Genomic DNA, 57,671 nt, shown 5'->3' on the forward strand with positions numbered 1-57,671 from the left:
CGAGGGATGAAAGAAACACATATGCGAAAGATTGCCGAATTCATTTATCGGGCACTTGCAACACATGAACCTGCACATTATATAGCGCACGAAGTAAGTCTTTTAAGTGAAGCGTTTCAAGAAATTTATTACTGCTAAAAACCTAACTTTGAAGATTGCTCTATCAATTTATGATTTCAGGTTTCAAATGGGATGACACGTTGCGAATTACAGACAAATAAGGATATTACTACTATGACTTATCTTTTAATGACATCAATTTTATTAAATATTATGCCTGGACCTGCTATGTTTTATGTGGCTCAGCAAACACTAAGCCGCAATTCACGCGCGATTGTACTCTCCATTATAGGCATCGAATTCGGAACTTTATTGCATATAGTAGCATCCACTGCGGGATTAACATGTGTTCTTGCACAATGGGGTTCGTTTCCTATTATTTCAAAATATGTCAGTGCATGTTTCTTAATTTATCTTGGTGTTTCACAATTAATAAAACCCAAGGAAATCAGCTTTTCCTCACCTTCCAAATCGATATTTTTAAAAGGCACCTTAATTAATGCACTTAACCCCAAAATTATTCTTTTTTTTATGACCATACTTCCACAATTTATGAGTTCTAATCGCAGTTATACCACGATTCACATCATTTGGATGGGATTATTGTTTGGCTTTTTTGGCGGTGTTGTTAATATTATTTTTAGTTTTGTTATCAATGCATTACTCAATACAACGCAGGATACTGCCAAAGTATTTATAATTATTAAAGGGTTAACACAACTGATAAGTTGTTTCTTTATTTTATTAGGAATTATCTTTATATGGATGCGTTAAATTCCTATACTGGTTTCCAAAAACTAGTATTCTGAGGTTTCACAGATATAATAAATAACAATCATCGCATCAGTAAAATAACTACTACTCTAATTCAGGGAGATATTTGAATGGCAGATAAGGACAACAAACAAAAGTTCACAACAACAGATGCAGGGATACCCGTACCAAGTGATGAGTACTCTCTCACCATTGGACCAAACGGTCCTATACTGTTACATGATCATTACTTGATCGAGCAAATGGCAAACTTCAATCGTGAAAAAATCCCAGAGCGTCAACCCCATGCAAAAGGTGGTGGCGCATTCGGACATTTCGAAGTTACGGAAGATGTAAGCAAATACACTAAAGCTGCTGTTTTCCAACCAGGAACAAAAACTGATTTAGTTCTCCGCTTCTCAACTGTTGCAGGCGAGCGAGGAAGTCCTGATACCTGGCGCGATCCCCGTGGATTTGCTGTAAAATTCTACACCAGTGAAGGTAACTTCGATATGGTTGGGAACAACACTCCCGTGTTTTTTCTGCGTGATCCAATGAAATTCCAGCATTTTATACGTTCTCAAAAACGCCGCGCCAATAACAACCTGCGTGACCATGACATGCAGTGGGATTTTTGGACCCTTTCGCCAGAATCTGCCCATCAAGTGGCATGGCTGATGGGTGATCGCGGGATCCCAAAGAGCTGGCGCCACATGGACGGCTTTTCAAGCCATACTTACATGTGGGTAAATGCCCAAGGTGATAAGTTCTGGGTAAAGTATCACTTCAAGACCGATCAGGGAATTGAATTTCTGACTCAGCAAGAAGCTGATCGCTTGGCAGGTACCGATGGCGACTACCATACGCGCGATCTGTATGAAGCTATAGAACGAGGCGAGTTTCCGAGTTGGACTCTTCACATGCAGATTATGCCGTTCAAAGAAGCTGAAACCTATCGTTTTAACCCGTTTGATCTCACAAAGGTATGGCCACACGCAGACTATCCTCTTATCAAGGTCGGTAAATTGACCCTGAATCGCAACCCAATGGATTACCACACCGAAATCGAGCAAGCTGCATTTGAGCCTAACAATATGGTGCCAGGAACAGGAATCAGTCCCGATAAAATGCTTCTTGCGAGGGTATTTTCCTATGCTGATGCACACCGAGCACGATTGGGCGTAAACTACAAGCAAATACCTGTTAACAAACCCCAATGCCCTGTTCACAGCTACAGCAAAGATGGTGCAATGCGTATTGAGAATGTCTTAGATCCTGTTTATGCACCAAACTCCAAAGGAGGTCCAAAAGCAGATAGCTCGAGAAATCCGGAGGTAGCAACATGGGAAGCACATGGAGAATTCGTACGCGCAGCATATACCCCCCGCAAAGATGACAATGACTTCGGACAGGCCAATACTCTCGTACGCAAAGTAATGGATGATGAAGCACGTAACAGGCTGGTGAACAACGTCGTTGGCCACCTGAAAAATGGGGTCACTGAACTGGTGTTAAAAAGAGCATTTGAATACTGGAAAAACATCGATCAACAGGTTGGTGAACGCATTGAAAAAGGTGTGAGGGAAACTGACAATTAAAAAGATAACTAAAATCAGGTACTGGCTTGAGTAGTACCTGATCCAAATGGTAAATGTTTGGCGATGAAATCACTTATTCCTTCTCAGCTAATACCTTATTTAAAAAGATACAATTTAGTTATTAATGATGGTATGATTGGCAGTTTAATCATCTTTAAATCAAAGAGTTAGTCTACTAAATTTGTTTAAAACTTCCTCTTATTGAGGGAGAGATCAACCATGAAATCATAAAATAATTATAATTAACAATGGTTTTAAAATGTCTCATTTTTTACTTAAATTCGGGTTATTTGGTTCAGGAATAGGCAGTGCCGCAGGATTAGGTTTAGGCGCTTATTATGGTGGTGTTTTAGGTGCAGTAGGAGGTGCTGCATGTGGGCTTGTTCTTGGTCCCCCTGCTCTGTTAATTACCTCTGTAGCGATTGGTTTGGCATGTCTAACTGCCGCCGCTGCTGTGGCTGTGCCCTGCTTTCTTGGATATCTATTAATGAAAGCAGTGCTTGGAGCATGTATTGTTACCACCAAAGATACCGTGGAGTGTTGTCTTTGATAGTAACTCCATTCTTTACATACAATCATACAATCGTAAAAAGTAGCAATGTCTTGAGCTCCTAGTTCAAGACAATTGCTACTTAATAGCTGTGCCCTGCTTTCTTGGATATCTATTGATGAGCGCGGTACTTGTAACGTGCATTGGATAAGAGAAATAATCTTATTAATAATAAAAGCCGTGTAACATCATTTCCATATTAAGCGACTCAAAGTTGACTAGATACGGTACCCATTCTAGCTTTTTTTTCTTGATAATCTCCTAAAATGACACAGATCAATCCTATAGTTAACATGGCAAGAGAAATCAAAACAGTAGGGGTTGGCTTTTCCCCAAGAAATAATAGCGAGCAAATGACTCCAATAATTGGCACACCAGTTAAAGATAAAGATGTGGTTACCGCAGGAAAACGTTTGCTCATTTCAACAGCCCCCCAAAAAGCTAAACCCGTAGCAATCGTTCCAATATATAGATTCAATAATATCGAGAACGTAGTCCAATGGATTACTGGATGTGGTTCAAAAATAAGAGCACTGATTCCAAGGATTATTGTTCCTACTAATAAGTGCCAAGGCATAAGTTGCAATATGGATGATTGTGAAGGAACAAAACGAACATGAAGAATAGCAATCGCCCATAAAAGCGCTGATAAGAATAATGCAGCGCTGCCGATTAGCGCCTCGTGATTTGACCAATTAAAATCAAATGGATTAAAAAGTACTATGATTCCTAAAACTCCAACTACTAAACCAAAAGCTTTGATTAAATTCAAACGCTCGTTGAAGAAAATAATCGCTATAGGAGCCACCCAAAGTGGAGTGGAATAGACTAAAATAACCGCATGACCTACCCCATTGTAAAAAAGACCAAAATTGACTAATACGGTAAAAAGCCCAACCTGTAATACACCCACCGAAAACAAATGAGGAATATCCCCGCGTTTTGGAAAAGTATATTTTTTCTGAATAATAACTATTAAAAAAAGAAATAAGCTACCTATGAACATTCGTGTAAAACCAAACCATTGAGGAGGAATAAAGTTCATCGCTAATTTCATCAAGGGCCAATTCATTCCCCAAACTAATAAAACAAAAGCTAATAATAAAATATTCATAGTTACGCTCTGCGCTCGAATTCTCCTTTTGAACTATCCACCTTCTTTGACACAAAAATAGAAGTCCTAACCTATGGAGCTGATACGTTAAAAAATATTGGTTTATGATCTCGCATAGAGAATGAAATGAGTATAACTCACTTGCACTCTAATTAGATTAGAAAAAGGTACTTCTGAAGGGATAAAATTTATTAAATTTTTTCAAATAAATTATTTTACCCAACTATTGATATGTGTCTTTTTTGGTATAATTGACCATATATTTTGTATGTGGGAGCATTTTATGCCTTCGAATAAAGAAAAAGCTCATCAGTTAATCAACGAAATGCGCAAAGCGCACAAGATACCAGAACAAAGCTCAATTGACGAACCAAAAGACTTTACTGATGTAAGGAATCAAGTGTCGCAAACGATTCTAGACTATTTAAACGAGTTAGAAAAAAACTTAGACCAAGATGATGAAGAAACCCTTTCTCAGAAATTAGGATCACTCAGAATTTTAAGCCTCACTATCGCTGGGTACGAACTTCTCAATGGTGGATTGAAATTGATGCATAAGGTCAATGAATTCTTTACTGGGAATGACAGGGCAGATTATGAGTTATTAGTAGGATTAGGTAAGAATGTAATAGAAACAGCAAAAAACTTTAATGCGCTTCTTGATGACTCATCAAAAAATTTAGGGGAGAAGGTTTGGCTCACGATGAAAGCTTATGGAAAAGCGGTAGTAAGTGGCGTTGTAGGATTGCTCGCAGGAATACAGCATGGATTTAATAAAGGAGAAGGACTAATCGATACGGTGAGCAGCATGGGCCAAACTTCAGTGGCTGAAGGTTGGGCTGGTTTTTATAAACGATTTTCAGATGAGTTAGCTCGGTCTACCTGGAAAGCCACTATGGCAAATGGGAGAGAGCAAAGTGAGCAGCAGCCTATAAAGAATGATTCTGACGAGCTGACACAATATCAAACTTTAACTTGCTCCGAATAAATCAATTTCCCTGCAAATTCACAATCGTGATATCGTGAATTTATTATCCCATTTAAGGTATATAATCAAGAATATACCTTGAAAGGGATAAAATTGATATTATCCATTTTAGGGTATACAATTAAAAATATCCCCAATAAGGTATCAATTTATTCAGGAACATTTATGCTGATTCACTCATCTCTGGAACTGGCGTTGTTGATAAAAAATCAACGAAAAAAACTGAAATTAAGCCAGGCAGAAGTTGCTGCTTTGGTGGGTTTAAAACAAAAAACCATTTCCGCAATCGAGAATAATCCAGAACACATGCGATTAAGCACTTTATTTCGGATATTATCCGCGCTTGACTTGGATTTAAAAATATCAGCAAAAAGTGAGTCCAATACAACAAACAATCAATGGAATGATGAATGGTAAAGAAAAATCAAATTCTTTATGTTTTAATGAATGGCATTTTGGTGGGGATGCTTGAGAAAACCTCCCAGGGGGGATTGAAGTTTACTTATCATCAAGATTGGTTAAATCAAGCAGGAGCCCGCCCTATTTCATTATCATTACCGCTCGTGGAACAAACCTATGCAGGCGATGTAGTATATAATTTTTTTGATAACTTGCTCCCAGATAACCAACAAATCCGCGCACGAATACAAGCACGATTTCAAATAGCAACCAGCCAACCTTTTGATCTGCTGGCGGGTATCGGCAGGGATTGCGTGGGAGCCATTCAGCTCATCACAGGCCCATTAGCTGAATTCGAGAGAAAAATTAAATATAAGCCATTAACAGAGCAAAAAATCGCTTCGATTTTACGAAATTACCAAATAAACCCCTTAGGTATGAGTCAGGAAGAAGAGGAGTTCCGAATTTCTATTGCAGGGGCACAAGAAAAAACTGCTTTTTTATATCATGAGAACCAATGGTGCGAACCGCTTCAGGAAACGCCAACCACACATATTTTTAAATTACCCATTGGCATTATCGCTCACCAACATATGGATTTACGAGACAGTTGTGAAAACGAATGGCTGTGCTCTCTTCTTGCAAAAAGCTATGGATTACCGGCAGCAGACTGTGACATTCTTCATTTTGAAGAGATAAAGGTTTTATCGGTAAAACGGTTTGATCGCCGGTTATCTCGAGATAACAGTTGGATTATGCGCTTGCCTCAAGAAGACCTATGCCAAGCATTAGGTGTTTCGTACAACATCAAATATCAATCGGATGGGGGACCTGGTATTAAAGAGATTATGAAATTATTGCTCGGTTCAGCAAACTCGCTTCCAGACCGCGATATGTTTTATCGTGCTCAGGTTTTTTTCTGGCTCATTGCTGGAATTGATGGCCATGCTAAAAATTTCAGTCTTTTTATTGAGCCTGAAGGAAAATACAGACTAACCCCTTTATACGACATCATGTCTGCATATCCACTAATAAAGAAAAACCAACTACAAACTCAGAAAATTAAAATGGCAATGGCCTTAAAAGGTAAAAATACTCATTATCACTGGCATACCCTGCAACGTCGGCATTTTATAGATACTGCAAAAGAAGCGAATTACTCTCCAGAAAGAGCTGAAATCATACTTAATGAAATGCTGAAACAAACAGATTCTGTTATCCAAGAAGTCTCAAAAAAACTACCGCCATCCTTCCCTAACACTATTTCTGAACCCATATTTGAAGGATTACGAAAAACAAAACAAAAATTAGAGGAATAACGGTTTTTAAATCTATATATTTCGAATCAAAAATCAACCAGTCTATCATTAAAAATTCTCATAATAAATAAGAAATTATGAAAAATTATACTTTTTTGAAAATTGTCTACTATATTTATTTTTAAATAACAAAAATAAAATTAGGGGATATCATGTTACTTCGATGGGCCGGTGTAACGTTTTTGTTCTGCATACTTAATTCTCCATGTTTTGCCGAAGAAAAAGAAATTGCGATTACAATTGATGATTTACCCTTTGTTGGTTCTGGTTCCAGCACTCCGGCAAGTCTGAAAAGAACCCAAGCTCGATTTATGGCTATAGTGAATGCTCTTGTTGACAATCAAGTTCCAGCCACCGGATTTGTCATTGGTGAAGCAGTTGCGAAAAATGAATGGGATCTTTTAGAAACATTCCGTAATCAAGGCTTTGCTCTAGGTAATCACACTTATACTCATAAAAGTTTGAATAACATGAGTGCTGATAAATATATAGCAGATATAGACCGTGCTGATACTGTCTTAGCGCCTGTATTGACAGAGCCTAAATATTTTCGCTATCCCTACCTAGCCGAAGGTACTGGTCAAAAAAAACAAAAAGTGTATGACTACCTGGCCGCACATCAATACACTATTGCCCCAGTAACGATCGACAGTAAAGACTATGAGTTTAACGCACGTTTCTACAGGATACCTTATAGAAAAAGAGCTCAAAATCTACCCGCATTTAAAAAACGTTATTTGGCTTACATTTGGCAACAGACATTAAGAGCTGAAAAAAATGCAAAAGGGAAAAATGTCAAACAAATTTTATTAATCCATGCAAATCTTCTTAACAGTTTATGTTTAGAAGACATCATTGAAATGTATCGAAAAAATGGATACAAATTTATTAGCTTAGCTGATGCTTTAAAAGACAATACAGCTCAATCATTGAATAATAATACAGAAGCATTAAACAGTGTGATACCACCACTAAAAGAGTCAGGGCAGAAGTCTGAGGTAAATAAAGTATCCGGAAAACAAAGTTAATTGATACAGCCTTTCCATATATCTCATTCACTCTGCACTGTCTTCAGGATCCAGAAATCATATAAAATCACTGGATCCTGCAAAAAAACTCTACGAACAAGTCGCTGTCTCTTGCTCACATCTCTGCGCCTAGGCCTTGCTGCTTGTCCTTGAGAGATCCACACAAAATTTAAACACGAAAATACATATTCTACGTCTTCTGTTATACCCAAAAAGGCTGTCATCCCTGCGTAGGCAGGGATCCATTTACAATGTACGCGGGAAAAGCAAATTAAAAAAGTGAAAAGACAATGGAAAATTAACTTTAATTAAGTGAAACCATCCTCCGTGGCTTCATTTGAGCGATGAACTATCTTGATGGATGGATCCCTGCCTACGCAGGGATTACAGCCAACAATTGACATGCTACCTGGTTAAATTTTGTGGGGTTCTTTCAGGACTTGTCCACAGGACCTCAGAATAGAACTGGGCGTTAAATTATCCAGAAATCAATTTATTTTTCTCTAGGCGAGATATTGCATGCTTAGGAAGAAGAATCCAGTAATGCCCCTGATTCTTCATATGACCTGCAATTAAAGTGGCTTTTTCACCACCACCCCAAAAGACATCCCCGCGTACTTTACCACGTATTGCGCCGCCAGTATCTTGAGCAATCATCAAACGCTGCATGGGTTTATTTTTATCAGGATTCTTACTGTCTGGACGCGTAGTACTTAGCCAAAGAGGAGCGCCCATAGGCACCCATTGCTTGTCAATGGCCAGCGAATAACCCGGTGTTAAAGCCACACCTTGCGAACCTAATGCGACTCCATCCGACATTTTACGGAAGAAAACAAAAGATTTATTTTGATTGATCACTTTATCCATCTGTTTGGGATGAGCTTCCAAGTACCGTTTTATTGCCTGCATGGACGCATTATCTTTAGTCATAACCCCTTTTTTGATCAACACTCCGGCAATCGCAGTATATGGTTTGCCATTTTGAGCATCATAACCAACATAAAGGTTATTACCATCTTCAAGTTCAATTACTCCTGAACCTTGAATTTCCAAAAACAAACGATCTATAGGACTGTTAATCCATACTAAAACGCGCGCCTTACCCTTAAGTGCACCATGATTAATTTGTGCGCGAGTGTAATAAGGGACGAATTTCTTACCCTCTACCCGCCCTACAATGCCGCGACTTTTAAAATCATTAAAAAACATACCTAAATCAGCAGTTATAAGATCATCTGGAGTCTCATAAAGAGGAACATGAAACTCTTTGGATTTAGTATAACTTCCTTTAATTGCAGGCACATAATAACCTGTAAATAAGCCAGGTCTTTCACCGGTATCAGTAAACTCTACAGGAATAAACCATTTTTCAAAAAATTGTTTTGCTTCATTCTCAGCTGTGGGAGAAATCTTTAAAGCTTCTTTACACGCCGGTTGCCAATCTTTTACTTGTAAATTGATCTGATCCGTCCCGACAATCTGCTCCGGATTTTGCTTGATAAAAGCACGGCAGGAGGTTTGAAAAGTCAGTAAAGACTTTTTTAGATCCGTTGATTTCCAACCAGGTAACCGATCAAAATCAGCCTGTCTGAACATGGTTGATGGTTGCTTTACTGGCCAAAACCACCACATTAAACTACTCAAGGCAATTAAGGCTAAAAAAAGTGTAATAGAGATTATTTTCGTTTTCATAGGCGGACAATTTTTACACGTTGTGGAATATTTTGCAACAATAAAAGGCAAAATTTAAACATTAATCTCTTGCCAAAAACTATTAATGAGTAAAAGCTGCTTTTAATAATAATCTGATTTTAATTAATTTTTTTAGAACGTACAAATAAAATAATTGCATCACTATGCACTACAAAAAAAATTTAGTGAATGTGTAAAACCAATTGATTTAAAGCATTTAGATAAGTTAAAAATGTCATCGGAAATTTGACGAGACTCTAGGGTCTGTTTCCATTTCGCCAGATTGAAAGGTAAACAGACTCTGAATATTGAATAAAATTTATTTATAGAGAAGGCAAATATCGCCAGCTACTCACTCCCAGAGGAGTAACATGTTCCGTTGCAAGGCAAGGGATCGCTCTTCCTGAACTAATAAGCCTTATTTGCAATAGAGATACAGGAGATCCCTCTTCAAAGGGAGCAACAGTCACCCGTTGATGATGCGATGCTGATTTTCGTCCTTTATAACGAACTACCAAACACGGAAACTCTCCTAAATCCTCAATATAATATTTGTATTGAGTTAAACCACTTTTTAAGGAGCACCCTTTGTGTTCGAGTAAATTATGTATCACTTGATTTGCAGAGTCTGAACGTATCACACAGTCCGAATTTAATGTTGTGTGTTGGTGCAGCAATCGCAATGCCACACCCTCAAGTTGATAAAAATTCTGGTGCAATACTTCTTGTTTATTAATTGTCTTGTAATACAGTAAAACATGCTGCATCGAAGTCAAAATAAGCAAACTAATCACACCGATAATAAGTAAGGTTATAAATAAAATAAATCCTTGATTTTTTCTACTCGCTCTCTTCGGCAACTCGCTCCAGTGGGAGAAGTGCAAGGAGATACGGCGCGCAGAACCGGAGTGTACACGCCAGTACATGAGGATTCGAGCACCGTATCGACGAAGCAATTTTCCTCTGGAGTAGAGTTTCCGAAGAGAGCCGCTCATGAGCCACGCACCAGAACCCTAAGCTCATACGTTTTGTTCTCATCCAACCCCATGATAATTTCAAGAAACTGCCTCTCTTTTATGTGTCGAATTCGAGTATGTATGAAATGAATTAAAGGCGTTATTTCTTCTGTTTGTACCAACTGATAATGTAACGTATCCACATAATTCGTATTTCTCTTAATAAACCATTTCTCCTCAAGATACTCACCAATGTATGCTGAGCGGCCATAAGAAAAAAATAGAGGTTTGTTCAAAGTAATAAGCGAATTTTTACTTTGTTGTTCCACGTCGAATAGTTCGTGTACCTCTGCATGTTCGCAATCAGAGATGAGTATGGGACGCTTTTTATGAAGTATCACTGGCTCCTCAATCACTATTTTTGTTGCACCTTGAATTTTGATTATTTTTGCAAAATGTTCGCTCATACGAGTTACTTGAATAAATTGATTCGGTTGATTTTCAGCTTGCAGTGCATGAATTCTGTTTTGATGATTTCTCCGATCAATAACTTGCAAACGGTCAATGCCCAAACATGGGGTAAAACCTGCACGTCGAATACTATCACTCAATAAATCACCCACCCATTGTAAGTCAAAACGTGTTTCTAAAACTTTTTCTGTTTCAAGATATTGACGCTTACTTCCCAAATAAAGTTGGATTAATGGAGTTATAATCACACTGGCAAGAAAAAGACTGATTAGTACTTCCGTCAGGCTGATTCCCATTTGCTTTTTCATTGACCACTTCCCATAAGATGATGGTGACGGGTTATAGAGCCTACTTGTTCAAACCATACAAGATGGAGGAGTAACTGTTGATTTTTTAGCTGTATATCCAAATGATACGGAGAAGGGGTTGGTGGAAGTTTTGAAACTTTGGCCATCATCGTTTCTTCAATTTGATCAAGAAATTGAGACCCTTGTGCTCTAAAAATTAATTGATTTAATAATTGTTTACTCTGCCCTTGTTGTTGTAATAAAGCCAGAGTCAAAGTTGTTATCAGTGATAAAGATACCAATACTTCAGTAAGGGAAAATCCCTTTTGCCAATTCATATTCCATTTTCCAGTGGGTTGGTTTGCCACGCAAAGATTAACGCCTTGAAAATAAAAATTCAAGACCTGTGCTCACTACCTAGAGATCATAAATAGACATGCAATACGATATAGAATGATTTTTAATTCAATGAGCTCGTGACAGAAAGCTAAAGCTTGGATAATATGAGAAACTTTTAGTTAGGGAAAATTTATGGCAGTGAACTTTCAACAATTACCTCATCCAGGCATACAATCTTTAGTCCCTTATAAACCAGGAAAATCTATAGAAGAACTAGCACGTGAGAAAGGGATTAACGACAATGACATTATTAAAATGGCAAGTAATGAAAATCCTCTAGGTTGCAGCCCTTTAGCCTTTGCCTCATTAAAAGAAATGTCACCTCACCTCTTAGCTACTTACCCCTCACCAATGAACCATCCTTTAATGCCTAAGCTTGCGAATAAACTCGCAATCGATATGGATCAACTTTTTGTAAGCAATGGTTCGGATTATATATACACTATTCTACTCAACTGCTTTGCACTGCATCATGACAAACACATCATCACGCACGAATATGCGTTTAGCACCTATGCGATTCAAGCCAACACCTTGAATATCCCGGTTCGCTCCATTGAAATCGATCCGGATTGGCATGTTAATGTAGATAAATTGATTCAAGCATGCAATTCAAAAACCGCCATCATTTTTTTAGCGAATCCCAATAATCCTACTGGTATTCTGATTAACCAAAAAGAAATAAAACGTCTGTTAGAAAATATTCCTGAAAGTACTCTATTGGTTCTCGATGAAGCGTATTATGAGTATGCAGCATCTCAATTAAGCTGTAATAGCATTGAATGGTTAGCCCAACATCCTAATTTAGTGATTACACGAACTTTTTCAAAAATATACGGGTTAGCAGGTGTTCGTTTAGGTTATGCAATAGCACATCCCTCAATAGTTGATCTCATGCGACGTGTCCAGTTACCGTTTACAGTAAATCAAGTCGCACTGACCACTGCTCATGCTGCCTTGGATGATGATCAATTTATTCAATTAAGTTTGCAAACCAATGCAGAAGGAATGCTGCAAATGAAAGATGGATTTAATCAATTAAATATCGATTACTTACCCTCAGCATGCAATTTTCTTACCTTTGATTGTAAGGAGGACGGTATGTTGCTCTATAACTATCTATTAGATAAAGGTATCATAGTGCGACCTCTGCATCCGTATAAGATGAACAATTACATAAGAGTAACCGTAGGAACTAAGGAGCAGAATGATCGATTTTTTGATGCATTGAGTAATTACCAGACCCTACATGTAAGGAAATAATAAAATGACCAGTGATTTAAGCAGCAAACATTGTGAATCATGTGAAGGCATAGGCGCTGCATTAAATGCAGAACAAATTAAAAATTTAATGCCGCAGTTAAATAAAAATTGGGAGGTAAGTGCAGATCACCGAATCATTAAACGCAGTTTATCTTTTAAAGATTTTTATGAAACAATGGCTTTTGTTAATGCACTTGCATGGATTGCAAATACCGAAAATCATCACCCCGATTTAGAAGTAGGTTATAACTATTGCCGCGTGAGCTTCATGACCCATGCCCTCAATGGCTTGAGTCATAATGATTTTATTTGTGCAGCAAAAATGGATAAATTGCTGGCCAGCTAAAAATAAATGTAGCCAGGGTGCAGCGCAGCGGAACCCGGGGAATATGTGACAGGAAACCCGGGTTCCGCTGCGCTGCACCCGGGCTATTAATATTTCATAACAACGTGCTCATCCCCTAAAAGATTCATTAAAAGCCCGAGTAGTTCATCACTTGGAACTACTTGCCATTGTTGTGCAAGACTCAATTGCGCCCTAGCATAATCATTGCTGTATGAAAGTTGCACGGAACAGCGTCCAACATGAGCTTTTAATAATGCTTGAATAGAACCTAAAATCCCCTGATTTCCAGAGTGCAAACGTAACTCCAAGCATCGAGCAAATTTAGTACGCGCTGTTGGCACATCATAGAGATGATTCGCAGTCATTTTTACACCGCCATTATAATCATCATGGGCTACTTCACCTTCAATTACTAACATATCTCCGGTTGCCACGCCCGAGGCAGAGGATTCGAAAAGCTCGCCAAATACAACAACATCAAGTCGTGCCGTAGAATCATCCATGCCAAGAATCACGAGCTTCTTGCCACGTTTCGTCACAATTTTGCGAATCCCTACTATTTGTGCACAAATAATGGCTTTTTTATGCATGGATGGATTTAGTTGACTGATTGGAACGATAAAGTCACCAAACTCACGTCGATATTGATCTGCAGGATGCCCGGTTAGATAAAAGCCTAATACTTCTCGCTCACCTTCGAGTCGTTGCGCCTCGGACCAGGGTTTGCACTGCACGTAGTTTTGCTCATTAGTATCGTCTTCTAATAATGAAAATAAATCAAATTGTCCACTGGATTGATTTTGATGCTCTTTTTCTGCCACTTTTAGCGCTTTTTCCAAAGATGCAGTTAATATTGCTCGCTCCACATTCCAATCATCAAAAGCACCACTTTTAATGAGCGCTTCTAATACGCGTCGATTTACCTTGCGCAAATCCAGTCGTTGGCAGAAACTAAATAAGTCTGTGTATTTTCCACCTGCTTCACGCGCCTCAATAATGCAGTCAATAGCAGACTCTCCTACCCCTTTTATAGCACCAAGACCATATATAATAGTGGCATCATCAACTACAGTAAACGGATACATCGAGTGATTGATTGATGAAGGTAAAATCTTCAATTTCATATGAGCACATTCATCAATAAAAGTAACCACTTTATCCGTATTATCCATATCTGAGGACATAACTGCAGCCATGAATGCCGCCGGATAGTGTGCTTTAAGCCATGCAGTTTGGTAAGCTACCAATGCATATGCAGCTGAATGCGATTTGTTAAAACCATAACCCGCAAATTTTTCCATCAAGTCAAAAATATGAGTTGCAACTTTTTCATCAACTCCTCGATCAGTCGCACCTTGAGTAAAAATTTCTCGCTGTTTTGCCATTTCTTCGGGCTTTTTCTTTCCCATCGCACGACGTAACAAATCAGCAGCACCCAAAGTATAATTTGCCAAAACCTGCGCAATTTGCATCACTTGCTCTTGATATAAGATAACGCCGTAAGTTGGTTTTAAAATTGGCTCCAAATCCGGATGAGGATAATCAACTACCGCACGTCCATGCTTACGATCAATAAAATCATCTACCATTCCAGATTGCAAAGGACCTGGTCTGAATAAAGCCACTAAAGCGATAATGTCCTCAAAACAATCAGGCTGTAAACGGCTAATTAACTCCTTCATACCACGAGATTCCAGCTGGAATACCGCTGTTGTTTTACATGCCTTTAATAAATCAAAAGTCGCAACATCATCTGTTGGAATTTGACTGATATCCACTGCAGCCAAGCCTTCAATAGCTCGTTTTTTATTTACCGTAGTCAAAGCCCAATCGATAATCGTCAGGGTACGTAATCCTAAAAAGTCAAACTTGACCAAACCCGCCGCTTCAACATCATCTTTATCAAACTGGCTAACAATTTGTGTCGATCCCTCTTCACAATAAATCGCAGTAAAATCTGTGAGCTGGGATGGGGCAATCACCACTCCCCCGGCATGTTTTCCTGCATTGCGGGTAATCCCTTCCAGTTTTAATGCCAAATCAATGAGTTCTTTAACTTCCTCTTCCTCTTCGTAACGACGCTTTAGTTCTTCTTCCTGTTCTAAAGCCTTACTTAATGTAATTCCGATTTCAAAAGGGATTAATTTTGCTAACTTATCAACAAAGCCATAGGGATGACCTAATACACGTCCAACATCACGTACCACTGCTTTTGCAGCCATAGTACCAAAAGTAATAATTTGTGAAACACTTTGCCTGCCATATTTCTCAGCCACATAATCAATAACCCGATCGCGACCTTCCATACAAAAATCGATATCAAAATCAGGCATGGATACCCGTTCCGGGTTTAAGAAACGCTCAAAAAGTAACTCATACTCCAAAGGATCCAAGTCGGTAATTTTTAATGCATAAGCAACTAAGGAGCCAGCTCCTGAACCTCTTCCTGGCCCCACCGGCACACCATTTTTTTTTGCCCACTGAATGAAGTCAGCCACAATTAGGAAATAACCGGCAAAGCCCATGCTATTAATCACATTGAGTTCAACCTGCAAACGTTTGTCGTACTCTTCTCGAGATGTTTGCAATTCTTCAGGCGATTTGTTTTTAAATATTTGCAGTAAACGCTCTTCTAAACCAACTTGTGATAAATGAGATAAATATTCTTCAACAGTAGACCCATCCGGTATGGGAAAATTAGGCAAATAATTATTACCTAAATCCAGTTTTACAGTGCATCGTTTACTGATTTCAACGGTATTTTCTATTGCAGATGGTAAATCAGAAAATAAAGCAATCATTTCATCAGCCGATCGCAAGTATTGTTGCGCACTGTACTTTTGCTCTCTTCTAGGATCAGCCAGTGTATACCCTTCATGAATACAAACTCGCGCTTCATGCGCTTCAAAATCTTCTTGATCAAGAAAACGCACATCATTGGTTGCTACTAGCGGTAATTGCAATTCATCGGCTAAAGCAATCAACTTTTCATTGTAACGCGTTTCATCAGGTCGTCCTGTACGTTGAATTTCTAAATAAAAACGATTGGGGAAAAGTGTTTGCCAATATATCGCTCGACTTTTAGCTAAAGCATCGTCATTAGCTAATAATGCGTGTCCAATATCACCGAATTTTCCACCAGATAATGCGATAAGTCCTGCTGAGTACTCTTGAATCCATTGGTTTTGTACTCTTGGTTGCCCTTGATATTGTCCTTCCTGATATGCTTTGGAAATAAGACAGGTTAAATTGTTATACCCTTGAGAATTAAGGCATAAAAGAACCAGAGAAGAAACTCGTTCAGGCTGATCAGGATCGTGGCAAGGTAAATCACTTCCAATAATAGGCTTGATTCCCATATCAACAGCGTTTTTATAATGCTTCACAGCCGCAAACAAATTGCAATAATCAGTCACTGCAACAGCACACATCCCTCGGGACGGTAAAACCTTCATTAAAGGCTTAACACGAGTCAAGCCATCAACCAAAGAAAACTCGGTATGGACACGTAAATGAACAAAACGTTGTTGCATAAGGAAATTAACTCATTAAGCTTAATTGATGAACTTTAACCTAAATCAAGGGTTTTGCCTACCTGCATCATCATGATAAACTCACCCATTAAGTTCTATATCAAACTTGTGATTGATGCGGATCAAAAGCATCTCGGACCGCATCTGCAAATAAGTTAATCGCTAAAACCAGCAAAAACATAAAAACAAATGCAGCCAATATAGGCCACCAAATAACAGGATTACGCGCTAACTCAAAACGTGCGCTATTAATCATATTACCCCAACTAATGGTCATGGGTGAAACCCCTACTCCCACATAAGAAAGCAATGCCTCAGCCATAACCAGAAAACTAAAATCCAAAACCAGAGTGATCACCACAATATGCATCACATTGGGCAATAAGTGTTTGCGAATAATCGTAAACCAATTGGATCCTAAAGCACGCGCCGCTTGAACATAATCTACTTCTCGTAGCTTTAAAGTTTCTGCTCGCAAAAGTCGACATAAGCTGGTCCAACTCGTTACCCCAAGGATGAAACAAAGTGCCAATAAACGTGCATCCGCACTTTGAGCTAAAGTAGTAAACTGCTCAGGATGATTGGCTATGTAAACTTGTAACGATAAGACTGAAGCAGTAATTAATAAAACACCGGGTATTGAGCTTAAAGTGGTATAAGTATACTGAATCAGGTCATCCGCCAAACCTCCAAAATATCCTGCCACTACTCCCAAAAACAAAGCCAAGGGCAGCATAAATAAAGTAGTTAAAAGACCAATGACCAAACCTGTACGTATGCTTTTAATTGTAAAGTAAAAAATATCTTGGCCAATTTGTCCCGTACCAAACACATGAAACGTTCTTGAAAGCTCGTAACCAAGCACAACAAAAAATGTAAGAACACTTAGGGTGATTAAGGTGCTTAAACTCGTCGCGCTTAAAGCAAAAACAGGTCTTAACTGTCGGCAAAAACGAATAAAAATTAGAACTATTCCGATACAAAATGCCGCGGATATACCCCATTTCAATGCATGCCACAGTGTACTCTTTATGAGCTCGTTTCTTTCTGCTTCTGTATTTACCCGTTTGCCAGGATAAATCAATAATGGATAAGTTTGCTCAACAACACCATTCACAAAGGTAGTTTCACTAATAAATTGCCTTAATGCCAACGGCGCCGAATAAGTTTTTTCTAAAATTTGATCGATAGGAGCCAAAATCTTATCCAACACAGTAGCTGCAGTCTCTGTTTCCTTATTTACCGATGTAATATGAATCGAATCCAAAATACCCACAGTAAGAAAAAACAACAGGATGATGCCCGCACTTACAGCAATGGGCCTTTGCAAAATTATGGAAAAAGAACGCCTTATATGATACTTGCGTAAGCTCAGTAAAATTACCACCCCACTTAAGGCTACTAAGGTAAGAAAGCATTTATCAGTCCATAGAAAGTCAATCATCATTTTTTCTTCTCAACTCATCTCCTCAACACGTAGCCTGGGTGCAGCGAAGCGAAACCCGTGTTGAGAAATTTTATTCAGATCCACAAATCCCGGGTTTCGCTTCGCTGCACCCAGGCTACTTTTTATTTCTAAGATAATCTCACTCGAGGATCAACCAGCATATAAGAGATATCTGTTAATACCAATCCTACAATGTAAAGAATCGAACCTAAGAACACCATAGCCCTCACAATAGCAAAATCCTGTTGTTGAATTGCATCAATCGTATAGCTACCTAAGCCGGGGACACCAAAAAAAGATTCCAATATCAAACTGCCCATAAATAAGGAAGGAATAATCACTACAATTCCGGTTAATATAGGAAGCATTGCATTTTTCAGTACATGCTTAAACATCACTCTTCGTTCCGATAGTCCTTTTGCTCTGGCAGTTTTAACATAATCTTTATGCATTTCTTCCAAGAATAAAGTGCGATACCAACGGCTCCCCGCCCCCAAACCGCTAAGTACCGCTACAGTAATCGGCAAAATAACGAACTTTAACGCATCAAAGCCACTGTCATAACCTGAAATAGGTACTAAACGTAATAATTTACCAAAAAGATATTGGCCACCAATAATATAAAATAGACTGGAAATCGACATTAAAATAATACAAATCACCACACCTGCTAAATCAAGATAAGTCCCGCGAAAAAAAGCCATTGCCATAGCTACAATAATGTTAGCAATAACATCCAATATCAAAACGGGTAATGCGATTGAAAGACTTGGCCACATTCTGTAGGTAATGTCTTCACTAATATCTCGTCCAGAATCGGACACGCCAAAATTAAAAGTAAAGAGCTTCATTGATTTTTGAAAAAATAAACTCGATTGTATTTTTTCTATTCCAGTTTTTTGTTCATTATAAAATAAGGGTAAATTATAACCATGTGCCTCTTTCCAATCATCAATCACTTGTTGTTCCACATGTTTTTGCCCTAAATGCATCCGTGCAATATCGTCTGGTGTATTCACCATAAAAAATAAAATAAAAGTAATCAGATTAATTCCAAAAAGAATGGGTATCGAATACATAACTCGACGCAGTAAATACTTGATCATGGGATAAACCTCCTTTCTGCCGGTTTTCTTTCTTTTTTGTAATAGGCAATAACTAAAGGAAGAATTAGGATTAGAATAAGCAAAAACAATAAACCCAATGGCCAAAAAACAGGTTGATTCCAAGCGAATCTCATTTTGTTTCGTTCAGGTACATCGATTGCGAGGTACTTTAGAGTTGAAGAAAACATTGTGTTGGGCTTAACGCGAGAAACCCAGCTCTGAGATAAAATAAATTCTTCAGGATGTATCCCCCAAATCCATGGAGCATCATGACGAACAATAGAGATCATCTCATCAATGATCCGCTGCCTTTGTGCATCATTCTGCCTATTTTTCATTAAATTAAAAAGACGATCAAATTCTGGATTTTGATAATTGGCAGCATTTTCACCGCTAAATTTTACCTTGCCATTGGCACCATACAACTGAAACAAAAAGTTTTCAGGATCCGGATAATCTGCCACCCAGCCCCAACTAAATATTTGTGTATCACCTGTACGCATTTTTTCTTGAAAACGATTATACAAGGTTGCCCGAACATTCAAATCGATGCCTATCTGGGCAAATTGCTTACGCATCCAATCAAATAAGGATTTGTCCTGAGGACCACCTGTTGTAGTGACGTCATAACTCAAAATTAAGTGATTTCCAGTAGCCGGATCAATCCCATCAGGGTATCCTGCCTCAGCCATAAGTTGTTTCGCATCGCTAATGGGACGACGCACAGCTTCATCATTTTTCCATTCATAAACGTAAGGATTAATCCCTGCTTCGCCCTCTTTATAACCAAAAATACCTGGTGGAATCGGTCCTTGAGCTGCGATACCTCGACCATTATGAAAAATGGCTATATTTTCATCATAGTTTACTGCAATTGAGATAGCCCTTCTTAACTTGCGCGCACGTTCACTCGTTCCCCCAACTACTTTATCAAGCATATTAAATCCCATATAGTAAGTAGTAGGTTGTAATTCCACAGTGAGATACATATGTTTTTTTTGCATCTCAGGTGTTAGCTCAGCCTTGCCATATCGATTCGTATGGATTGCCTGATCAAAACTGTCTGCCCCAATCACAGAACTATCATAATAACCTTGCAAAAATTTATTCCACCGAGGAATGGATTCTTTTTCAAGAGTAAAAATTGCTTTTTCAATAAAAGGTATTCGTTTCCCTGCATTATTCAAATATCCTAATTTCTTATCCTCATCAGAACCGATGCTTGGATAATATTCTTCGCGAAAATTAGGATTTTTTTGGAGCACCATATTTCGATTGGGATTATTTTTAACCATCATAAAAGGACCTGTGCCTACAGGGAACCAACTCAAAGTGATGTTATTGTCCAACATGCCTGGTTGAGAGTAAAAGAAATCGGCTTCCCAAGGAACTGGAGAAAAAAAGCTCATAGCCAACCAAAATAAAAACTGGGTATATTTTCCTTTTAAAGTGATTTCAAAGGAATAATCATCCAGTTTTTTTAGCCCTTTTAAAGGATAATGACGCAGATCAATATAATGATTGCCTTTAGGAAGTGTTTTTCCATATTCTGCAAAACCGACGATATAGTCACTCATTAAACCATAAATCGGTGAGCTCAATGCAGGATTAGCCAATCGTTTTATTTGATAAATATAATCATCAACAATCAATTCCCGCGTACCTATATCCTTAAAATCAGATAATTGGTTAATGTCTTCTTCATCTAAATATCCCGATGTAACATGATGATAAAAATAGGCCCCATTTTTATCCTTAGAAAAAGCTGGATGTGGCTGATAATAAATTCCTTTTTTAATGGTTATAGTATAAACACTATAAGCAGGTGGTTCCTGGCTGTTTTCAGGCAGTAAATTACCTTGGACATCCAGGTATCTTAACTGCGGCATTTGCGATGCGATTAATGGAACTAATTGATATGGCCTTTTAAAATAGTCATACTGCAACAAAGGCTCATATATTTGAGCAAGAAAAAGAGACTCATTTGACGAATAAGAAAGCGCCGGATCCAGAGTTTTAGGCTGTTCGGAAAATGATGAATAATAAATATTTTTGTTTGCTTGTGCGCGAGGATATGGATTATTTAAAATCCAAGGCCATGCATAAGCGAAGCAGCTAAAACTTTTAAAAAACAAAGCAACCAGTACCATTCGCTGTATACGATTCAAAAAAAATCCTTATCTAAATAATAATTTGGGTCAGTGTCCATTTCGCTAGCTTGGCTAAAATGGCCTGATTTTCGAGCACTGAAGCGCAGAAAATCAGGCCATTTTAGCCAAGTTAGTGGAAATGGAAACAGAGCCTTCTAACATTTTAAGAAACTGTTCCTCATCCAAAACCGCAACACCCAGATCATTTGCTTTATCCAGTTTGGAGCCTGCGTCGCTTCCAGCAATAACATAATCTGTTTTTGCTGAGACGCTACCTGTCACTTTAGCTCCCAAAGCCAATAATTTTGCTTTGGCCTCTTCACGCCCCATAGTATTTAAAGTTCCCGTCAGAACCACTGTTTTTCCAAATAAAGAATGCTCTTTATTGACTTTCTTTTTCTCGACTTTTGGCCAATGAACACCAAGGGTTAATAAACGGTCAATTACTTGACGATTATGCTCTTGTGCAAAAAAATGCACCACATTAAAAGCACCTACAGGCCCCATATCTTGCAAGCTCATTAACTCTTCTTCTGTTGCTTTGGAAATAGCGTCAACATCTCCGAAATGTTCCGCCAACATTCGAGCGCTGGACTCACCAATTTCACGAATTCCCAGCGCATAAAGAAAACGAGTAAATGTTGTATTTTTACTTTGTTCTAAAGCGTGCAATAAATTTTTTGCCGACTTCTCTCCCATACGTGGGAGATTTGCCAAAGTTGTGACATCAAGCGTATATAGATCGGGCAAATGGCGCACGATCCCTTCATCGACTAGTTGTTCAATAAGTACAGCCCCCAATCCCTCAATATACATCGCTTTACGTGAAGCAAAATGCCACATCATTCTTTTTAATTGAGCTTTGCAAAATAAACCACCCACACAACGCGCAACCGCCTCCCCTTCCTCACGCACTACATCAGAACCGCAAACAGGACATTTATGAGGTAAATGAATCTCTTTGGTATTTATTGGACGTCGCTCGAGAATGACAGAAACCACCTCTGGAATCACATCACCCGCACGACGAATAATAACCATATCACCGATACGAATATCCTTTCTGGCAATTTCATCCATATTATGCAAAGTCGCATTACTTACAGTAACTCCTGCAACATTGACCGGTGCCAAACGAGCTACCGGAGTTAAAGCCCCAGTTCTTCCTACTTGAAAATCAACGGCTAACAGCTCAGTCATCTCTTCAGTAGCAGGAAACTTATGGGCACAAGCAAATCGGGGAGCTCGCGAAATAAAGCCAAGTTGCTGTTGCAAAGGAACGCTGTCTACTTTATAAACAACTCCATCAATTTCAAAAGGAAGTTGATTACGCTTGGCTAACATGTCATGGTAATAACTCAGGCAACCTTTGATACCTACTTCCTGTTTGGTATCTAAAGATACCCTAAAGCCAAACTCTCTAAGTAATTGCAATTGCTCCCAATGACTGTCTGGTAAGCTATATCCCTCGCAAGCCCCTATGCCATAGCAATAAATGGCCAAAGGTCTACTTGCAGTCACTGCAGGATTCAATTGCCGTAAACTTCCTGCCGCAGCATTACGAGGATTGGCAAAAACTTTTTCCCCAGACTCTTTGGCCTTTTTGTTGTACTCTTCAAAACCTGTTTTTGGCATGTATACCTCGCCACGAATTTCGATAAAACGTGGTGGTTTTGTTACCCTTAAAACTAAGGGAATTGCAGAGATTGTTTTAATATTGGCAGTAATGTTTTCACCTGTACTTCCATCACCACGTGTTGCTGCAGAAATCAATACTCCATTTTCGTAGCTAAGATTTACTGCAAGTCCATCCAACTTAGGTTCACAGGTAAAAACCAATTGCTGAACTGGGTCATCCAGTTTTTCGGTGACACGCTTAATAAATGCTTGTAACTCTTCCTCAGTAAATACGTTTGATAAGGACAACATAGGTTGCCTATGGGTTACTGGCATAAAGGCATCTGCGGGAGTACCACTCACACGCTGGGTAGGTGAGTCTGTTGTCAACAATTCAGGATACTTAGTTTCCAAATCCTGTAATGCTCGAAAACACCGATCGTATTCAACATCAGGGACTAGTGGTTCGTCCAGAACATAATAGTGATAATCATATTGCCTTATTCTATCTTTTAATTCAGCAATTTGCCCCTTTACTTCATCAATACTCATTCATTTACCATCCATAATCTAAAACATGAGAAGTCATTGCCTTTAAAAATTCGTAGCCTGGGTGAAGGCGAACCCGGGAATTTTGTGGCAGGAAAACCCGGGTTACGGCTACGCCTTCACCCAGGCTACAATGCACCAGGCTACGAATTCATAACTTTATAGGTGAAAAGCAATTATCCTAAAAACATTAGTTTATCACTAAAAAATATGCTATAGATACATATCGATTCAACAAGAACCGAGGCGTGATAAAAATGGATTTTAAACGTATCGTAATAACAGGGCTTTTACTTGTATCTTCCACATTAATGTATGCTCTTCCACAGTCTAATGGATCTATAAATCTAGGCATCGCATTTGTTCATGGAACAAATGATCACCGAGAGGATGCGGAAGGAGGCTATTGGAAAACAGATTTTATTCAGGATATTGCTCAAGGGCTTCCGAATCCTGAAAATTACTATGTAGTTCATTGTGATTACAGTAAATACATGTGGGATGAAGAAGCTGCAGGATGTACTGCAAATCAGCTATTAGATTTTATAGATCATAAAAAAATTGACTCCTTAATTCTTTATAGCCATTCCAATGGCGCAAATGTAATGCGCTGGATCCTTTCGAATCCAACTTACGATAATCGATACATGCGATTAAAAAGTAAAATCAAACAAATCGTTGCGTTAGCTCCTTCAAGTGGAGGTACCCCTCTTGCTGATATGCTTTTCAATGGAGGTATTTTCGAAGCCAGCCTGAGCTGGTTGTTGGGTTATACGGGGGATGCGGTGAAGCAGCAACGTGTTGGTGATATGTACATTTACAACGAGGAGCTCTTATTCGGCACTAAAAATCGCCCCTCCTTGCCAGTACCTTTTAACGCAGTCATAGGGACCGATGTTATTGCCTCCCCTCTCTCTTCAGCCAGTTACTGTAATGGTTATTTACTCAATAGTGGCTTAAGAATTGCCAAAATCTATCTGGATTACTGTGCCGATGGTTTTTTAAATTGTACGTCCCAAGCTGCTGCAGGTACAATTTGGTTTTATGACAAGGAGCAAACGGATGATAAGACAACGCTTAGCCACAATCAAAGCCGTCATTCATGTTTTGGACTGGATAAAATACTGATTTCTATCCTAGATTCAGAAGGAGCTGTAAAATGAGAACTACGCTTACTTTGTTGTCTTTATTCTGTTGTGCGCAAGCCAGTGCATTCACCTTACCACAAAATCCAGTCAAATCTTATGATTGTGATATTTGCAGTACTTTATCGCATGAACATCTGCAGGATGGTTGGAAAATTGGAGAATTTCCTTTAAATAAAACAGAAAGCAACATTCAAAAAAGTTACAGTTACAATCAACAAGTGACTGCTGCTCAATTACAACAAGGCATTAACTTAGCGATTCATGCACCAGAAGCAGTACTACGCATTATCCCTTTGCAAAAAAATAAATCCATTCCTGCATTGGAGTTAAAAAGTGCTAAATCCAGCAAATTCATCAGCTTAAAAGATGCTTCATCTTTATACAGTCAGGATGAGGCAATTGATGAGTCGCTAAGAATAGGTTCGCATCAGATCATGCTGCAAATCAAACCTGAATTAGGCGCGAGTCATTTCATGCTCAAAAGCAAATCTATAGACTCCTCAAATGCCGATTCCTATCTAATTCATGTGTTTGAAAAATACTCTTTAATTTATTTACAAATTGAACCTTCGGCATTGCAATATCAATACGGTGATCAATTTAATGCCCTTATTACCCTAAAAGATAATATAACCTCTTATCCGGCAGATGATGTTAATGCCACATTGGTAGGCCCTGATAATCAAACAATTCCTCTCAAAATAAAAGAAATAAAACACAACCAATTCCAAGCCAGTACACTTTTATCTTCTGATGACAATACTCATGGAGGCAACTGGTATATCGAGGTCGATGTGTTATGCGCACTGGGTGAAAATAGTCCCTTACATCGTAGTGGACGAGCTGCATTCTCTTATTCAATACCTTCCGCAAGCTTAATGAGCATCAAAAAGATCTCCTCTAATCCTCTAACATTTGCCGCCACTGTAGAAGTTGCTACTGCAAGTCGGTATGCATTACAAAGTGTTTTATACACAAAAAATTCCCAAGGCACGGATGTTCCCATCGAAACAACTCAAACTGCACAATGGCTCGAGCCCGGAAAACAAATAATTAAATTTAGCTTTGACAATTCAGCTCGTTTGGCAGAGGATCAGCTTTCCGTGGGTTATTTGCACCTTACTGATTACGGGCAATTAAAAACAATATATCAATATGATCCACCGATTAAACTCAGTCAACTTTTGGACTAATGAATGCAATTTTTATCTTCAATCACGCTACTTGAGGGCATAGCATATGCTTTAGCCCTCCAATTTATATTCCTCATTTGGCTTTTGATAAAACAAAGCCAGCAAAAAAAATTGAGCAGGCAGTTCAATGAAAAAATTCTGGAGACCTTTACTGCGCAATTGCATCAAGTGCGTCTGGATGTAAGTGAGAAAATTGCCCAAGGACAATTGATGACGCACCAATTAATTCATGACACCGTCCAAAAGCAAATGACTGATGTTAGGGAGCAAATGAGTCATAGTTTCAAGCAACATGCAAGTTCACTAACTTCTCATTTACAGTTGCTCACTGAAGAAATTCGCAATCATCTCCACAGCTTAACCCAACAAGTCAATCACAAATTAACCGAAGGTTTTGAAAAAACGTCTTCAACTTTTATTGACGTGGTAAAGCGGCTAACAATCATTGATGAAGCACAAAAGAAAATTACTGAACTATCCAATCATGTTGTGAGCTTGCAAGATGTATTAGTTGATAAAAAAGCGCGTGGCGCTTTTGGTGAAGTACAATTGGCGACACTCATCAGCAATATGATTCCACCCAATCATTTTGCAATGCAATATACACTAAGTAATCAAAAACGCGCTGACTGTATTTTATTCTTGCCTGAGCCAACGGGTAATGTAGTTATTGATGCCAAGTTCCCTCTTGAAACCTATCAGAGGCTTATCAGCACTGATGCCGCTTCGGTTGAGAAAAAATCCTTACAACAACAATTTCGTCAAGACATTCAAAAACATATTAAAGACATTGCAGAAAAATACATCATACCCAATGAAACCACTGATGGTGCTATGATGTTCATTCCTGCGGAATCCATCTTTGCAGAAATTCATGCGAATTATCCGGATTTAATTTCGCTGTCTCAAAGATTAAAAGTATGGCTTGTTTCCCCAAGTACTTTAATGGCTGTACTTACTACTGCTAAAGCGGTACTTAAAGATGATGCTACTCGCAAACAAGTTCACATTATTCAAAAACACCTACATGCTCTGGCCGATGATTTCCAACGCTTTGAAAAAAGAATGGATAAACTATCCAAGCACATCAATTTGGCTCATCAGGATGTCAGCGAAGTGAATACATCCGCTAAAAAAATTACGTCGCGTTTTCAAAAAATTGAGTCCGTAGATATTGAATTAGATGAGCTTGAACTCATTGAAACAGATACATCAAATGAAACCTAAGTTGTAGCCTGGGTGCAGCGCAGCGTAACCCGGGGATGAAACAATTTTATTCATGTCTAGAAACCCGGGTTACGCTGCGCTGCACCCAGGCTACAAAGTGATTCAAATTAGAGAAAAAGTAAAAGTATATGACACTTCCATTTAATAAAAATACTTATATTAATCAAAAATTCACGCAATTAACCATTGAAAAAACACGAATTGAGCAGATTAATTTTGAAAGTTGCAAGTTCAAACAATGCAAATTTATTGACGTTATTTTCAGAAATACACAATTCACTGATTGCGATTTTGAAGACTGCGATCTTGCTCTGGCAAAATTTCCTGGGTGTAAATTTTCAGAAGTCTCATTTAAAAATTCAAAAATTATAGGAGTAAATTGGACCGAATTAAGTTGGCCCTTGGTCAAGCTTACAAGCCCCCTCTATTTTTACAGCAGCAACTTAAGCCACTCCAGTTTTTATGGACTGGAGCTTTCAGGTTTGATCATTGAGGAATGTAAAGCTCATGATATTGATTTCAGAGAAGCGAATTTAAGTCATGCAAGTTTTGTAGGCTCCGATCTGTTGAACAGCCTATTTCTCCATACGAATTTAAACGCTGCAGATTTTACAAACGCCATTAACTATACACTTGATCCGAATGAAAATAGAATCAAGCACGCACGTTTTTCCTTCCCGGATGTCATGGCTTTATTAGATCATTTCGATATTAAAATTAACGAATAAGTAGCAATTTTTAATTATATGGCTTTTTAATAAAACTTATTATCCGTTTAAATGCAAATAATCTGCAATTTTAAGATGAACCAAGACCATACATAAGGTATAATCGCTAATTTTTAAATCCGCTTGCCTAAGCTATGTCCATTAAAACCTTACTCTATAAGCCAACACACGCGAAACAAATATGGGGACAACTTCACGGAAGCAGTTTAGCCCTTGCCCTGGCTGAGTATTGTCAGCAAACACCCGGCATCAAGCTATTGATTACCCAAGACAATCTTAGCGCGAATCAATTACAAGCAGAATTGAACTTCTTTCTCAATCCCGACTCTCCACAAGAGTTATTGTTTTTTCCTGATTGGGAAACGCTCCCTTATGACCAATTCTCACCACATCAAGACATTATTTCCGAGCGATTATATACATTAAGTCGAATCCAACACCTCACTGATACGATTGTCATTGCTGCAGCAAGCACTTTAATGCATAGACTGTGTCCACCTGAATTTTTAAATCAATATGCTTTGATGCTTAAAGAAGGACAAAAGTTGGACTTAACTGCTTTTCGTAACCAACTGCAACAATCCGGATATCATTGTGTTAATAAAGTACTTGAACATGGGGAGTTTGCTTTACGCGGTTCAATTATTGATGTCTATCCTATGGGTTCGGGTTTGCCATTTCGCATTGAACTTTTTGATGATGAAATTGAAAGCTTGAGAGAGTTTGATACCGAAACCCAGCGTACAATAGAAAAAATTAAAGAAATCAATGTATTACCTGCCCGAGAATTTCCTTTAAATGAACAAAGTCAACTTCTATTTCGACGTACATTTAGAGAGCAATTTCCCGGAAACCCAAGTCAATGCCCTATTTATGAAGCGATCAGCGAGGGTCAATTCCCTTCAGGAATTGAATATTATCTGCCCTTATTTTTTGAAAAAACAGTTACTTTTTTTGATTATTTACCCGAAAATGCCAAAATTTGCTTAGTTGAAAACATTCAAAATAATGCAGAACAATTCTGGCAAGAGTTAAACGAACGCTTTGAGCAAAGACGATACGATATCAGTAGACCTATTTTATCACCCCCAGCATGTTTTATTAATCCAACTGAATTATTAACCAAGGCGAATACTTATGAACAACTTCGCTTATTCCAAAATCCTTCAGATAGAAAAGGTGCTGTGATTAATTTTGACATCGTACCAGGCCCACAACTACCTATAGATAGAAAAACACAGGAACCTTTAAGCCAACTTCGTAACTATTGTGCAGATTCCTCACGCCGTTATTTAATTGTGGTCGAAAGTGCCGGGCGTCGTGAAGTGTTACTTGATCTGCTTAAACCAAGTGGCATTTCCCCCAAAGTACACGCCTCATGGCACGACTTTGTCAATGATACTGCTCCGATCAACATCAGCACTGGGGATCTTATTTATGGATGTGAATTAAAACAAAGTCATATCGTAATCATCGTTGAATCTCAATTATTTGGGGAGCAAAGCACACCTCAAAGGCGAGGAGTACAAAAAACAGTTGACCCTGATTTAATTATCCGTGATATGGCTGAACTACGCGTTGGCGCACCTGTAGTTCATTTGCAGTTTGGTGTAGGACGTTATCAGGGATTACAACATATAGAATCTAACGGGTTTGCTAGTGAGTTTTTAGTTCTTACCTATGCAGGCGAGGATAAAATTTATGTCCCTGTCACCTCACTCCACTTAATTAGTCGATACACTGGAGTTGATAGTGAACATGCTCCTTTGCATAAGCTGGGGTCTGATCAATGGCAAAAAGAAAAGAAAAAAGCTGCCGAAAAAATTCATGATGTAGCAATTGAACTGCTGGATCTTTATGCGAAAAGAGAAGCGCAGCCTGGATACCAATATAAGGTAGAGCATAATGAGTATATTAAATTTGCCAGTGCTTTTCCTTTTACAGAAACCCCTGATCAATTACAAGCAATTGAACAAATAATAATAGACATGGAATCTCCAAGACCTATGGATCGTTTAATTTGCGGGGATGTGGGATTTGGTAAAACTGAAGTAGCCATGCGTGCCGCTTTTGTCGCAGTGCAAAGCAACAAGCAAGTCTGTATCCTGGTACCAACTACCCTTCTCGCTGGACAACATTTTGAATCATTCCGAGACCGATTTGCCGATTTTCCTATCAACATTGAATTGCTTTCACGTTTTCGTTCAGGCAAAGAAACTGAAACGGTACTCACTGCTTTGAAGTCAGGAACTGTTGATATCGTCATAGGAACACATAAATTATTCCAAAGCAATATTGCCTTTAAAAATTTAGGACTTCTCATTATTGATGAAGAACATCGCTTTGGAGTCAAACAAAAAGAACACATTAAAGCGCTGCGAACTCATGTTGATATTTTATCTATGACAGCTACTCCAATTCCTAGAACACTAAATATGGCTATGGCAGGAATAAGGGATATTTCTCTAATGACTACCCCCCCAGCCAAACGTCTCGCGATTAAAACATTCTGGCAAGAGAAAAAAGACGCCACAGTCCGTGAAGCCATACTGAGGGAAATCCTTAGAGGGGGGCAAGTTTTTTTCTTGCATAATAATGTAGAAACAATTGAACGTGTGTGCCAAGATTTGCAAGCGCTAGTTCCTGAGGCGAAAATCCGCAGTGCACACGGACAAATGCGTGAGCGCGAGTTGGAGCGGGTAATGTCTGATTTTTACCACCACCGTTTCAATGTGCTCGTCTGTACCACGATCATCGAAACCGGTATTGATATTCCCACAGCCAATACAATTATTATTGATCGTGCAGATAAGTTTGGTTTAGCGCAACTGCACCAGTTACGTGGGCGAGTGGGTCGCTCGCATCATCAAGCATATGCTTATTTGCTTACCCCAAATGAAAAAATATTAACTGCGGATGCCGTCAAGCGGCTGGAGGCAATTGTATCATTGGAGGATCTCGGTGCAGGATTCACTCTAGCAACACACGATCTGGAAATTCGCGGAGCAGGTGAGCTTTTAGGTGCAGAACAAAGTGGAAACATGCAGGCAATTGGATTCAATTTATTTATGGAACTGCTTGATAAAGCAGTGCATGACTTAAAAGCAGGAAAAACACCAGAGTTATCTGCTCCTATGCACCAAGGACCTGAGATTGATTTACGAATCAGTGCCATTATTCCTGAAGAATATATTCCTGATATTCACAATCGACTTATAATGTACAAGCGAATTGCGAATGCACAAAGTAAAGAACAATTACATGATTTACAAGTTGAGTTAATTGACCGATTTGGTTTGTTGCCGCAACAAGTGAAACATTTATTATTGATTACTGAATTAAAATTAAAAGCAGAAAAAATGGGCATTCAAAAAATCAGTGCCGGTGCGCAACAAGGCAAACTGGAGTTCAGTGAAAATCCTTCTATTGATCCAGGAGTGTTGATTCATTTAATTCAAGTACATGCCAAAAGGTATCAAATGGATGGCCCCCAACGCTTACGTTTTACCCTAGAGAATACTGCCTCAGAAGAGCGTATTTTTGAAATCAGCTCGTTGCTTAATCAATTAAATGGCGAGAAAAAAACGTAATATAAATCAAGACAAAAGTACCCCAGGATTTATATCGCATGATTATCCGAATTTCTTAGAGAAGTTTGCTATTTAACGTTCATAGTAGTAGCATGCTTCTGCAATAAACAACAATGAAATGTAGTGTTATTACCATTAATTTAGTGCCACGGATTAGGTATCCCCTGTATTGTTTTAGATTTCCTTATTCCAGTGTTTACTGACTTAAAAATTAGCTCAAAAAAATAATATTCTAAGGAGACTCAGAGAGTATGAAATTAAAGGCATTTGCTATAGCAGCTTTTTGTGTTGGATTTAATAGTTTAGCCATTGCTGGTGTGATGGGGAGTGTTGCTCCTTCTGCACCAAGATTTTATATCGGTGCTGAAGGCGGAGCTTCTATTTCTTTAAACACGCATTTTGCACCCGATCTGGGTGGTCACGAGCCTCTTCATATCATTGCACCAAGCAACTCCGATTGGAATAGCGACTTCGGGATTGGCGGTTTTGGAGGTGCATTCATTGGCTATCAATATAATCCCAACATAGCAATCCAGTTTACTTGGGATTACCGAAGCGGCTATGATTATTTTCTTCATGCGAGCTATGCGGTTATTCCTACTGATCCCAATTTCTTCCTGGAAGATCATTATGAGGCGGATGACATTGACGTCCAAACGTTCCTGTTTGATCTGATTTTGAAGCCCACGGTAAATTGGGGTGGCTTTGTACCTTATGTTAAAGGCGGGATTGGTTTTGCTTATAATCAAATGGGTAATCTAAGAAACGTACAGCATACGTTCAGCGATAATCCAATAACTTATGATATTCGTATTCATGGTGATTCAGCGACTAGCTTTGCTTGGGATGCTGGTGTCGGCGCTGATTACTTTTTTAACGATAAAGTCAGCATTGGGCTTGGCTATCGTTTTGTTGATGCAGGTACGTTGCGCACTGAAAATTCTTTCTTCGATGTCGTTAGTGGTGATGTAGGCATAATCACACCTTTCGAAACGAAGCATCTTTTCTTAAACGAATTCGTTGCTTCGGTTGCTTACCATTTTGATTTTGCATAAATCATAGAGCGTTCCCCACTAAACTTTAGACAGGTGCAAGTGAATGAGGGCGACAGAGTGTATAATACATGACCGAAGCCGAGTGAGCTTGCACCGCTAAAAAATTTTCGTTGACAGTCTATTTTTATTCATTAACAATCTAATTCGCTTATATAATTAAATTTTTTTATTTCAATTAATATAGAAGGACCTATTATAATGAAAAATATTTTTTTAAGCTCATTATTGATGCTTTCCGGCTCCATTGCACTACCTGAAATGGCAATGGCAGACCCTATTGGATATGAAGTCAATGTTTTTTGTCCTATGACTCAAGGCGGTCCAAATGCTGTAACTAATTTTGGAAGCTATATTGGTGGTTATGGTATGGAAAATATATTGTCTCAAACACTCCAAGTATATTTTCGTTCGACTGGATCCGTACAAGATGTTCCTGCTAACTTAATCAACTATTTTAATGATTCCGTTACGTATAACAGTGCAACTGGAAACATAATTTGTAGTTACCAGAGCAATAATCCAGCGGATCCAAGATTTACTGTAACTTATACTATTACCAATGGTTTAGGAGGTACTTTACTAGGTCAATCCAACAATTCCATTACCGTTAGAATTCCTGTTGGTTTGAAGGGTTAAAGGCAGTAACGCGAAACATTGAGTAAAAACATCAAAACTGTAGCCTGAGTAAAGCAAAGAAAAACTCAGGCTACATTTCTTTTAACCTTCTGTCCTGTAATGGTTCAGGGTGTATGGGCTTATCTGTACACGAACAGACAGATTTTCTCTCAAGATGGACCAAATATGGCTGATCCTTCAACGGGGCTGAACACTTACCCTGTCCCACCTACGGTTAAAGCATCTATTTTTAAAGTAGGCTGTCCCACTCCCACCGGAACTGATTGCCCCTCTTTTCCACAAACACCAATTCCTCGATCCAATCCCAGATCATTTCCAATCATACTGATTTTTTTCATTACATCAGGCCCATTACCAATGAGTGTTGCTCCTTTGACTGGCGCAGTAATTTTTCCATTTTCAATCAGATAAGCTTCGCTGGCTGAGAATACAAATTGACCTGAAGTGATATCTACCTGTCCACCACCAAAATTGACGGCATATAAACCGCGTTGTACGGAACGAATAATTTCTTCAGGATCATGTTGTCCAGCCAACATGTACGTATTAGTCATCCTAGGCATAGGTACATGTGCATAAGATTCACGGCGACAATTACCCGTAGATTGCATGCCCATCAATTTGGCATTCAGTTTATCTTGCATGTAATTCACCAAAACACCGTTATCAATCAACGTAGTACATTGTGAGGGTGTCCCTTCATCATCAATTGTTAAGGAGCCGCGTCTGTCTTTCAAGGTACCATCGTCAACTACTGTAACACCGGCTGCTGCGACTTGTTGGCCAATTCGCCCAGAAAAAGCAGATAAACCCTTGCGATTAAAATCCCCTTCCAAACCATGCCCTACTGCTTCATGCAATAGAACACCTGGCCAGCCTGGTCCAAGAACAACGGGCATAGTCCCTGCTGGAGCAGGTTGTGCTTCCAAATTAATCAAAGCTTCACGTACTGCTTCACGAGCATAACTTAAGGCATTTTCTTTTTCGTAAAAATAAGAATAAGGCACCCGACCACCGCCACCAGAGCGAGCGGACTCCCTTTTTCCATTTTTATCTTCCACAATAACACTGACATTGATGCTCACTAAAGGTCTAACATCAGCAATCATCTGTCCATTCATCCCAGCTACCATTACAACTTCATAACAACCACTTAGGGACGCATTAACTTGAGTCACTCGAGGATCAATACTTCGTGCTTCTTTATCAATTGCTTCTAATAAAGCAATTTTTTCTTGCTTACTCATCCCTTCAATAGGGTTTAAACTTTGATAACGACTTACTGCAGCACCTTGGACCTGGATGGATTGAATTGGTTTCGATCCAGTAAGTGCAATAGAACGAGCTGCGTCAGCTGCCCGTAACATTGATGGCAGTAAAATATCATCACAATAGGCAAAACCTGTTTTATCACCACTGACAGCTCGAATGCCTACGCCTCTATCTAAAGAATAGCTACCGCTTTTCACTACTGAATCTTCCAAATACCATGATTCATAACTGCAGCTTTGAAAATAAAGATCTGCATCGTCAATATGGCGATTCATAATGGTTTTAAATAATTTTTCTATACCCGTTTCGTCCAGCGCTGCAGGAGCTAATAAAATTTTTTTTGCTGTAGTGAGAGCCTCTGTCATTTAATTACCTTTTAAATAAATAAAATATATTTGTTAGTTTGTTGTATCAAGAAAGTAGTATTCTACTTATAAGTTTAATACATGATGTTCCAAACAGGGGAAACTTCTGCGTAATTCTTGCTGACGTTGTAAATCAATATCTGCTATTACCACTCCAGTACCCGCTTCTTTTTGTGTCAGTACTTTTCCCCAAGGGTCAACAATCATGCTATGACCAAAAGTAGTACGTCCATTTTCATGCTGCCCTCCCTGATTCGCCGCCAAAACATAACATAGATTTTCAATAGCTCTAGCTCGTAATAATACATCCCAATGAGCTAGACCTGTCACTGCCGTAAATGCAGAAGGAACTGTAAACAACTGCGCTCCTTGCAACATGAGTTGTTGATAAAGTTCTGAGAACCGTAAATCATAACAAACTGTTAATCCTACTTTTCCAACCGGGGTATCTACAAGCGCCAGATCATCTCCACACTCAATGGACATCGATTCTTGATATGCTTCGTTTGAGGAAACATACACATCAAACAGATGAATCTTGTCATAACGCGCCGCACACTTGCCTTGAGCATCATAAACAAGGCAACTGGCACGCACCTTAATGCCTGTGCCTTTAAGAGGAATAGTTCCAGCGATCACCCATAGGCCTAATTTTTTTGCCAATTGACTGATTTTTTGTTGTATTGGACCTGCACCATAAACTTCACCAATCTGTAATTTATCTGTTTCCTTAAATCCCATAAACGCAAAATTTTCAGGCAAAAGCACAAGATCTGCTTGCTCTTCACGAGCTTGTATCATTAATCTTTCTACTTGATGTAAGTTATCAGCGACTTCTGCTGAAGAAACCATTTGTACCAATGCTGCTCGTGCCATAATAAAATCCTAAAATTTATGACATCAAAAAATGTCGAAATTTTTTATGTAGCTTAAATAAATTGTAGCCTGGGTGCAGCGCAGCGGAACCCGGGGTTTTTCTGCCACTGATTTCCCGGGTTACGGCTTACGCCTCCACCCAGGCTGCATTCTGCTAAAATTTATGACATCAAAAGTGTCGAAATTTTTTTCATTATCCTGAGTGTCAGCGTCGTTACGGACTCTATTCAAAAATTATTTATAATACTACTATAGTACTATAGAACCTCAAAACAAAAATAATTCGTTTTAACCTTGAAATATAGGAAACCAACCCATAGATATGCTAGACTGAGAATATAAACATAGAGGAGCTCTAAACAATGAACCGAAATGATGTCACTATACTTACGCGACGTAATGAGTCAGTACTTGCAAGCAATAAGGTACTGCGTAATACCTATCTATTACTGAGCATGACATTTTTGTTCAGTGCATTTATGGCAGTTTTTTCTCTCACAAGCGGTGCGCGTCCCATGAACCCTCTACTTATGATAGTTGGTGTTTATGGCTTAATGTTTTTGACTCAAGCGCTTCGAAACAGTGTCTGGGGGTTAGTCAGTGTTTTTGCTTTCACCGGATTCCTGGGTTATACCTTAGGTCCAGTGCTTAACTTCTATATCAGTCACTTTACTAACGGTCCGCAATTAATTGCGACTGCTTTAGGCGGTACAGGGATTATTTTCTTTGCATTGTCTGGTTATGCATTAACAACTAAAAAGGACTTCAGCTTCCTAGGAGGATTTCTTTTTGTTGGTATGATGGTCGCTTTATTGGCGATGATAGCAGGAATTTTTATTCATATACCTGCACTGCAATTAGCTATTTCAGCTGCATTTATTCTTATTTCTTCAGGACTAATTCTCATGCAAACAAGTGCAATTATTCATGAAGGTGAAACGAATTATATCTCAGCTACCGTAGGTCTTTTTGTATCAATTTATAACTTGTTTGTCAGCCTGCTTAACATATTAAGTGCGTTTTCAGGCCGCGACTAGTATCATTCTCCTCTACCTAAATCCCGGTTTGTTTACCGGGATTTTTTTTGACCGGAAAGTCGGATTTGAGCTCAGGTTGAACGAAAAAGCGTGCTGAGAAAGCGCAGCATACATCACAGTATGTGAGCATTTACCAGCACGCTTTTTCGTTCAAGATGAGCCAAATATGGCTTTCCTCAAGATTAGCAAAAATGGTCAAAGCATTCTTCCGTAAGTGCGATAACATGGTTTGTGTAAATAAGTTGATGACCTTAAATTGAGGAACGCATGAATTATAAGTACCAATTAGAAAAAGTAATTGAGTTTATCGGCAAACATCTTGATGAGAAGCTTGATTTAACTCAATTAAGTAATATTGCCTGCTTTTCAAAATACCATTTTCATCGTTTATTTACTGCTTATACAGGGCTATCGTTACAACAATATATTCGTTGGCTTCGTTTAAAACGAGCAGCCCATCAATTAATTGTTGATAAAGATAAAACCATTATCGAAATTGCAATAAATGCGGGATTTGAATCTCATGAGGCCTTCACTCGTGTCTTTAAACAAGCTTGTGGTATGAGCCCAAGCGAATTTAGAGTGCACTCAAATTGGAGTTTCTGGGAAAACCCACCGTATTATTTGCCAAAACAAGGTAATATCATCATGAATGTATTGATAAAAGAAATACCGGCCAGACGTTTGGCGGTACTTGAACATCGAGGCGCACCTGATAAAGTGGGTGAAAGTGTCAATAAGTTAATTCATTGGGCAAAATCTCAATCAATGAACTTAAAACCAAAAGCAGGTGAAGCTTTTGGGTTTGCTTATGACGATCCAAAGACAACCGCCCCCGATGATTTTCGGTTTGACTTAGGGATTACCGTTCCAGAGCAAATAAAACTTGAAGGGAATATCATTGAAAAACGCCTACCTGCAGGACGTTATGCTGTAGCAGTACATAAAGGCTCACGCGATACTATTGGAGATGCAGTCTATGGTTTATATCGTGATTGGTTGCCTAATTCAGGCGAACAGCTGGGTGATTTACCCTGTATTTTTTGCTATTACAACTTTGACCATGAAGTAGCTGAGACAGAGTTGCTTACAGAGTGTTGGCTGTTATTAAAATAACCTTGCATAATATTTGGTTTAAAGAAATGAGAATGTAGCCTGGGTGAAGCGAAGCGTAACCCGGGTTTTCTTGCCACTGATTTCCTATCTTTTGTCACAAGTTAAGAATCTTAGGGAAAAGTCAAATTTGAGTGCAGGTTGAGTGTAGAAGATTCAGCACTGATTTCCCGGGTTACGCTTCGCTTCACCCAGGCTACACGACTAACTTTGTTGCCAAGTGGCTTTTGCCCTGTATAGCTCGGGTAAGTCATTTACAGCCTTTTTTATCTCTTGAGGTAAAGCAAACACGTCTCGATTTTTTTGATAATAAACGCCCAAAGGAACTGGATGTGCAGGAAAAGATAACGATGCGAGACGCATCGCAGCAATAAAATCACTTGGGTTATGACGATAAATACCTTCTTCTTCTCCTGAAACACAGGTGAATTGCTCGTCTCTTACGTGCAATGCGTTCTCTTTTTGTGCACCATAGAGTAAAGGTTGGCCCTCTTCCAATATCACTGTATTTTCAGCTCGATTGCTTTTAAGTGCAAACTCGTCAAAGGCACCATGATTAAAAATATTACAATCCTGATAAATTTCTACAAAAGAACAGCCTTGATGTTCTTGTGCTTTCTTTAATATGGTTCCCAAATGCACGGGATCTTTATCTACAGCTCGAGCCACAAAACTAGCGCCTGCCGCTAAAGCTAAAGTAAGTGGATTCACGGGTTCATTCGCTACTCCCTTAGGGGATGTTTTTGTTACCTGACCTTTTTGTGATGTTGGTGAAAATTGTCCTTTAGTTAAACCATATACCTGATTATTAAATAACAAAATATTAACATTTACATTACGACGTAAAATATGAATCAGATGATTACCACCAATGCTTAAAGCATCGCCATCTCCAGTAATAATCCAAACACACAGATCCTCTCGAAGAGCTTTTAATCCAGTCGCAACTGCAGTAGCTCGACCATGAATGGTATGAAAACCATAAGTATTCATATAATAAGGCAATCGTCCAGCACAACCTATTCCGGAAATAAAAACATGCTGTTCTGGGGGTAACCCCAAATCAGGCAGCATTTTTTGTAGTGCCATCAAAATGGCATAATCACCACATCCAGGGCACCAGCGAACTTCATTAGCATTGGCAAAATCTTCGCGCTTATAATTGTTGTTCATAATTGGCTTCCGCTTTAATGGTATTCACCAGATGACTGACAGTAAAAGGCTGACCATTCGATTGGCCAATCACCTGTGCATCAACCAAATAGTTGGCACGAATAATTTGGCATAATTGTCCTGAATTTAATTCAGCAACCAATACTTTATCGTATTTTTTTAAAACAGCCTCTAAATCATTTGGTAAAGGATTTAAATGACGTAAATGCACATAAGCAATTGCTAATCCTTGTCCCAAGCATTGTAAAACTGCTGATTTTAAGCTGCCATAAGTACTTCCCCAGCCAATTAAAATGATTGGCGCATTCGCATCTCCTTCAATTACTAAAGGTTCATATTCTCGTGCAATTCCATCAATTTTTTGCTGACGTAAGTGAACCATTTTTTGATGATTTTCAGCATCATAGCTTACACGACCGTCTTCGCCTTGTTTTTCTAAACCTCCTAATTGATGAATGTACCCTGGAGTACCTGGTCTGTTCCAACTTCGGCTTAAAAGCTCGTCACGAGTAAATGGTTTTGGAAAACGGTTAAATTCAATTTGAGGTAATTTTAAAGTGCTTACTTCGGGTATCTTCCAAGGTTCTGCAGCATTTGCAAGATAAGCATCCAGCAGAACAATCACTGGGGTCATATATTTAACAGCCAAATAAAATGCTTCTAAAACGGTATTAAAACAATCTGCAGCAGATTGTGCCGCTAATACAGGCAATGGTGCTTCGCCATGACGTCCATAAAGTGCCTGACGTAAATCACTTTGGCTTGTTTTCGTTGGTAACCCTGTGGAAGCTCCTGCACGTTGAACATCAAGTAAAACTAAAGGTAATTCAGCTACTACTGCCAGGCCAAGACTTTCACTTTTTAGATCCAAGCCAGGCCCTGAAGTTGTAGTTAAAGCCAATCTTCCCCCGTATGCAGCGCCAATACAGGCACAAATTGCTGCAATTTCATCTTCAGCTTGGAGTAATTGCACCCCAAAATCAGATAATCGCGCACACTCATGCAGTATCGCTGAAGAAGGAGTAATCGGATAGCCCGAAACCAACATAGGTATTTGGAGCGAAGTAGCCAATGTAGCAAGCGCTAAGCCTACTGCTTCTACACCGGTAATTTGTCGATATTCCCCTACATCACGATTAACCTCGCCTAACATATAGTCACGGCGTGTTAATTCTAAAGTCATTGCATAATTGTATCCAGCTAATAGTGCCAATTGATTGGCTTTGGCAACAACAGCATTCGCTTTGAATTTTTTAGCAATGAACCCTTCACATGCTGCAGTTGGCAAATCAAATAACCAGAGTACCAAACCCAAAACATAAAAGTTTTTGGTCTTAGTCGCTTGTGGTTTAGTCAATTCAAGTGAAGATACTGCTTGCAAAGTTTGGGTAATTAAAGGAAACGAAACAATTTGGTAATGCTCGGCACAATTATCGAGAAAACTCTTATCCATTCCTGCCTTTTGCCAATCTTTCTCCTGATAACTGTCTTCATTAATAATTAATAAACCGCCTTGATTTAGATGTTGCAAGGAGTTTTTTAATGCCGCTGGATTTAAAGCAACCAGCACATCCAGCGATTCACCCGCGGTAAAAATAGCATGTTCAGCCATCGCCAGTTGAAAACCAGAAACCCCAGCCACAGTGCCCGCTGGGGCTCGAATTTCTGCAGGGAAATCGGGTAACGTACGTACATCACGACCAGTAAGTGCTGCACTAATGGTGAGTTGCTCGCCCACCAATTGAACACCATCTCCCGAATCTCCAGTAATACGAATAACAATCACGTCAGATGTTGACATAAAGTCTTGCTTCCTGCATTAGTTGACGCATGTGTCTTACTGCCTCTTTCATACCACAGAATAAGGCTCGGGCAATAATCGCATGGCCTATGTTAAGTTCATGTAATTCTTTTATAGACGCTATAGATTGTACGTTATGATAATTAAGGCCATGGCCTGCATTAACAATTAAATTTAAACTCGCTGCGTATTCCGCCGCGTGTTTTATCCGTGCCAACTCATGTTGTTGCTGTTCCTCATTAGTAGCATCAGCATAACACCCTGTATGCAATTCAATTACAGGAGCACCCATATCCGCTGCAGCTTTAATCTGTTCATGATCTGGGTCAATAAATAAAGAAACTTCACTTCCCATAACCTGCAAACGCCTTACTGCATGCGCTACTGATTTCTGGTGTGTTATCACATCCAGGCCACCTTCTGTAGTTAATTCTTCACGCTTTTCAGGAACTAAACACGTATGTTCGGGTGCTATTTCTTCTGCAAAATCCAACATTGCATCGGTTACTGCCAACTCAAGATTCATTCGCGTTTGTAATACTTGTTTCATCAAACGTACATCACGAGCCTGGATATGCCGTAAATCCTCGCGCATATGCAAAGTAATGCCGTCAGCACCGGCTTCTTCCGCATCCATTGCAGCCTGAACAGGATCAGGATAACGGGTACCTCTTGCCTGGCGTACGGTAGCTATATGATCAATATTGACACCCAATAGTATTGGCTTATTCATTTTACACCTTACAATAAAATAAAGAGTATAAAGTCCATCATGACCTAAACTCAAGTTGCTTGAAAACATATAATATAAGTTATCATGTTATCTTAGACCCTATTTAGGGTCTTTCTGCACAATATAAAGCCCTTGTCTTAATCTCACGCCCGCCTAGAAGATGATCAATTGCTTGACGCATAATAATTTTTGCTGATTTAAGATAAGGCGCTTCATTTAAATTATCTTGTGCCAAAGCAATAATATGTGTCCCAGGAATTCCCCTGCTATTTATAATAAAACCTTCACCTGCAACAAATTGATAACATGAGTCTGCAACAATCAGATTTGCAGTTCCTGCTTCGTGTGTTAATGAAAAGGAATAGCCGCATGCATGGAGTAAAGTCCACTCAAAACGCCTCAATGAAGCTTCTATCACTAATCTCTCTTTTGCTGATATAAGATTATTTAAAGTAAACAAATAAGCATCAAATAATGTCGCGTCAGGATAATTGGGGCTTAGTGCATAATAAACAATTTCATTGATATATAAACCCGCAAAAAGTGACCCGCCTGTAAGTTGAAGTGTGGGCACAATACTTTCAACTGATTGTGTATAATATCGCTCATGACGTTCAGTAAGATTTAACCACAAAGGTGTAAAAGGTTGTAAAAGAGCTTGCTTTTTAGGGGTGCGCCCGCCTTTGGAAAGACATTGAATCACCCCTAATTCACGCGTGAAAAAACTGACACGAGCACTCGTATCTCCAGACCATCTCTTGTGTAAAACCCAAGCCTCTATTGTCCTAATGGTCATAGCCTAATTGTTTTAATATGCGCTCGTCATCTGACCAGCCTGATTTTACCTTACACCAGCATTGCAAGAATACTTTCTTACCCAACAGTTTTTCCATGTCCATCCGTGCATTTGTTGCCATTTCCTTTAATTTTTGTCCTTTATCACCAATGATCATTCGTTTATGATTGTCTTTATCCACAAGAATCAATGCATGAATACGCACAAGCGTGCCTTCATCTTTAAATGACTCAATGTCTACAGTAACAGAATAAGGTAATTCTTGTCCGCAAAAGCGGAAAATTTTTTCACGTAATAATTCCGCACATAAAAATTTTATAGGTCGATCGGTCAATTGATCATCTGGAAATAAATGGGGTCCCTCAGGCAAATAATTTTGCAATTTTTCTTGCAACTCATCGACCTGAACTCCTGTTTTTGCCGATACAGGAATAATTGCAGCAAATTCATGTTTTTGACTGATTTGCTCTATCCAAGGCAACAACTGAGTTTTATCGTCAATTTTATCCACTTTATTAATTACCAAAATACTCGGTACTTTGGCTTGTTTTACTAAATTCAAAATGTACTCATCTTCTTCTTGCCAATGAGTTCCATCAACCAAAAAAGCAATCACATCAACATCACGCAATACACTAATCGCAGTTTTATTCATCATGCGATTCATTGCCTTTTTATTTCCCTGGTGAATTCCTGGGGTATCCACATAAACAAATTGGTACTCACCTTCGGTACGTATTCCCAAAATACTGTGTCGGGTTGTTTGTGGCTTTTTAGAGGTTATGCTCACTTTTTGCTGCAAAATACAATTAAGGAGGGTTGATTTACCTACATTAGGTCTACCAACTAAAGCAATATAGCCACAATAACTAGTCATTAAAATAGATTCCTGTTTATTTTTAAAACATTTTATCAGTGACGTTATAAAATTTCCAGGTTTGTATCTGCTTCTACTTGATATTTCACTAAAAAAACAAGTATCCTGTGCAGTATGTGAACAAAGGATGGTTCCTATGTCTTATTTTGTAACGACGAACGGTCACACGCAAATTATCGTTCCCTTAACGATTACACCTTTTAGTCATCAAGCATTACCCACTATAACAGGAAGCCCCTTCAGCTATGAGGCTGGGACAGTACTGTATGGTCATTATGATATGGAATACCTCCTCCCAGGAGGCGACAGGCTGCGCTTAATCGCCAATCACGATAAAAAAACCGTGCAGCTCATGTTATTTACTCATCAGGCAGATCTAATTCAACTTCTTCCAGGAGAACGACCTTCTTCATTGGTAGCGAATATCATAAGCAAAGTTCATCGCTACAGAATACGCTCAGCGAGTTACAGCCAGCCACTTACTTCGGCACAAGAACAAAAATTGCAACTTACTCATGAATGCATTGATTCATTAAAAAAACTATTAAAAAAAGAGCGTCAATTAACCAGCCAAGATCATGAAGGGCATGAAGCACTAAGAAATGAAGTGATTGAAATTATAGGACACTGTTCTGATCAGAATCGCTTATTAGCAACTTCTCCGCTTGTATCTGAAGGTTCTCTAGGAAACATTCTTTATGAAGCACATAAAATAGCACAGCATTATACGTTTAACCGCGTTTATTCTGTGTCACGTCAAGATCAAATGGATTTTAGTAACATCGTAAAAAATCATGAAGTCCCCCAATCGTGCCTCGTGTGGGATAGCGAGCTTCACATAGGACATCACAGCAAAGATTTGGATGATGCCTTAAGAGTTATTTGTAACTATTACAAACTCCCCTCTGCAGCGAATTTAAGCATTCCTGCAAATCGATTTGCACAGCTTGCAGCCTTTTTTAATAAGCTATGGCGTGATGGCCATGATTGGATTAATTATCTGGCAATAGATTCCAAGCCAGAACATAAAACAGAAGTAATGCCACGTTTGGATGGGCTCACAATTACCCAAATCACCCCCTACTACAGACTGCAAGGATTTCCACAAAAAGGCTATCCTGACTTAAAAACCCTAATCGCGAGCCTTATAAAGAGCACCAAAGAGCCAATACTTGAAAATAACAGAAAAAAAGCGAAAAAAATGATTAGTAAGCTACCGACCGGTAGTTGGGTAATTAGTGCTAATGAGCAACTCATCCTGATAAGACAAGAAAACAAAATAGTACAATTGCGCTATTTTGTTCACGATGCACTCTTCTATCCTTTACCTGAAGGACAGGATTTATATACTTTAGGACAAATCAGCAAACGCCATCTCTACTTGCCAGAGCGTGTTAGCCTTAGACTTAATGCGTTTATTTCACGTATCCCCAGATTTTTCTATAAATTCTACAAAAGCATGCATCACTTTATTATCCATAACGTGCATCATGATTTTTTCAACCATATTCATGACACACATATTCCCAAACAGGATAATTTTGAGGAAGAAAAACACAAGCAATGCACTAAAGTAAGAAACTCTCTGATATTGGCTTTGGAAAATAAAGGACTTTTAGCTAATGGACAAACTCTAGAAGAATTCATTAAAGAACAAATTAGCAACAGTCCTTACGTCATTGCTCGCCCTAATCACCCCCCAAGTCCGCCCACTTATGACAATCCATTTCATCGCATCTTGGGCATAATACGTCATATTGCCAGTTTTTTTATTGATGTAAGCGAACAAAATCCCTTGATAGGCACTTTAGCATTGGCAGCATATGCTTACGGTGGTGGTGCAGTACTTGCGCCAGAGTTCCTTAAATCCATTTTAACTAAATTACAATTACACGGTTTAATTGCGGGTATTGAACCGACACAAAAATTAGCTCATTGGATGAGCCATGGAACAATCTCTGAAGCGATTTCAGCATCAATGACCTATTGGCAAGGTGTTCAAGCAGGTGGAAATCTAGATAAGTTTTTTGTTGAAGCATTCAATATCCTTAAAGAAGATCCAGCAGAAATTGCCATTATTGCTTCATTAGCGCTTGGTTTGGGATACGGTTTAACTAAAGTAATACCATCATTGGGACATGAAATGGGGGATTTCCCCTATACCAATTATGCCGCTTTAGGTGGGAAAGGCGGAGCTGCTATTTATGATACAATTATGCATCCAGGTGACGATTGGTTTCTTGGTACGTGTAAATGGCTGTGTAAAAGCTTTGTAACCCTAGGAAAGCTATGCATTGCTCCTTTTTTTGAAGGCTATTATTACGGATTTAACGAAGGGTTTATCAGGGGTTGGCAAAAAAGTGGATTACTTGCCAAGAACATCAGCAAACAAATTTTTGCAGCCTGCGCTGATTTTGTCTTAGTTCTACTCACCATTCCAATGATTGAGGTAAGCGCTCTTTTTGTCCATGTACCCTTTCGTGGTATTACGAATCTACTCACTAAAACACTTGCGCTCCTGGGTAATGTCAGTGATATAGGTGAATTACTCCTTTTCTTTTCAACAAGACCTCCATCAGATAATTTAATTGCAAATTTCAGATTATCACCGCTTTATGGGTTTACCTGGCCATTCGGACACTTTTCCAATCATCCATTTCTTAACCTTTGTATTAATGGTGTACGAACTCTAGTCATCCCCCTATTGCAATTAATAAAAAATCTCCTTGTTTTACCCTTTCTTGATTTTATTTCTTTCTCTGCCCGCGTGGGACTTACTGTTTTAGACCCTATAAGTCGCATTCTTGCCTATGCTCTAGGCAGTTTGATATGTACTGTCGGGGAAGTCTGGGATAATTCTTTTGGCATCTTATTTGCAACCAGCGCAAAAGGAATTACCACAATCTGTAACTGGATCGATAACCAAGCCAGTACGCTGAAACACACTTTACTATCCTTTATAGAAAGTCAACGTGGCCATTTGTATTATTGGGCATTTGCACAAGATGATCTTAAATTGCATATTTCTTTAGATGATACCGAATATTACGCAAAAGATCCCAGACGTTATGAGCTCATTCCACATTCAAGCAGCCACTGTTTGTTACAAACCCTGCTAAATAATGACAGTGGATCAGATGCGTTAGAAAAAAATCATAGCCCAACTCCCCATCACCAAACCTTATTTACAGTAAAAAGTTCGAAAAGTAATTTAAAAGCTCCTTTTCAAAAGGAACCAATCAGCTATAGTATTTAGGATGTCATGCAAGCCACATGTTTCTGGTGATTTATTGAACAATGTTGTATATAATTATAATATGGTGTAAGAGGATACAGATCTATGTCGATTTCCAAACAAAACTTAACAGAACATCTTACCTCAGATGAACTCTCCTTTATAAATGAAAAACTTGATACTGTCATACAATCAAAAATAGACAGTGGAGAGCTTAGTTTTTCTTCACCTATGGATGGAGCAGATCCTAACCCTTCTACCATCGATCTGAGCCAATTTGGCTTACATAATCCAGAAGACATAAAGATCTTCTTATTATCGCCTGCTGGGGAAACAGTAACTCATGAAATTGGTGCTGAATTATCTCACGAGCGAGCCATTGAAGAAGAACGGCAACTGCAAATACAAGAAGAAATCACGATGGAGGAGCGAAGAAGAGGTTTTTTATTTCATTGGCTACTCGCAGAAGAGGCTGAGGCTCAAAAAGCTCAAAATGAGTTAATTGAGATGCAACAGGAAAAAATTCTCAAATCTAATGAACAAGCTCCTCAGAAAAAAGCGGCCTCTGAGGAAAATAAAGCGCTTAAAGATACTTTAGAACGTTATGATACCTCCATTAAACAGTTTCAAAAACAGCAAGAAAATCTTAAAGCAGAAGAAAAAGCGCTTACCGAAGAGTTAAGTAAGCTTGAAGATGAAAGTATCGCCATAGATGAAAAGCATAAGACTTATAATAACGTTTTGAATGCATATGATAAATCTGCTCCGACCTTTGAAAAAAATCCGGACATGTTAGATCGGGAGATTAGCTCACTTGAACGACAAATAGATAGAATGTCACAGCATGTATTTGACGAATTAGATAAAGGCAATGAAAAAGAAGCACGTAAGATATTAAACGAACAAAATGCTTTAAACCTTCAACTAGCAAGCTTAAAGGACATCAAATCAAAATTGGGGAATGAGAAAGTATTTTTTGATGCTGACTTAAATTCTGAAGGCGTTACCTATGACAAAGCATTATTTGCACTTCCTAAAGAGCAAGCCCCAAGTCTTGTCAAGCACGATGGCAAATATTATCTTCTTAATAAAGGAGAAAAATGGGACGATGTCAAAAATGACCCAGCAAAATTAGAAGAGGCCCAAGCTCGTTTTGAAAAAGCCAAGCCTGAGATCATGAGTGTAAAAAATGTAGTTCAGCACGTAAAAAAACAAGAGGTCGAACTCAATACAACACGAAAGGAAGAAACCCATTCAAAAATTGCGGTAAATAAAGCAGAACAATTAATGGTTAATAACCAAATTACTTCGATGCAAGCAGCGCGAGTAAACGCACAACTTGCTCTAACAAATGCTCCTGCTTTGACGATGCACCCCCCTCAATCAACGCTCACACCTGGCAGCAATAACTTTGGCCTAGATTCAGTATCCATTCCAACACCGACGCAATCTAAAGGAACTTCACCCTCAATGCCATCAATGCCCTCACCACCACAGATTCATGCTGCTGCATTCGTACAAACCGTAAATAATGAACAAAAACCTATCTCTTGGGGTTCAATATTTAGTAATATTAAAACGATTCAAGATCCTCAAGCAAAAAAAGAAACAGAAAAGTTTTTTACGGATGAATTTAAGAAAAACTTACCAGAAGACAAAAAAAATGATCTGAAGAATGATAAGAACCCGAATTCCCTAATAGAAAAATTCAAGCGCTTGTTAGAAAAGGCGCCCGTTCCTGAAACAACAATGAATGATTACTTGAAGCATATGAGTCAATTTGGGCAAGATGCCTATAAAAATGATGTTACTTCTGAATTAAGTCCTGTGGAAAAACAGGAGCAACAAATTAGCACTTCATTTGCACCTTCGGGAAGTTCTAGTTAGCACTCTATCTACACCGAGATAACACAGTTCACCCATATTCCGAGCATTATCTATAGGATGCTCGGAGCATACTTTAAACACCATAATTTTCTTTTTCAAACTAATGAATATCCCTAATTTATTTCAAATAAGAATCACTAATATACTTGCCAACACAAACCAACTCTTCTAACATTAAGTTTTGTGATTTAACCAATTTGAAACAAAGTTTACTAAAAAATATATAGCGTCAGCCCTAAGGGGTGGCGCTACACATCACCATAGGACTCACTATGATCTTAGATAAGTTACTGGGCAATCAATCTGTAATTATATCCCTGGATGTAGATAATTTTTTGTTTGAACGGTTAGAGCAAATAAAATCGGTCGGTTTTGATTTAGTTGAAATTAATTCAACAGACCAAAAAATATTAAATCAGGCAATTACTCATTACCCTTCACTTAAGATCGGTGCCGGCGGGGTGATTGATACACAACAACTTGAAAATTGCTATCAGGCAAATGTACATTTCGCCACCAGCCCTGGTTATTTACCAGCCATTGCCCAAACAGCAAATGTTTACTCGCTTAATTACTTACCCGGGGTTGCGACTATTTCAGAAGCAATGGCAGTGATGAGCCTTGGCTATATGCATGTTCGCCCCTTTCCAGCGGACTTGGCCTTTTGTACTCTTTTGAATAAATGTCTTCCACATCTAAAATTATTCCCAGCTGAAATTGAATGGGAAGAAGCAGAGCATTTCCTTAATTTACCTGCTGTGGCAGCAGTAAGTATACATAATCCTGATACAAAACAGCTCAGTGCACTTACAGGAAGCATTTTGGCGTAACAATATGTTTTATTTATAAAGATCAGAATTCAATTAAGTACTACCTAAGATAGATAATATATCCTTAAGGTTGAGTAATCTATAATATAATAGAGTCACTTTAATGCCCTGATTATGCTCACTGATGCTCTATTAGATAGAACAGTAATTATTCTCTCCTCGTATAACGGGCAAACTAAAGAAGATCCTGCCTTCGATCTGTACAAGCTAGGCATCAAAAATGCGTTCATTGGATTTATTGAACAATGCAAATTATTGCCACTTGCTCAACAATTAGAGCATATCGCCAAGGAAATGAAAGAAAAAACAGGAGGTATGGCTGCTAAAATTGAGCATGAGAGTAGCCAAAAACGAACTTGGACCTTAGTTTTTACTTTAGCCGCTTTGGCATTAGAACGTAAACAAAGTCTTCCTGCAAATCATCCTGAAATTGTACCTATTGATAAACTATTATCCGGGCTAAGCAACGGTTGGGTTCATGGATTTGGTTCTATAGGACTTGGATTAAAACTTAATGAAGAAGCAATAAATAACCTTATAAAAGGAATGAAGGAGTGGATACAAAATTTTGACATCAATCAAGGCATGCAAAACAAACACGAAGTTTTATTAGCGCTTTATGCTGCTGCATGTTCACTTGAGGAAAAACTATCAAGCTATCGCATAGTACCTAAAAAATTTAAGGATGAAATGGCAACAATAAAAACATTGGTAGCTAACAAATTTAATGACTTAAAAAATAAATTGGAAGAAGAAAATAAAAACAGAATAAATAGTGCTTTGCAAGTATTAGGACCTGACGAAGACCCTTTATATCGTCAATTCAAAGAGCAAATAATTCGATTAAAAACACAACAAGAAGCAATGCAACAAAAAAGGGACAGCTTTCCAAAAGATAAATTGAATCGATTACAAGAATTACACCTCTTGCTGAAAAAGCAAGAGGTGCTATCTGAAACAGAGATACTGAGTCAATTCTGGGAGAAGTATAATACTCCAGAAAAATTTACAGAGATCCTAAATGATCTCGAGATCCCAGTAAGCGAAAGACCTGGATGGCAAGAGTATTATAATTACCAGCATGGCTCCTTTAGACAACAACTTTTTTCAGTATTTTTGACCGTCTCTTGGGGAATACCTCAACTGTTGGGAGGAGTTCCAAGTAACACAATTTCTGTAGACTCCCTTAGTTCTAAAAGCGGAGCTGTGATACAACGACTAGAAGTGATGCGTGCTGAAATTAACCAACTAAAATTAATTCCCGATGAAGAAAATCCGTCTCAACTTTTTGAGAGCATAGAACAAAATTTAAAAGTCTTATCAGGTTTTAAAAAGGTTAGTCTTGAATCAATAACGGAACAATTTGAAAAAAGTAGAGGAGGACAGGCCTCAACAAAAGCATTGGTACAGGTAAATAGTGATATTGATTTACTTAAAAAAAATTTACACGCACAAAAACTTTTAGTTGAATCTCTTCAGAATATTTATGCTCAAATAAACAAAATAAAACACCATGTAGATTGTAATGAACTCGAAAAAACGTACGAAGCTCTTCTAGATAAAGTAGTTAAAACCATTAGCTACACTGAAATACCTTCAGATTTACCGACCTCACAAAAAATCAATACCTTGAGTCTCTCAATAGATAGAGCCATTGATAATGTAGAAGGCATCCAACGAAGCCTTAATCTCATTGTACATGCAAAACAAAAAGCTATGATTGCATTGGTGAATCAATTTGTTAACAACAAGGAAAATACATGGGGCCATAAATTTCTATTAATCTTTTCTCCTGCTTATAAAGAAATGTTTAATGAGCTAAAAGAAGCTGTATCAGCAAAAGACCCGACAAAACAGGAGTCATCTTTTAATAGAATTAAAGAAATATTAGGACTTTCAGAGGAGCAGCCAAGTAAGAAAGAAATAAAAAAGCAATTTACGCTATTACAGAAGCAAGCAAAAGCTGCGTTAGATGATCAAGTTATGATAGCAACCCCAGATAATCATGTGAAATAAAGTATAAAAATAAAAGTCTTTGAAAAGAATTCGAAGGTAATTTGAGGCAACGATGCATTTTTTGTGCTTAAGCAACTTCTCCTTCGGTAACAGTTAATTTGAGGCAATTCGCGCCTTCATATTGTCTTAATATAATCATTTTATAATAAAATAAACCACTGTGATTTATTTTAGGTCTGTTATGTTTTCAAAAGAATCTGTAGGTGCAACCGAAAAGAAACTTTTAAGTTTTAGTCCAGAAACGGAAAATGTAAAATTAGATAAATTTAAGCAGTCTATAGAAACAACCTTTAATTCTTTTATTATCGATGTTAAAAAAGAACCTCTTGCGAATCAGTTAAAATTCATTGAAGAAAATTTGGAAAAACAACTTCCTTTAAAGAGAAGGCAGCACTTTCTTTTTTTTCTGGCAGTAACTGCAACGGTACGTGGTGAAAAACTGACAGAAAATCATCCAGAAAAAGCACCAATTAATGAACTATTGTCTCATCTAAGTAATGGATTTATCAATGGTTTTACTGGTCTTCTCGGGGCGCCTAATATCGGGCTAGTAATGAATGTTATTGAAAGTTTCAACAAATGGTTCAACACATATAAAATCGATGATCCCGAAATGAGTCATAATGTCTTGCTTGCTTTTTATTGTATGGCCTGTTTTTTTGAAACTCAATTAGACCACCCCCTGATTCCTAAAAAAGCAGTGAAAGCTTTGGAAGACATGAAGAAGCAAATAGAACAACAGTTTTCTCAATTAGAAAACACACATGGAGATTCGTTAAAAAACAGTGAATCATCACACAGAAGTGCCTTACAACAATTGACACCCGAGAAACAGGCATACAAACAATTTCAGGTAAATTTGGCGTCAATAAAAGAACACGAAGCTAAAGTTGTACGGATGATGCAATTGAGGCAGATCTTAAGTGATCATCCCAGAAATGCAACTCCAAAAGAGGAGTTTTGGAAGCATTACCAAACTCAAGCACAGTTTAAACAACTTATGGATGATCTTGAAATAAAGCCAGATCAAAGAAAACATTGGCAGCCATTTTTTGATGCAGAGCATGGCGATTTCTCCCAAAAATTATCGGGAGGACTCTTTATCATTCTTCCTAATGCTATAGGTGGTACTCCAAGTGATTTTTTCACTACAAACATGCTTACTCGGGAAAATGCTCTCGCTTTAGGTAAATTAAAGGTTAATTTAACAACATACAAAGACCCTACTAAGCTTGTTGCTGAGATCGAAGCTGAATTTAACCAGCTTAAAGATGTAGAAAAAAAAGATATACAAACATTAAAAGCGCATCAGTCACAAATTAAATCAACTAAAGGTATAAAAGAAGGTATTATTGATACCGTACTTTCTGATGTTAATGCATTTCAACAACATTTACTTGCTCAGGAACAATATGTCCTTCATCTGCAAAAGATTCATACAAAGATATTAGAGTTAGAGGCGCTAGGAATTAAGACCGATAGTTTACTTGAGCCCTTTAAGGTAATGCTTAATCATGCAGTCGAAACAGTTCCTCATGGGGATAAACAAATAGATCAAAAATCACCTGAAGAAAAAATCGACGCTTTGCTTCAAGGAATAAGAAAAACTCAAACAGATGCTGTAGAAATCAAAAATGATGTAGCTAGAATACAAGGTCTGGTACATAGTGATTCCAATGATGCCCTTCTTAGTGCCACAGATCGATTTATCCAGAAACATGAAAAGAATTTCCTTCATAAAATATTATGTTTTTTCTCTAAAACCTATAAAGAAATGTTTGAGTCTTTGCAAGATGCTGTAAAGGAAAAAGACACTACCCGGATAGCAAGTATTTTAGTTGGAAAGGCAGAGGAATACGCTAAGACACGTCCCGTAAAAATGTTATTTGATGAGGCACAGGAATTGCAAACATTAAAAACAGCACCCGCTAACAACGGCTGAGGCAAGCTCCATCAGAGAGTTTGTCACTTGAATAGATTAGCAACACCAAATTGACTGAGTATACACTGAGTCATTCTCTATTAATCAAAAGATCCAGAAGAAAAAAGCCAGCACCAATACAAATTGCACTATCCGCTAAATTAAATGTAGCAAAATGATGATGTTTATAATACACATCAATAAAATCAATCACATAACCATCAAGTGCTCTATCGATCAAATTACCAATCGCACCACCTAAAATAAGACTAATGCCAGCTAAAAGGAATCGAGCCTGACTTTCAGTACGATACAACCAAACAGCAAGTATAACGCTCACGATGAAACTAAAACCAGCAAAAAACCATCTATGCCAATCTCCGGCACCGCTTAAAAAGCTAAAAGCAGCGCCAGAATTATAGGCCAAAGTAAAATTAAACATTGGAAAAACAGGTAATGGCTTATAGGGAGTTAAAAAAACACTCGCCAGGTACTTACTTGCTTGATCAAAAACAATCACTATAAGACTGAGCATAAACCATGGCCATTTTCTCATATAAACTGCCTCATTTCCTCTTGGCCGCTAATATTGCCAACACAACGTAAGCAAAGCTCAGGATGCTGGGCATTTTGCCCCACATCAGGCCGTCTGTGCCAACAGCGAGCACATTTTTCATGTGGACTTGCAGAAACTGCAATAGAAACACCATATGCTGTAGCCGCTATACCAGCTGGAGCTGAATTCATAGGATGTACTGCGGCACCTGATGTGATGAGCAAAAAGCGCAATTCGTCACCCAAACGAGTCAGTTTAGGCAATACTTTGTTGTCCGCATATAAAGTGACTTCTGCAGCCAAAGCAGAGCCTATTTCGCCTTTTTGACGTGTCTCTTCCAATGCTTTATTCACTTCATCACGGATTAAATGCAATTCATCCCAATCTTCCATATTCACATCATCAATCTTTGGCCAAGCATCATACCAAAGTTCGGTAAAGACTGATTCTTGATTATAACCGGGTATATAGCGCCCTATTTCTTCTGCTGTGAAAGACAAAATAGGTGCCAACCAAAGAGTAAATGCCCTAATGATGTGATACATTGCAGTTTGGCAAGAACGTCTGGCTTTGCTTTCTTTTGCAGTGGTATATTGCCGGTCCTTAATCAAATCAAGATAAAAACTTCCCATGTCTACCGCACAGAAATTATGAAGTTTCTGATAAATAACATGAAATTGATAGCTTTCATAAGCTTCAATAATTTCTTTTTGTAACAGTTGGCTGCGCTTTAACGCCCATTTATCTAATTCCAAAAGATCTTTGTTCGGAACGCTATCAACTGCAGGAGCAAAATCGAATAGGTTGGCTAATAAAAAACGGGCTGTGTTGCGAATTCTTCGATAAGCGTCTGCATTGCGCTTGATAATTTCATCTGAAATGCTCACTTCATGTCGGTAATCCGTTGAAGCGACCCATAAACGTAAAATATCCGCACCGTGTTGGTTAACCAATTTATCCAAAGCAACATAATTTCCTTTGGATTTAGAAAGCTTTTTACCCTCAGCATCCACAGTATATCCATGTGTCAATACTGTTTTATAAGGAGCAATACCATACATCGCAACAGAAGTGGTCAATGAAGAGTTAAACCAGCCGCGATGCTGATCTGAACCTTCAAAATAAATATCTGCAGGGAAAGATAATGCTTTATTTTGTTGCAATACACAGAAATGAGTTACACCAGAGTCAAACCACACATCCATCGTGTCGCTAATTTTATCATATGACTCAGCATCATCTCCCAGAATCGCTTTTGCATCCATCTCAAACCAGGCATCAATACCAGATTTCTCAATAAGTAGCGCAACTTTTTCAATAAGCTCCAGTGTATTAGGATGCAATTCACGCGTCGTATTATGTACAAATAAGGGCATAGGAGTGCCCCAAGCCCTTTGTCTTGATATACACCAATCAGGTCTATTTTCAACCATATTACTGATACGAGCCTTACCCCAGTCAGGTACCCAAGTCACTTTATCAATTTCTTTAACAATCTGTTCTCTTAACCGACCTTTATCCATTGAGATAAACCATTGAGGCGTCGCCAAAAAAATCATCGGTGATTTATGTCGCCAACAATGAGGATAACTATGCCTGATATTCTCTTTTGCTAAAAGAACTCCTTTTTCAGCCAAAACACCCAAAATTGTGTCATTGGCCTTTAATACAGAAAGTCCAGCAAATAATTCAACATCATCAGCAAAACAGCCATTTCCTTTAACGGGATTAATTAAAGGCAAATTATACGCTTGGCCTACCAGATAATCATCTGGTCCATGTGCAGGAGCAGTATGTACGCTTCCAGTACCCGACTCAGTAGTTACATGCTCACCCAACACCACTGGAACAACCCGACTATAAAAAGGATGTTTTAATTTCAAATGCTCAAAAACCTTTCCTTTTGCCGAACCACAAATTGTATAGTGACTCACTCCATAACGAGCCATGGTAGCTTCTACCAAATCGGTGGCCAGTATTAAATAAGAATCATCCGTATCGACTAAAGAATAATCAATTGCAGGATGCAAGCACACTGCTTCATTCGCGGGTAAAGTCCAGGGAGTCGTAGTCCAAATAGGAAGGCTAACTGGCTTTGTTTTTACATCTTTTTTAAACAACCCAATAAATTCTTCGGGATTCACCGCAAAAAAAACAACATCAATAGAAGGTGAGGTTTTCTCATCATAATCAACCTCTGCTTCAGCCAAAGCAGAACCACAATCAATACACCAATGTACCGGTTTAAAACCTTGTTGCAAATGACCGTTTTTGATCATCAATCCCAATGCACGAACGATATTGGCTTCATAACGAAAATCCATGGTGACATAAGGATTATACCAATCTCCAAAAACCCCAAGGCGTTGAAACTCATCCCGCTGAATATCGATTTGACTGGCAGCATACTCACGGCATTTAGTGCGGAACTCTCGTGCAGATACCTTATCACCAACCCGCCCTATTTTTTTCTCTACATTGAGTTCAATAGGCAGCCCATGACAATCCCAACCAGGGACAAATGGCGCGTCATACCCACTGAGTGACTTGGATTTAATGATAATGTCTTTAAGAATCTTGTTTAACGCATGCCCGCAGTGCAAATGGCCATTTGCATAAGGAGGGCCGTCGTGCAAAATAAAGTGCTTACTTCCGGCACGAGCATTACGAATTTTTTCATAAACTTTTTTTGCTTGCCAATCAGCCAAAACTTCGGGCTCTCGAGTAGCCAAGTTTGCCTTCATCGGAAATGAAGTATTAGGGAGATTTAATGTATCTTTGTATTCTGCCATAAGAGTTTACTCTGCGAAATCGTTAAATTGTTGGTGACTGTCACCCTTCGGGATGCTGTCCCTATTTAGTGTATCTTGAATGAAAAACAATTTGAAAAAAACATACACATCCTATTTTTCAAAATTTTTTTCATTCAACCTGCACTCAAATCTACTCCCAACGTTGATATAGAGGTTTTTTCATTACAATTCTTGAGGAATTCTTTTGCCACTACAATATCATCATAAATTTGCGCGATTAAAGCATCCACTGAAGTGAATTTAACCTCATCACGCAATTTGTGCAAGAAAAACACCTGCATTAATTCACCATATATTGACTGATCAAAGTCAAATAAATGCACTTCCAAAATATTCTTGCTGCCATCTACTGTGGGACGACGTCCAATATTCGCTACTCCATACACCATTTGGGAAACAATTCGAACTCGAACTACAAATACTCCCTGCAAAGGCAAAGAGTAGCGATGCAAAGCAAGATTTGCAGTAGGAATTCCCCACTGTCGTCCACGCCCGTCTCCATGCAATACGCGACCACAAATACTATAAGGTCTACCTAGATATTTTGCTGCCGTATTCAGATCGCCATGCTGCAATGCTGTTCTAATTCGTGTTGAACTGATTCTATTTTCGTTAATACAAAAATTTGAATAAATGCTTACATCACAGGCATATTCCGAACCAAGTTTTTTCAACAAACTCACATCACCTTCCCTGTTTTTGCCAAAACGAAAATCTTCACCTACCAAGAGATATTTCACATTGAGCGTAGAAAACAAATAAGTGCGGGCAAACTCAGCTGCAGAAGTTTGCGCTAATGCATTATCAAATTTAAAACAGTATACATAATCAATCTGGCATGAGCGTAATACATCTAATTTTTCTCTTAAACTGGAAAGTCGTGCCGGTGCTTTCTCCTGTTGGAAGTATTCTCTGGGCTGAGGCTCAAATAGAATTAGAACTAAAGGTAAATTTAAATCATTTGCTTTATTTTCTAAAGTCCTAATAAGATTTTGATGCCCCAAATGCACGCCATCAAAATTACCAATAGTAGCGACCACGCCTTTATCAAACGCAGAAAAATGTTGAATGCCGCGCAACAATTTCATAAGTAATTCAATCGTGTAACTCGAAACCCAGTAGTATACTTGTTTTCTGCCTCATTGAGAAATAGTAGCAGGAATTAGAG

Annotated in this window: 44 protein-coding genes (1 of these 44 only partly in view); 24 read left to right on the top strand and 20 right to left on the bottom strand. The window is 38.5% G+C overall.

From position 1 onward, the window contains the following. From Lani_RS00230 to Lani_RS00245, 4 genes are all read left to right on the top strand, one after another. A protein-coding gene (locus Lani_RS00230; RefSeq protein ID WP_223499464.1) for an aminotransferase class I/II-fold pyridoxal phosphate-dependent enzyme crosses the window boundary here: on the top strand, positions 1–138 show its end. 1,191 nt of this gene lie to the left of the window's left edge; 138 of the gene's 1,329 nt are visible here — the last part of the coding sequence; the start codon falls outside the window, past its left edge; its stop codon occupies positions 136–138. Positions 139–234: 96 nt separating this feature from the next. Further along, positions 235–834, top strand: a complete 600-nt coding sequence (locus tag Lani_RS00235) for a LysE family translocator (RefSeq protein WP_019233316.1) — start codon at positions 235–237, stop codon at positions 832–834. Between the two features lie 110 nt (positions 835–944). Next, positions 945–2,411 (top strand): catalase, encoded by a 1,467-nt coding sequence (locus tag Lani_RS00240; protein WP_019233315.1) that lies wholly within the window; start codon positions 945–947, stop codon positions 2,409–2,411. Positions 2,412–2,670: 259 nt separating this feature from the next. Next, positions 2,671–2,961 carry a hypothetical protein gene (locus Lani_RS00245; protein ID WP_019233314.1) on the top strand — a complete coding sequence of 97 codons (291 nt, stop codon included), beginning with the start codon at positions 2,671–2,673 and terminating at the stop codon, positions 2,959–2,961. Between the two features lie 208 nt (positions 2,962–3,169). On the opposite strand, the gene Lani_RS00250 is transcribed toward Lani_RS00245, so the two are convergent. After that, positions 3,170–4,075: a DMT family transporter gene (locus tag Lani_RS00250; protein ID WP_019233313.1), complete on the bottom strand. Its 906-nt coding sequence runs from the start codon at positions 4,073–4,075 to the stop codon at positions 3,170–3,172. A gap of 283 nt (positions 4,076–4,358) precedes the next feature. Here Lani_RS00250 and Lani_RS00255 point away from each other — a divergent pair, with 283 nt between their 5' ends. From Lani_RS00255 to Lani_RS00270, 4 genes are all read left to right on the top strand, one after another. Continuing rightward, positions 4,359–5,063: a hypothetical protein gene (locus tag Lani_RS00255; RefSeq protein ID WP_019233312.1), complete on the top strand. Its 705-nt coding sequence runs from the start codon at positions 4,359–4,361 to the stop codon at positions 5,061–5,063. Positions 5,064–5,228: 165 nt separating this feature from the next. Then, on the top strand, positions 5,229–5,480 hold the full coding sequence (locus Lani_RS00260; protein ID WP_019233311.1) for a helix-turn-helix domain-containing protein: 252 nt from the start codon (positions 5,229–5,231) through the stop codon (positions 5,478–5,480). Continuing rightward, the gene (locus Lani_RS00265) at positions 5,474–6,781 is read left to right on the top strand and encodes a type II toxin-antitoxin system HipA family toxin (RefSeq protein ID WP_019233310.1); all 1,308 of its coding nucleotides are present in this window, start codon (positions 5,474–5,476) and stop codon (positions 6,779–6,781) included. Before Lani_RS00260 ends, Lani_RS00265 begins: the two co-directional genes overlap by 7 nt. Positions 6,782–6,933: 152 nt before the next feature. Continuing rightward, the gene (locus Lani_RS00270) at positions 6,934–7,809 is read left to right on the top strand and encodes a polysaccharide deacetylase family protein (RefSeq protein ID WP_019233309.1); all 876 of its coding nucleotides are present in this window, start codon (positions 6,934–6,936) and stop codon (positions 7,807–7,809) included. Positions 7,810–8,286: 477 nt separating this feature from the next. On the opposite strand, the gene mltA is transcribed toward Lani_RS00270, so the two are convergent. The 4 genes from mltA to Lani_RS00295 all read right to left on the bottom strand — a co-directional run bounded on the left by mltA (position 8,287) and on the right by Lani_RS00295 (position 11,616). Further along, complete coding sequence (gene mltA / locus Lani_RS00280; protein ID WP_040522430.1) at positions 8,287–9,501, bottom strand: murein transglycosylase A; 1,215 nt, start codon at positions 9,499–9,501, stop codon at positions 8,287–8,289. Between the two features lie 323 nt (positions 9,502–9,824). Then, positions 9,825–10,496 (bottom strand): type II secretion system protein, encoded by a 672-nt coding sequence (locus tag Lani_RS00285; protein WP_223499467.1) that lies wholly within the window; start codon positions 10,494–10,496, stop codon positions 9,825–9,827. After that, complete coding sequence (locus Lani_RS00290; RefSeq protein ID WP_019233305.1) at positions 10,493–11,236, bottom strand: PilW family protein; 744 nt, start codon at positions 11,234–11,236, stop codon at positions 10,493–10,495. The genes Lani_RS00285 and Lani_RS00290 overlap by 4 nt, the downstream gene beginning before the upstream one ends. After that, on the bottom strand, positions 11,233–11,616 hold the full coding sequence (locus tag Lani_RS00295) for a prepilin-type N-terminal cleavage/methylation domain-containing protein (protein WP_223499469.1): 384 nt from the start codon (positions 11,614–11,616) through the stop codon (positions 11,233–11,235). Before Lani_RS00295 ends, Lani_RS00290 begins: the two co-directional genes overlap by 4 nt. Before the next feature lie 130 nt (positions 11,617–11,746). Here Lani_RS00295 and hisC point away from each other — a divergent pair, with 130 nt between their 5' ends. Together hisC and Lani_RS00305 are read left to right on the top strand one after the other, a co-directional pair. Then, the gene (hisC, locus tag Lani_RS00300; protein WP_019233303.1) at positions 11,747–12,877 is read left to right on the top strand and encodes a histidinol-phosphate transaminase; all 1,131 of its coding nucleotides are present in this window, start codon (positions 11,747–11,749) and stop codon (positions 12,875–12,877) included. A 4-nt stretch (positions 12,878–12,881) separates the two neighbouring features. Continuing rightward, complete coding sequence (locus tag Lani_RS00305) at positions 12,882–13,223, top strand: 4a-hydroxytetrahydrobiopterin dehydratase (RefSeq protein WP_019233302.1); 342 nt, start codon at positions 12,882–12,884, stop codon at positions 13,221–13,223. Positions 13,224–13,309: 86 nt separating this feature from the next. On the opposite strand, the gene dnaE is transcribed toward Lani_RS00305, so the two are convergent. From dnaE to ligA, 5 genes are all read right to left on the bottom strand, one after another. After that, a complete protein-coding gene (gene dnaE, locus Lani_RS00310; RefSeq protein ID WP_019233301.1) occupies positions 13,310–16,756 on the bottom strand; it encodes a DNA polymerase III subunit alpha in 3,447 nt (1,148 codons plus the stop codon). A 100-nt stretch (positions 16,757–16,856) separates the two neighbouring features. Beyond that, positions 16,857–18,203 (bottom strand): ABC transporter permease, encoded by a 1,347-nt coding sequence (locus Lani_RS00315; RefSeq protein ID WP_040522414.1) that lies wholly within the window; start codon positions 18,201–18,203, stop codon positions 16,857–16,859. 128 nt (positions 18,204–18,331) lie between these two features. Then, a complete protein-coding gene (locus Lani_RS00320) occupies positions 18,332–19,309 on the bottom strand; it encodes an ABC transporter permease (protein WP_019233299.1) in 978 nt (325 codons plus the stop codon). Then, positions 19,306–21,459 (bottom strand): ABC transporter substrate-binding protein, encoded by a 2,154-nt coding sequence (locus Lani_RS00325; RefSeq protein ID WP_019233298.1) that lies wholly within the window; start codon positions 21,457–21,459, stop codon positions 19,306–19,308. Before Lani_RS00325 ends, Lani_RS00320 begins: the two co-directional genes overlap by 4 nt. Positions 21,460–21,570: 111 nt before the next feature. Beyond that, the gene (ligA, locus tag Lani_RS00330; protein WP_019233297.1) at positions 21,571–23,628 is read right to left on the bottom strand and encodes an NAD-dependent DNA ligase LigA; all 2,058 of its coding nucleotides are present in this window, start codon (positions 23,626–23,628) and stop codon (positions 21,571–21,573) included. Between the two features lie 254 nt (positions 23,629–23,882). On the opposite strand from ligA, the gene Lani_RS00335 reads away from it, so the two are divergent. The 7 genes from Lani_RS00335 to Lani_RS00365 all read left to right on the top strand — a co-directional run bounded on the left by Lani_RS00335 (position 23,883) and on the right by Lani_RS00365 (position 33,202). Further along, a complete protein-coding gene (locus tag Lani_RS00335; RefSeq protein ID WP_019233296.1) occupies positions 23,883–24,788 on the top strand; it encodes a hypothetical protein in 906 nt (301 codons plus the stop codon). Beyond that, on the top strand, positions 24,785–25,966 hold the full coding sequence (locus Lani_RS00340; RefSeq protein ID WP_058388346.1) for a DUF4785 domain-containing protein: 1,182 nt from the start codon (positions 24,785–24,787) through the stop codon (positions 25,964–25,966). The genes Lani_RS00335 and Lani_RS00340 overlap by 4 nt, the downstream gene beginning before the upstream one ends. A 3-nt stretch (positions 25,967–25,969) precedes the next feature. Beyond that, positions 25,970–27,193, top strand: coding sequence for a DNA recombination protein RmuC (locus tag Lani_RS00345; RefSeq protein ID WP_058388347.1), 1,224 nt, complete (start codon positions 25,970–25,972; stop codon positions 27,191–27,193). A 128-nt stretch (positions 27,194–27,321) separates the two neighbouring features. Beyond that, positions 27,322–27,921, top strand: coding sequence for a pentapeptide repeat-containing protein (locus tag Lani_RS00350; protein ID WP_019235130.1), 600 nt, complete (start codon positions 27,322–27,324; stop codon positions 27,919–27,921). Positions 27,922–28,055: 134 nt separating this feature from the next. Beyond that, positions 28,056–31,511 carry a transcription-repair coupling factor gene (gene mfd, locus Lani_RS00355; protein WP_019235129.1) on the top strand — a complete coding sequence of 1,152 codons (3,456 nt, stop codon included), beginning with the start codon at positions 28,056–28,058 and terminating at the stop codon, positions 31,509–31,511. Positions 31,512–31,762: 251 nt separating this feature from the next. Next, on the top strand, positions 31,763–32,566 hold the full coding sequence (locus tag Lani_RS00360; protein ID WP_019235128.1) for an outer membrane protein: 804 nt from the start codon (positions 31,763–31,765) through the stop codon (positions 32,564–32,566). A gap of 198 nt (positions 32,567–32,764) precedes the next feature. Further along, positions 32,765–33,202, top strand: coding sequence for a hypothetical protein (locus Lani_RS00365; RefSeq protein ID WP_019235127.1), 438 nt, complete (start codon positions 32,765–32,767; stop codon positions 33,200–33,202). A gap of 194 nt (positions 33,203–33,396) precedes the next feature. Here Lani_RS00365 and tldD read toward each other — a convergent pair whose 3' ends face one another. Together tldD and Lani_RS00375 are read right to left on the bottom strand one after the other, a co-directional pair. Next, positions 33,397–34,839 (bottom strand): metalloprotease TldD, encoded by a 1,443-nt coding sequence (gene tldD, locus Lani_RS00370; protein ID WP_019235126.1) that lies wholly within the window; start codon positions 34,837–34,839, stop codon positions 33,397–33,399. A gap of 66 nt (positions 34,840–34,905) precedes the next feature. Further along, positions 34,906–35,715: a carbon-nitrogen hydrolase family protein gene (locus tag Lani_RS00375; protein ID WP_019235125.1), complete on the bottom strand. Its 810-nt coding sequence runs from the start codon at positions 35,713–35,715 to the stop codon at positions 34,906–34,908. Between the two features lie 362 nt (positions 35,716–36,077). Here Lani_RS00375 and Lani_RS00380 point away from each other — a divergent pair, with 362 nt between their 5' ends. Then, positions 36,078–36,752, top strand: coding sequence for a Bax inhibitor-1/YccA family protein (locus tag Lani_RS00380; RefSeq protein ID WP_019235124.1), 675 nt, complete (start codon positions 36,078–36,080; stop codon positions 36,750–36,752). A 267-nt stretch (positions 36,753–37,019) separates the two neighbouring features. Next, positions 37,020–37,868: an AraC family transcriptional regulator gene (locus tag Lani_RS00385; protein ID WP_019235123.1), complete on the top strand. Its 849-nt coding sequence runs from the start codon at positions 37,020–37,022 to the stop codon at positions 37,866–37,868. Positions 37,869–38,069: 201 nt separating this feature from the next. On the opposite strand, the gene Lani_RS00390 is transcribed toward Lani_RS00385, so the two are convergent. The 5 genes from Lani_RS00390 to era form a co-directional block, all read right to left on the bottom strand. After that, positions 38,070–39,038 (bottom strand): 2-oxoacid:ferredoxin oxidoreductase subunit beta, encoded by a 969-nt coding sequence (locus tag Lani_RS00390; protein ID WP_019235122.1) that lies wholly within the window; start codon positions 39,036–39,038, stop codon positions 38,070–38,072. Next, complete coding sequence (locus tag Lani_RS00395) at positions 39,022–40,839, bottom strand: 2-oxoacid:acceptor oxidoreductase subunit alpha (protein ID WP_019235121.1); 1,818 nt, start codon at positions 40,837–40,839, stop codon at positions 39,022–39,024. Before Lani_RS00395 ends, Lani_RS00390 begins: the two co-directional genes overlap by 17 nt. Further along, entirely contained in the window at positions 40,826–41,572 is a 747-nt protein-coding gene (gene pdxJ / locus Lani_RS00400; protein ID WP_019235120.1) for a pyridoxine 5'-phosphate synthase, read from the bottom strand. Before pdxJ ends, Lani_RS00395 begins: the two co-directional genes overlap by 14 nt. A gap of 103 nt (positions 41,573–41,675) precedes the next feature. Then, positions 41,676–42,368, bottom strand: coding sequence for a DNA repair protein RecO (gene recO / locus Lani_RS00405; protein WP_019235119.1), 693 nt, complete (start codon positions 42,366–42,368; stop codon positions 41,676–41,678). Next, on the bottom strand, positions 42,358–43,245 hold the full coding sequence (gene era / locus Lani_RS00410; RefSeq protein WP_019235118.1) for a GTPase Era: 888 nt from the start codon (positions 43,243–43,245) through the stop codon (positions 42,358–42,360). The genes recO and era overlap by 11 nt, the downstream gene beginning before the upstream one ends. A 136-nt stretch (positions 43,246–43,381) precedes the next feature. Between era and Lani_RS00415 the strand changes: the two genes are divergently transcribed. The 5 genes from Lani_RS00415 (at position 43,382) to Lani_RS00435 (ending at position 53,155) form a co-directional block, all read left to right on the top strand. After that, positions 43,382–46,501 (top strand): hypothetical protein, encoded by a 3,120-nt coding sequence (locus Lani_RS00415; RefSeq protein WP_019235117.1) that lies wholly within the window; start codon positions 43,382–43,384, stop codon positions 46,499–46,501. A gap of 84 nt (positions 46,502–46,585) precedes the next feature. Then, on the top strand, positions 46,586–48,367 hold the full coding sequence (locus Lani_RS00420; RefSeq protein WP_019235116.1) for a hypothetical protein: 1,782 nt from the start codon (positions 46,586–46,588) through the stop codon (positions 48,365–48,367). A 272-nt stretch (positions 48,368–48,639) separates the two neighbouring features. Then, on the top strand, positions 48,640–49,197 hold the full coding sequence (locus Lani_RS00425) for a beta/alpha barrel domain-containing protein (protein WP_019235115.1): 558 nt from the start codon (positions 48,640–48,642) through the stop codon (positions 49,195–49,197). 114 nt (positions 49,198–49,311) lie between these two features. Further along, entirely contained in the window at positions 49,312–51,213 is a 1,902-nt protein-coding gene (locus Lani_RS00430) for a hypothetical protein (RefSeq protein ID WP_019235114.1), read from the top strand. A gap of 181 nt (positions 51,214–51,394) precedes the next feature. Beyond that, positions 51,395–53,155, top strand: coding sequence for a hypothetical protein (locus Lani_RS00435; protein WP_019235113.1), 1,761 nt, complete (start codon positions 51,395–51,397; stop codon positions 53,153–53,155). A gap of 70 nt (positions 53,156–53,225) precedes the next feature. Here Lani_RS00435 and lspA read toward each other — a convergent pair whose 3' ends face one another. The 3 genes from lspA to ribF form a co-directional block, all read right to left on the bottom strand. Beyond that, a complete protein-coding gene (gene lspA / locus Lani_RS00440) occupies positions 53,226–53,690 on the bottom strand; it encodes a signal peptidase II (RefSeq protein WP_019235112.1) in 465 nt (154 codons plus the stop codon). Next, a complete protein-coding gene (gene ileS / locus Lani_RS00445; RefSeq protein ID WP_019235111.1) occupies positions 53,687–56,482 on the bottom strand; it encodes an isoleucine--tRNA ligase in 2,796 nt (931 codons plus the stop codon). The genes lspA and ileS overlap by 4 nt, the downstream gene beginning before the upstream one ends. 134 nt (positions 56,483–56,616) lie before the next feature. Beyond that, positions 56,617–57,591, bottom strand: coding sequence for a bifunctional riboflavin kinase/FAD synthetase (ribF, locus tag Lani_RS00450; protein WP_019235110.1), 975 nt, complete (start codon positions 57,589–57,591; stop codon positions 56,617–56,619). Between the last annotated feature and the right edge of the window lie 80 nt (positions 57,592–57,671).

It is taken from the genome of Legionella anisa (assembly GCF_001467525.1).
Taxonomy (GTDB): domain Bacteria; phylum Pseudomonadota; class Gammaproteobacteria; order Legionellales; family Legionellaceae; genus Legionella; species Legionella anisa.

Bases quoted from the DNA above. Each gene is read 5' to 3' on its own strand.
- Lani_RS00430 (WP_019235114.1), top strand. From the start codon at position 49,312: ATGCTCACTGATGCTCTATTAGATAGAACAGTAATTATTCTCTCCTCG.
- ligA (WP_019233297.1), bottom strand. From the start codon at position 23,628: ATGAGTATTGATGAAGTAAAGGGGCAAATTGCTGAATTAAAAGATAGA.
- Lani_RS00435 (WP_019235113.1), top strand. From the start codon at position 51,395: ATGTTTTCAAAAGAATCTGTAGGTGCAACCGAAAAGAAACTTTTAAGT.
- pdxJ (WP_019235120.1), bottom strand. From the start codon at position 41,572: ATGAATAAGCCAATACTATTGGGTGTCAATATTGATCATATAGCTACC.
- Lani_RS00245 (WP_019233314.1), top strand. From the start codon at position 2,671: ATGTCTCATTTTTTACTTAAATTCGGGTTATTTGGTTCAGGAATAGGC.
- Lani_RS00305 (WP_019233302.1), top strand. From the start codon at position 12,882: ATGACCAGTGATTTAAGCAGCAAACATTGTGAATCATGTGAAGGCATA.
- Lani_RS00270 (WP_019233309.1), top strand. From the start codon at position 6,934: ATGTTACTTCGATGGGCCGGTGTAACGTTTTTGTTCTGCATACTTAAT.
- tldD (WP_019235126.1), bottom strand. From the start codon at position 34,839: ATGACAGAGGCTCTCACTACAGCAAAAAAAATTTTATTAGCTCCTGCA.
- Lani_RS00365 (WP_019235127.1), top strand. From the start codon at position 32,765: ATGAAAAATATTTTTTTAAGCTCATTATTGATGCTTTCCGGCTCCATT.
- Lani_RS00350 (WP_019235130.1), top strand. From the start codon at position 27,322: ATGACACTTCCATTTAATAAAAATACTTATATTAATCAAAAATTCACG.
- recO (WP_019235119.1), bottom strand. From the start codon at position 42,368: ATGACCATTAGGACAATAGAGGCTTGGGTTTTACACAAGAGATGGTCT.
- Lani_RS00250 (WP_019233313.1), bottom strand. From the start codon at position 4,075: ATGAATATTTTATTATTAGCTTTTGTTTTATTAGTTTGGGGAATGAAT.
- Lani_RS00420 (WP_019235116.1), top strand. From the start codon at position 46,586: ATGTCGATTTCCAAACAAAACTTAACAGAACATCTTACCTCAGATGAA.
- Lani_RS00260 (WP_019233311.1), top strand. From the start codon at position 5,229: ATGCTGATTCACTCATCTCTGGAACTGGCGTTGTTGATAAAAAATCAA.
- Lani_RS00255 (WP_019233312.1), top strand. From the start codon at position 4,359: ATGCCTTCGAATAAAGAAAAAGCTCATCAGTTAATCAACGAAATGCGC.
- Lani_RS00290 (WP_019233305.1), bottom strand. From the start codon at position 11,236: ATGAAAAAGCAAATGGGAATCAGCCTGACGGAAGTACTAATCAGTCTT.
- era (WP_019235118.1), bottom strand. From the start codon at position 43,245: ATGACTAGTTATTGTGGCTATATTGCTTTAGTTGGTAGACCTAATGTA.
- Lani_RS00320 (WP_019233299.1), bottom strand. From the start codon at position 19,309: ATGATCAAGTATTTACTGCGTCGAGTTATGTATTCGATACCCATTCTT.
- Lani_RS00415 (WP_019235117.1), top strand. From the start codon at position 43,382: ATGTCTTATTTTGTAACGACGAACGGTCACACGCAAATTATCGTTCCC.
- Lani_RS00340 (WP_058388346.1), top strand. From the start codon at position 24,785: ATGAGAACTACGCTTACTTTGTTGTCTTTATTCTGTTGTGCGCAAGCC.
- Lani_RS00360 (WP_019235128.1), top strand. From the start codon at position 31,763: ATGAAATTAAAGGCATTTGCTATAGCAGCTTTTTGTGTTGGATTTAAT.
- Lani_RS00285 (WP_223499467.1), bottom strand. From the start codon at position 10,496: ATGAGCGGCTCTCTTCGGAAACTCTACTCCAGAGGAAAATTGCTTCGT.
- Lani_RS00265 (WP_019233310.1), top strand. From the start codon at position 5,474: ATGGTAAAGAAAAATCAAATTCTTTATGTTTTAATGAATGGCATTTTG.
- Lani_RS00380 (WP_019235124.1), top strand. From the start codon at position 36,078: ATGAACCGAAATGATGTCACTATACTTACGCGACGTAATGAGTCAGTA.
- Lani_RS00425 (WP_019235115.1), top strand. From the start codon at position 48,640: ATGATCTTAGATAAGTTACTGGGCAATCAATCTGTAATTATATCCCTG.
- ileS (WP_019235111.1), bottom strand. From the start codon at position 56,482: ATGGCAGAATACAAAGATACATTAAATCTCCCTAATACTTCATTTCCG.
- Lani_RS00335 (WP_019233296.1), top strand. From the start codon at position 23,883: ATGGATTTTAAACGTATCGTAATAACAGGGCTTTTACTTGTATCTTCC.
- hisC (WP_019233303.1), top strand. From the start codon at position 11,747: ATGGCAGTGAACTTTCAACAATTACCTCATCCAGGCATACAATCTTTA.
- Lani_RS00235 (WP_019233316.1), top strand. From the start codon at position 235: ATGACTTATCTTTTAATGACATCAATTTTATTAAATATTATGCCTGGA.
- mfd (WP_019235129.1), top strand. From the start codon at position 28,056: ATGTCCATTAAAACCTTACTCTATAAGCCAACACACGCGAAACAAATA.
- Lani_RS00395 (WP_019235121.1), bottom strand. From the start codon at position 40,839: ATGTCAACATCTGACGTGATTGTTATTCGTATTACTGGAGATTCGGGA.
- dnaE (WP_019233301.1), bottom strand. From the start codon at position 16,756: ATGCAACAACGTTTTGTTCATTTACGTGTCCATACCGAGTTTTCTTTG.
- mltA (WP_040522430.1), bottom strand. From the start codon at position 9,501: ATGAAAACGAAAATAATCTCTATTACACTTTTTTTAGCCTTAATTGCC.
- ribF (WP_019235110.1), bottom strand. From the start codon at position 57,591: ATGAAATTGTTGCGCGGCATTCAACATTTTTCTGCGTTTGATAAAGGC.
- lspA (WP_019235112.1), bottom strand. From the start codon at position 53,690: ATGAGAAAATGGCCATGGTTTATGCTCAGTCTTATAGTGATTGTTTTT.
- Lani_RS00375 (WP_019235125.1), bottom strand. From the start codon at position 35,715: ATGGCACGAGCAGCATTGGTACAAATGGTTTCTTCAGCAGAAGTCGCT.
- Lani_RS00385 (WP_019235123.1), top strand. From the start codon at position 37,020: ATGAATTATAAGTACCAATTAGAAAAAGTAATTGAGTTTATCGGCAAA.
- Lani_RS00325 (WP_019233298.1), bottom strand. From the start codon at position 21,459: ATGGTACTGGTTGCTTTGTTTTTTAAAAGTTTTAGCTGCTTCGCTTAT.
- Lani_RS00345 (WP_058388347.1), top strand. From the start codon at position 25,970: ATGCAATTTTTATCTTCAATCACGCTACTTGAGGGCATAGCATATGCT.
- Lani_RS00240 (WP_019233315.1), top strand. From the start codon at position 945: ATGGCAGATAAGGACAACAAACAAAAGTTCACAACAACAGATGCAGGG.
- Lani_RS00390 (WP_019235122.1), bottom strand. From the start codon at position 39,038: ATGAACAACAATTATAAGCGCGAAGATTTTGCCAATGCTAATGAAGTT.
- Lani_RS00315 (WP_040522414.1), bottom strand. From the start codon at position 18,203: ATGATGATTGACTTTCTATGGACTGATAAATGCTTTCTTACCTTAGTA.